Consider the following 56,332-nt stretch of genomic DNA (forward strand, 5'->3'; position numbering starts at 1 on the left):
TTGTGTACAATTCATCTGAAGTCCTCCTTGGCATGATGGTAGGTATTGTTTGACACCCCTGCATCATACCAAGAGGGCTTTTTTTGATCAAGTCCCCGGAAAAGCTCCTAACGGGAATGCTCCTTTTGGGACACCTTCTTGCTATTTTTCGATGAAGAGAGCATGGTTTGTGAAGAAAGAGAAAATCCCATTCCGCTCCCCTTGCAATTTTTCCGGTTTTGGTATATGCTTGTTCCATCAAGATGCTAAACTACTAGATCTTGTTTTCGAAGCCTTATTGTACAACTACATATCGTTTTGCCAAGCAATGGTGTCCATTCGGACTTAATAGGGAATCCGGTGCGAATCCGGAACTGCCCCCGCAACTGTATGTGCGGACGAAATGGGATGGCCACTGGCGGCAAGAGCTGTTCGGCGCGCCGCTGGGAAGGCCCCAAAGTAGGACGATGCACGAGTCAGGAGACCTGCCTTGCTTGGAACGTTTCATGTTCTTCGGGGTGTGAGAAGATGAAACGATAGGGGAAAAGAACAAGGGGTTCGTCTGCCTTTTTTCGTCTGTCGTTTCATCCGCTCGCCTGCCCGAGCGGATTTTTTTATGGAAGGAGAGAAGAAACGAATGACCACATTGACGAAAACGGTCATCCTCGATGATCAAGGGAAGTCGGTTTCGTTTTCACGTGAAGAGTTTGCGGCGCTGATTGAGCAAGCCGCGGCTGGATTCGGCCGTCTGTCGCTTGATGAATACGTCGAGCGTGTTTGGCAGCTTCTTAGCCGAAAGGAGTCCGTCACGGTAGAACAGCTGCACCAAACGGCTATTTTGGAAGGACTTTCTTACATTGATGAAGAGGAGCCGGACTGGACGTTTGTGTGCGCCCGGCTGTATTTGCGGCAATTGTACCGTGAAGCGGCGCGGCAGCGCGGGTACGATGAACGCGAGCGGTATGGCGATTTCTACTCGCTGCTTGTTGCGCTAACGGAACAAGGGGTGTACAGTCCGTTCTTGCTTGAACGTTATACGAAAGAAGAAGTCGACGCCATCGGTGCGTTTCTTGATCCGGAGAAGGACAAGCTGTTTACGTACATTGGGCTGCGCACGCTCGCGGACCGGTATTTGGCGCGCGATTATGAGCGGCGGTTGTATGAATTGCCGCAGGAGCGGTTTTTGGTCATTGCCATGACGCTCATGGCGAATGAACCGCAAAAGCAGCGGCTTGCGCTCGTGAAGGAAGCGTATTGGGCGTTAAGCAACTTATACATGACCGTGGCGACGCCGACGCTTGCCAACGCTGGGAAGTCGTACGGCCAGCTCTCAAGCTGCTTTGTCGATACGGTCGATGACAGCTTGCAAGGAATTTATGACAGCAACACCGACATCGCCAATTTGTCGAAATCGGGCGGCGGCATCGGCGTCTATTTAGGCAAAATCCGTTCGCGCGGCAGCGACATTAAAGGGTTCAAAGGGGTCTCTTCCGGCGTCATCCCGTGGATGAAGCAGTTGAACAATACAGCGGTGAGCGTCGATCAGCTGGGGCAGCGCAAAGGGGCCATTTCCGTCTATTTGGATGTATGGCATAAAGACATTTTTGCGTTTCTCGATGCGCGGCTCAACAACGGCGACGAACGGCTGCGGACGCATGATTTGTTCACCGGCGTTTGCATCCCGGATTTGTTCATGGAGCAAGTCGAACAGCGCGGCGACTGGTACTTGTTTGATCCGCATGAAGTGCGGAAGGTGATGGGGTTTAGCTTGGAAGACTTTTATGATGAGGAAAAAGGGCGCGGGAGTTTCCGCGAGAAATATTGGCAATGCGTCAACGAACCAAGGCTGTCGAAAGAAAAAGTGCCGGCGATCGAAGTGATGAAAAGCATCATGCGCAGCCAGCTCGAGTCGGGGACGCCGTTTATGTTTTACCGCGATGAAGTGAACCGGCAAAATCCGAACCGCCATCTTGGCATGATCTACTGCAGCAACCTTTGCACGGAAATCGCGCAAAACCAAAGCCCGACAGTGACGAAGCGGCAATATGTGAAAGACGGGACGATCATCATTGAGAAAATCCCAGGCGATTTTGTCGTCTGCAACTTATCGTCGATCAACTTGGCGCGGGCGGTGACCGACGGCGTTTTGGCGCGGCTGATCCCGATTCAAATGCGGATGCTCGATAATGTCATTGATTTAAACAATATCCCTGTGCTGCAAGCCGGCCTGACGAATCAAAAATACCGCGCTGTCGGGCTTGGAACCTTTGGCTGGCATCATTTGTTGGCGTTAAAAGGAATTCGCTGGGAGTCGGACGAAGCGGTCCGCTATGCCGACGAGCTGTATGAAACGATCGCGTATTTGGCGATTCAAGCGAGCATGGAGCTCGCCAAAGAGAAAGGGAGCTACCCGGCGTTTCCAGGATCGGATTGGCAGACAGGCGCTTATTTTGAGCGGCGCGGCTACGAAAGCCACGGTGAATTGGATTGGGATCGGCTGAAGCAAGACGTGGCCCGCTATGGGATGCGAAACGGCTATGTGATGGCGGTGGCGCCGAACGCCTCGACGTCGATCATCGCCGGCAGTACAGCGAGCATTGACCCGATTTTCTTAAAAGTGTACGCCGAGGAAAAGAAAGATTATAAGATTCCCGTTACGGTGCCGGATTTAAACGAACAGACGACATGGTATTACAAATCGGCCTACCATATCGACCAGCGCTGGAGCATCAAGCAAAACGCCGCCCGCCAGCGCCATATCGACCAAGCCATCTCCTTTAACTTCTACGTCGTGAACACGATTAAGGCAAAAGAGCTGCTCGATTTGCATTTGACGGCGTGGAAGTCGGGGCTGAAAACGACGTATTACGTGCGTTCGACATCGGGGACGATCGACGAGTGCGATTCTTGCGCGAGCTGACGGTCTTCCCCCGGACGTTGCCGATTCCGGGGAAAGATTCACGCCGAAGCTTAGCTGAAAGGGAGGAATGGATCATGACAATCAGCTTAGTCAAACGGCCGATTATGGATCCAGAGGCGCCGAACCGTTCGACGGGCATTATCAACGGCCGCTGCTCGAATGTGTTGAACTGGGACGATATCGCCTACCCATGGGCGTATGCGAAATATAAGCGAATGCTCGCCAACTTTTGGACACCGTTTGAAATCAATATGGCCCAAGATGTGAAGCAGTTTCCGCAGCTGACCGCCCGCGAACAGGAGGCGTTTTTGAAAATCATCGGGCTGTTGGCGCTGCTTGACAGCATTCAAACCGATTACGCCGGACGTGTCGCTGATTACATTACGGACCCGAGCATCAACGCACTCATGATCATGCTTGCCCAGCAGGAAGTCATTCACAACCATTCGTATTCGTACGTGCTCTCGAGCCTTGTGCCGAAAGCAAAGCAAGATGAAGTGTTCGACTTTTGGCGAAACGAACCGACGCTGCGCAAGCGGAACGATTTTGTGACGAACGGCTACAAGGCGTTTGCGGAAGAGCCGAATGTGGAGAACTTGCTGGGGTCGATCGTCTTTGACGTTATTTTAGAAGGATTGTTTTTCTACTCGGGGTTCGCCTTTTTCTACAACCTTGCGCGCCAGCAAAAAATGGTGGCGACGAGCACGATGATCAATTACATCAACCGTGACGAGCACATTCATGTTGATTTGTTTACAAAAATTTTCAAGGAAGTGTTGAACGAATACCCAGAGTATCGGACGCCGGAGCTTGCCGATTTCGTCCGGAACACGTTTATGAAAGCGGCAGAGCTGGAAATCGAATGGGCTCGGGAAATCATTGGGAATGACATCGATGGCATCGACTTGGCTGATTTGGAAGCGTACATTAAGTTTTACGCCAACGTCCGCGCCCACCAGCTCGGATTTGACCGCCCGTTTGACGGCTACCGGACGAACCCGCTCCGCTGGATTAAAGCATACGAGGAAGTCGATCTTGGCAAATCGGACTTTTTTGAACAGAAGCCGCGCCAATATACGAAAGTGCAAGTGGATAATGGGTTTGATGAGCTATAAGGGAAAGCCGCGTGTGGGCATCGACCAACGCGGCTTTTTAACGGAAAATGATTTGGATGCGATGTCGTTGGAAAATAACGTCAACGCCTCTACAACCTCTTTCGGGATCGTGTCGCATTCCATCCTTGTTCCCCTTCTTCCGTTTTGATTATACAATGGGGAATAGAAAAGGAAAAGAGATGTTGCGGCTTGTTGTCGGACGGTGGGCTAGGGTGCCTTTTGCATGCGAAAGGGGACGAGAGAAATGGAGAAAAATCAGGAAATCGAACGGCTGCGCGAGGAATTGAATCGTTGGCTTGTGGAAGAGGAGAACGACAATGACGAGGCATGGCTGAAGAGGGGGGAAGCGATTTTCCAACGTTTCAATCAGCTGGAGCCGAAAAATACGAAGTTCAAGATATGGTTTGCGCAAATGTTGCGCGATTATGGCCGCGATATCAAGTTAAGGAAAGAAAACTATCGAAAGGCCCGGAAATTGTTTGAACAAGCTCTCCGCGTTGAGCCGGACGATCCGGTTTGCTGCTACCATTTAGGGCATCTTGAGCTATATGACGGGCGCTGGCGCGAGGCGATTCGCCGATTCCAGATCGTTTTGCGCTCAACAAGCAAACGTCTTGAACCGTATCATTATATTCGTGCGCTCTGTTCGAGCGCCATCGCCTACAACCAGCTTGGCGACCCGGAAATGGCGCTTCGCCTGCTTGAGGAAGCGAAGGAACGGGACAGTGAGCGTTTGTACCGCACGGAAATTGATAACGTCCGTCTGCAAGTGAATGTGTGGAAAAAAACGGACGTGGAAGAAGAGGATTTTCCGTTTCGGCTCATCGAAAAAAATAAACATTCTTGTATTACGTACGGAGAAGCTTGCAGACTGGCTGAGGAAGATAACATATATGTCATTTTGGATATGAGGAGAGGCGACGCTGTCTTGCACGGCCCTTGTGATTCGGTTCGGTTGCCCTATCGGCTCGCTAAATTGCTTCAATGTTTGCTGAAGGCGGCGCCAAGTGTCAAAGAGCACGATGCCATCCGGACGGAAGTGTGGGGGGATGGAGGCGACGTACGGGACGATGTTGTGAAAAAAATGATCAATAAGTTGAGGGAACGACTGAAACCGTGTTTTTCCGAACCGATGGATCAAATTATTGTCAATGTAAGGGGAAGGGGGTATCGCTGGGAATGCGAGATTCCTTACCGTATTATTGTCCCCTCGGATGATTATGAATATATCATTTGAAAGACAGCTGTCGGGAATGGTCACCATGCAGGTGACCGTTTTTTTTATGATGTCATTGTAATCAGTCGAAACGAAGGAGGGGTTCGCAATGGCGACATTAACGGCACAATTGTTGATTGGAAAGGGGCATCCGTACCACGGAGGCATTAACCCGACCCATTATCTATTTTTATCGGAGAACAGCGTGCCGGCATGGATTTTAGTCCCGGAAAATCTTTTCTCGTCGAAACAGCTGAAACCGTTCAAGAAAAAAGTGTGGATTCCGACGCTTGAGCATATGCTCGAGGACGGGTTGCTGATGGCGGCGTATTATGTCCTCAATGACCCTGTCATCCAAGAAAAGGCAAGCCCATTCGTTGAAGCGAAAGAAGGCAGGAGTTTTCAATTGTATAAGGACATCGGCATGAACAGCCTCCGTGAACTGCATGCGCTCTGCCGGCAGATAGACACCGACTATAAAGTGGCGTTCACCATTTTTGACGATTCCTCGCTGAACAGTCATTTGGATGTGCTGAAACAATACAAGATGGATGTAGAAATTTGCCTTTCCTGCTATCATCGCTATTGGAATGTATGGACCAATCGGACAGAAGAAAGAGGAAATTGGCCGACCCGTTGACGGTGCTGATTCCCGGGCGGAATGGCCGCCTGCCATGCCCGGGAGACGTTTAACCGTTTTGGCGCAAGCGGCCTATCAATGAAAGGCCGTCAAACAAACATGTATCTCAAGGATAGAGGAGGAATAAACATGGAAATGATCAACGTATTTGTATATGGAACACTCCGGCAAGGCGGGCGCAATCATCAGCTGATTAACGAGCATGTGCAGTCCGCGCGCAAAGCAACGGTAAACGGAATGCTGTTTCACTTGCCATACGGCTATCCGGCGATGGTGGACGGAAGGGGGACGGTGCACGGTGAAGTGTTTGAACTCGGCGATCCGGAAACAGCGCTTGCCATACTTGACCAGCTTGAAGGGTATTGCGGTCCGGGGCAGGCTAATCATTATGAACGAATCATCGTGACCGCCATAGGTGCCGATGGCAAGAAGTACACGTGTTACACATATGTTTACCCAGCAGAACGAAAAGAGTGGCTTGAGCAACACGCTGAACAAGTTTTTGGGGGTGATTGGATGGCGTTTCTCCACTCCAAAGATGAAGTGATGTACTTTGCGTATGGTTCTTGCATGAGCGAGCGCGATTTTCGCCGCACTGTCCCGCATTTTGAGGTGATGGGCCGGGCGGTGCTTGACGATCACCGGTTGGCGTTCACCCGGTATTCCCGCGGCCGGCAAGGAGGGGTTGCAGATATCATTCCTTCTCCTGGCGACCGGGTCGAAGGCGTGCTATACAAAATTCCGGCGCGCTATGTCACGGATCTTGATTGGCGCGAGGGCGTTCCAGCCGGCGTGTACCGCCGTGAATACGTTGATGTGTCGTTCAACGGGCAGCTTGTTTCCGCCCTGACGTACGTTGTCGTCGAGAAACAGTTGGATGAAATCGCGCCGAACGAATCGTACGCTTCCATTATCCTTGATGAAGGAACATCTCTTTTAAGCACGCATTACACCGAGCGAGTGCGGCGTCATATTGAACAATTATGGAAAAGAGGGCGGTAAGCGTAAAAAAGGCGGCCCATTGGCGGCAGGGGATGGGAGGGTTGCTCCAAGACCTCGCCGCTTTTTGGCTAAGAGCGTTATTTTCCGTGAAAATGCATGCGCCCCGATGAGTCATTTTCATGCCCGTATGGAGGGCAAAACGTTGCCCATGGAACTTTTTCGTATACAGCTAGTTCTTTGTCCTGTCCATTTGAAGAAGGGAACGGCTTTGGCCCCTCATAACCGCATCTTTTTGTATTTTCTCGATCAGGTGGGGGACATACGGGAAAACATGTTGTCAGCGCAGATGGACCTCCGTCCGATCTATTGGCGGTCAGTTGAAATGGTGCAATGTCATAGTGACCGAAACATGTAGAGAACAAGAGGGAGATTTATCCCATAGACAGCAGGCGAGGACAGCTGATATGATGAGGAGGCGGAAGTATATGAAGCTGGATGCGCAAACGCGCATCTGGCTTGTTCTATTTTTTTACGATTTGAGGGGGATGTCATGCTCAAAGACATTGTTTTAGTGCTGGCATTGCAGCTAGTGTACGTGCCGATTTTAACGCTCCGGACGATTTTTATGGTCAAAAATATGAGCCTGTTGGCCGCGCTCATGGGCTTTTTGGAAGCACTCATTTATGTGTTTGGGTTATCGATCGTCTTTAGCGGGGAACAAAGCTACGTCGTCATGATCGTGTATGCGGCCGGGTTTGGCGCGGGGCTTTTTATTGGGGGATATATTGAACAAAAGTTGGCGATTGGTTATACGAGTGTAACCGTCAATTTGCAGCAAAAAAACCAAGAGCTAATTCACTTGCTGCGGGAAAGCGGCTATGGCGTCACCGTTTATACAGGAGAAGGAAGGGACAGCCAACGATATCGGCTTGATATTTTGACGAAACGGAACCGGGAAGAAGAATTATTGGAGCTAATCGAACAGCATGAGCCGAAGGCGTTTATCATTTCGTACGAGCCGCGGCGGTTTAAAGGCGGATTTTTGGTCGCCTCTATGAAAAAACGAGTAAAAAAGAAAAAAGCAGCTTGTCACGAATCATAACGATAGTCGGTGCAGTGAGCGGGCTGCGCTTAAAAGAGGCAGCAGCTGACACGGAGAAACGGTCCATCGCTTGCGTCGGCCAGTGCCGCTGGCGTGTCGACAGCTCACCTGTTTAGAAGGTGAGCTGTTTTGGCAAAAGTGGGAGACTTCTTTCGGAAAGATGTTAAATGATGTCGTCAAGCCGTTTTTTCCCAAGATGGCGGTCAACGAGTTCATCGAGTTGGCTAATTTTTTTGAAGGCAAGGTCATCGCTGATCGTTCGGTAGTGGTGGCGGCCACCGGGTTCTTCGTCAGCCTCATCGGCCCATTTGACGATGGATTGCAGCGGTTTTCGTTTCCACTCGCCATCCGGAAGGTATGAATCCGTGTGCAACAAAATCGCTAAAGCAATTTCCTTGGCATTTTGCGGATGTTCGCCAAGGCGAATGAGCAGTTTATGCGCCCGCTCGGCGCCTTTGATGGCATGAATGTCATTTTGTTTGTATTGTTCATAATCCCACTGGCCGTTTTTGTACCATGTGTAATGGCCGATATCGTGAAGGAGAGCAGCTTTCGTCGCCAAGTCAGCATTGACTCCGTGGTGGAGGGCGAGGCGGTAGGCATGGTAAGCCACGGCGATGGCGTGGGCGAGGCCGGACCGTTTCAAATATTTTTGCGCAATGGGATGGACAAAGACGTCAGTTAAGGTGACATATCTCATAGGCATCCCCTCCGTTTTTTGTATTTCTCATCATCATACCATGGCATGCTCGTGCAGGCAATGAGAAGAAAGGGACGAGAACGGTTGCATAGATCAAAAAATAAGCCGGCCGTGTTGCAAGCGAGGCCGCCGGCTTATTTGATTTGCGCCTGGCAGGCGAGCCGTCTGGCCGGCTGATTCGTTTTTTCGCGCTCGCGCCGCGTTTTCGGAGTGAGAAAATGAACGCCGGCTAGGACGGTGACGGCGCAGCGGCCGCACGTTCCTTTTTTGCATTTATGGTCAAGCGGAATGCCTTGTCGGAGAGCGGCGTCAAGGAGCGAAACGCCAGACGTGCGTTGCACGGTGAACGTTTTTCCGCTTTGTTCGATTTGCAAGACAGCTGATGGTGCAGCGGAGGGCACATCGTGCTTTGGTTGCATGGTAGAAACGGAGCGCGTCGATGGCCGGGGGCCAGGCTTCAGCGATCCGACGGTGAAGGTTCGTTCCATTTTTTCTCATCTCTCCTTTAAATTGCATCTAAAGTTTGAAAATGAATTTCATTTACATCCAAATAAATTGTTGTTATGATAATAGTAAAAGGGATTGTGAAAACGCCATCTTGATTCGAGACAAGGGGGAGACACCATGGGCACTCCGATGAATGGGTTGCGTGATATGAAAGCGATGCTAGTCAATGAGCGAAAAGTCGGCGGCGCCATCGAGGCAACGTTTCTCCGTCTCCGCTCCGGTGAAGAATACCGAAACGCCTGCATCGTCCATATCGATCAGCTCGGCGCCCAATATTACTCCGTTGGCTTTGTGACCGAGCAAGGCGAGCGGATGGTTGTCAACGTTCATGACATTAGTATCATTTCCGCACCTGAGCATAAAAAAATTCGCGAGCTGAACAATGCCGCATATAAGCGCGAAGCGGTTAACGAAAAACGGCGCTATTTAAAACGGCTGTTTGACATTTATGAAGGCAGCTATACCGTTCATTTTTGGCGAGAAGCGAAAATGATTATCGATGACATCGGCGTTGAGGCGCTCAGCCCGGAATTGTCGCTGCTCGTTTCCAACGTTCAAGGCCAAGTGGCCCGCACCGCTTAACGGGAAACTCAACAAACCGCCCGGCGACCTGCTTTGTCGTCGGGCGCGTTTTCGTGAAAGGGAGCATCGTTTTTACGGTGAGGGTCGATGGCTTTCTGCTGTTCTTGCCGTCCGACGGCAAGGGAGGCTGCGCACCATTCATGCTGACTCGTTTGGATCTTCGAGCGTACAGATGGCGCTCGGCCGTTTGATGCGCGGCACAACCGATTCATACACACGGAACAAATAGTTCATATTTTCCGTATCCAAAAAGGCGGTTTGCACATCGACGGCGACGGCAAGGTCGATATTTTGCCGTCCGGCATCAATGACGACGCCGCGCTTGCCTTTGATGACCGGCGTTTGGTAAATGCCGGCGGTCATCAGTTCGCGGATGTGCTCGATTTCAAGGACGTGCGTTCCTTCATGGACGCGGTGGATGAGCGCATACAATTCCGGCGACAAGACGAGGGCGTACGGACCGGTATGGCCGAGCTGAAGCAGCTTGTTGCGCGCTTCCACCACGTCGGTGAAGGCGTTGCCGGATTTCATCCAGTCGCTGCGAATGTGGGCGACTTTTCCTTTCACGTTCATAATGCCCGGCACATCAAATTCAGCCGAACCGTTGAAAATCAAATCGTCCTCGAGCAGCGCGCATTGCTGGGCGGCATTGGCGGCGGCGGAAAAGTCGATCGGGCTGCCGAGCTGTTTTGCCTGCTCAATGTCGCGCCAGTATAAAATAAAGTCTTTATACAAAAGCGGAATCGTTACATGCACACGGCGCGTCGGCTCGGAAAGGCTCAGCTCTCTGCCGTGGAAGCTCATATCCCCGTGTTCCGGGTTCGTATAAATGTCGTTGGCGACCGATTGGACGCCTTCGCCAAGCGGGCCGTACAAATCGATAAACCGGCGGCCGACGAGTTGGCGTCGCGCCGTTTCAATGACCATTTCGTCAAGTGCGCCCCATTGGCTCTCTGTGAGCGGGGCTTCTGGGTATAGCTTTGTTTTGTCCATATTTTCTCTCCTTTCTTATTGGTTCTTTAAGCTGCCGACTGTCAGCTGCCGCCGCGTCCCGACCGATGGGCGTGCAGGTGCCGATGCGGCGGGCGGAGCGGCGTATTGTGCTAGCTTCAAATACTCTTTTTGCTCTTCTTTTTCATCCGTCGGTGTTGCGGCGGCGAAGGAAACTGTCACATCCAACGTGCCATTTAGCGTTTCGAGGGCGCTTTTCATCTGTTGATAATCGGCGGCAGTCATGTCACGCAGCGCCGCAATCGCCGGTTCATGTTCCGTCCCTTTATAATGAAACAACGATAAATCGAGATGTTCCAAAAAGTTGTGCAAGCCGAATTTTTCCAGGCTGATGTCTTGCAGCAGCCGCAAGAAGTCGCCGTTTTCCCGTGATAGAAATGCCTCATCAGCGAGCGCTTCCTCAAGCTTTGGAAGCAAGGCGGCCAAACGGTCAAATCGGTGCTCCTCTTCTTCGTAAATATGATGCCAGTACAGCCGTTCATGATCGTCAGCCGCCTGTTCAATCGTCGGCTCTAAAATCGCTTGAAACTGACTGAGCGCTTCCTTCGACCGGCCAAGAATGGCGCTGACTTCTGCTAACGTGTCGTGCAATGGACTCCCTCCCATAAAATCATTGTTACCATTTTTTCCGTATCAATAGGATTGTAAACTTTATTTGCCCTTATTCATTCAGATCGCGCGTAGACGATGTAGTACAGCAGCGAATGGAATGGTGTTTCAAATATGGAGACAACTGAGCCAGACCGCGGGCTGTTCGGCAGCATTCCGCAAATGGGCGTGACGATCGGACTGCTTCTTGGAACGTTTGTGATGTCGCTTATGACGCTCATGCCGGATGAGACGTTTATGGTGTGGGGATGGCGCATTCCGTTCTTGTTAAGCGCTCTGCTCGTCGTTTTCGGGCTTTGGGTGCGCCATGGCATTGATGAGACTCCTTCGTTTAAGAAAGTGCAAGAAACCGGACGGGTGGCGAAAGTGCCGCTTATGGAGACGCTCCGCTCTCAGTGGAGAGAAGTGTTGATCGCCGTTGGCGGCAAAGTCGTGGAAACGGCCCCATTTTACATTTTTGGAACGTTTATCGTCTCGTACGCGACAACGAATTTAGGCTTTTCAAAAACAGCTGCCTTAAACGCTGTCACCATAGCGACTGCGGTGACGACGGTTCTGATTCCGCTGATGGGCAAGTGGTCAGACCGGTACGGCCGCAAGCCGCTTTACATTGCCGGGACTGTTGGGATGATGATCTATGCGTTTCCGTATTTTTGGCTCTTGCAGCAAAAATCAGTCGCCTTATTGATTATTGCGACCGTCATTGGCCTTGGTATCATTTGGGCGCCGATTACGGCTGTGCTTGGTACAATGTTTTCGGAAATTTTCCCGTCCAACGTTCGATATACCGGCATTTCGCTCGGCTACCAAATCGGCGCCGCACTAGCGGGAGGAACGGCGCCGCTCATCGCTACGGCATTGCTGGCGGCGTATGGGAACTCTTATGTGCCGGTGGCTTTATATATTGTGTTAGTCTCGCTTATTTCGCTAGTTGCGGTCTGGTCTGTGCGCGACCGCAAACATGAAGAACTTGATGAGCAAGACGGAATCGCGTAACGCGGTTCCGTTTTTTCAGCGTATTGAAGGAGGGGGATTATGCTTATTTTGTCAGAACAAGAAATTCAACGCATGTATACGATGAAGGATGCCATTTCCGATGTAAAAGAAATGTTGCGACAAAAACAAGCAGGGAAAGTGATCGCCCCTGATCGCACGGTGCTTCCATTTCCGAATCATGATGCTTCGATTTTGTATATGCCATCCGCTGAGGAGGGGGCAGCAGTGGTGAAGGTGGTCAGCATTTTCCCCCATAACCCTGCAGCAGGAAGATCGACCACCCAGGGGATCATGGTGCTTACGGATGCGAAAACGGGGGAACATCGGATGGTTTGTAATGCCACGTATTTGACGAGACTGCGCACGGGGGCGTTATCCGCCATTGCAGCTGATTATTTGGCGACACAGGCGGCGTCGCGGCTAGCGGTGATCGGAACAGGGGCGATGGCCAAAGAACAAGTGGTTGGCATATTGGCAGTGAGAGCGATTGAACGTATATTTCTGTACAACCGAACGAGGAAAAAAGCGGAAGACTTCGCGGCGGGACTGCATCGACTGGTTCGGGAATGGACAGGGAAGGTATATGTGGTGGATGAGGCGGACGAAGCCGTTCGCCAGGCCGACATCGTGGTTTGCAGCACGCGCTCGGAACAGCCGGTGTTTTCCGGTCAAATGTTGCGGCCAGGCATGCACATTAGCGCCATTGGCTCGTACTTGCCACATATGCGCGAGTTGGATGTGGAGACTATTGTCAAAGCGGATCGCATTGTCGTCGATACACTTGAGGGCGTCAAACATGAGGCAGGAGAACTCATTCAGGCGGCTGAAAGCGGAAGATGGTCGTTTTCCCGGATCAATGCAGAAATCGGGGAGCTTGTTACCGGAGAGAAAAGCGGCCGTCAACATGAACGGGAAATCACCGTGTTTAAGTCGGTTGGGGCGGCTTGGTACGATTTGGCTGTGGCGATCGGCGTGTATTACAAAGCTTTAGAGCTTGGAGCGGGGCAAGAGGTGGAACTCTGACAGACCGCTCCACTTTTCTGCACGCGAAGGGTGCTCCATTTCCTGTAGATTGCTTTTTCCGTCCGGCAAAAAAGTCACCTTTCCGCCCAGTCCGGAATAAAACAGAATAAGGAACATTGCCCACTTGATATGCGGCGCGATTCCGGCGATAATGGAAACAGTGTGGAATAGTGCCGCCAAGCGGCATGGAATGAGCGAAGAAGGTGAGACAGAACGATGAAACGTGCGGAACACATTTATCAAAGACTCGTAGCGATTTGCGGAAAAGAAAATGTTCTTCGCGATGAGCCGATGAAAAACCATACATTAGTGCGGATCGGCGGCAAGGCCGATTTTCTCGTCTGGCCGGAAACATACGAGCAAGTTGTCGCCGTCTTGCGATTGAAAGAGGAGTACGGGCTGCCGTTTACCCTTCTTGGCAACGGTTCGAACGTCATCATCCGTGACGGTGGGCTGCGCGGCATTGTCATGCAGCTGAAGCATCTCAACCGCATTTGGCGCGAAGGGAACAACGTGATGGCACAAAGCGGAGCCGACATTAAAGCGGTGTCGCGGTTCGCGCTCGAACAACACCTCACCGGATTGGAGTTTGCCTGCGGCATTCCGGGGTCGGTCGGCGGGGCGATTATGATGAATGCCGGGGCATACGGCGGGGAAGTGAAAGATGTGCTTGACCATGTCAAAGTGGCGACGCTCGCCGGCGAGTTGAAAACACTGAAAAATGAAGAGCTTGAACTCGGATATCGAACGAGTTTGATTAGCCGGACGCACGATATTGTGCTTGAAGTCGTCTTTTCCCTGCAGCCGGGCGACTATGCACAAATCAAGGCGAAAATGGATGATTTGACGTTTCAGCGCGAATCAAAGCAGCCGCTTGAGTATCCGTCGGTCGGGAGTGTGTTCAAGCGCCCGCCGGGTTATTTTGCCGGCAAGCTCATTCAAGACAGCGGCCTGCAAGGGAAAGGGTTCGGCGGTGCGGAAGTGTCGACAAAGCACGCCGGGTTTATTATTAACAAAAATAATGCGACGGCTGCCGATTACATCGCGACGATCGATATGGTGCGCAAAACCGTGAAGGAAAAGTTCGGAGTTGATTTAGAGCTGGAAGTGAAAATTATCGGTGAGGAATGACTCCCGATCCGAATCCGATTAACGGATTCGGATTTTTTTATCTCGTGAAAGGAAAAATGAAAAATATAGCAAACTGATAAAAAAGAGGCAATGAATGGAGGAGGACGATGAATCTTTATTTCATCATCAACCCAGCCGCCAAAAATGGCCGGTCCGCGTCTATTTGGGAGCAGCTGCAGCCTCTGCTCGATCAGGAAGGAATCGCCTATCAGGCATATTGGACGACCCGAAAAGGAGAGGGAAAAGAAATCGCCCGCCGGCTCGGCGAGGAAAGCGTTGAGCCGATCGCGATCGCGGCGGTCGGGGGCGACGGGACGGTGCATGAAATCGTGAACGGGGCGGGTTCGCTAACGCACGTTGCGATTAGCTGCATTCCCGCCGGAACGGGAAACGATTTTATCCGAGGTTTCCATCTTGCCCGAGCATCGAAACGGGCGCTCCGGCAGCTGATCGATGGCGCTCGTTCCGGTGGAGTTTTGTCTTTTGACCTCGGTCGGTTTGCCAGCAGCGCCGTGCCGGACGGCGCGTTTGCCAACAGCGTCGGCTGCGGTTTTGACGCCCATATCGCCCGCGCGGCCAACCGTTCGGCATGGAAAGGGCGGTTCAATCGCTTTAGGCTTGGCTCGCTTATTTACGCGTTTTATTTAGTGAAAGAGCTATTCCGCTATCAACCGGTCGACCTTGACATTTGCATTGATGGGAAAAACTATTCATTTCAACAAGCTTGGATGGCGACTGTGTCCAACCATCCATACTACGGCGGCGGGATGCGCATCGCCCCGTCAGCGCGGGCGGACGATGGCCTTCTTCACATCACGGTTGTCGGGAGAATGTCGCGTTGGAAAATTCTTGCGCTGTTTTTGTCCGTATTTTGGGGCGGACATGTGCGAATGAAAGAAATTTGCGTGTTCGCCGGGCGGAACGTGTGCATCCGCCCGGCAGCTCCTGTTCCGCTTCACGCCGATGGGGAGGATGCAGGAGAAGGGGAAGTGTCGGCTTGGATTGAGGCTAAAGGGATGCGAGTCATTGGCGCAGAACCCGATGAATGATTAGGCGTATGTGAAAAGAGAAAGCGGCCATGAGAAGGAAGAGGGAATGGAAAAGAGGGATCACGACTCTCTGCCTTTGTGGGGTGTCCGCATCTCAAAGATCCTCTCGAACCGGGAAGATTTCCATTTCCCAGCGTGAACGTAGATGGGAGGGCGTTCAAAAGCAAATCAGGCGCGATCAAGGAAGCCGCAGAGGCATTTCGGAAGCGGGAAAAAAGAACGGCCGCACCGCCTAGCCAAAAGAAGAAGCTGTTTCCGACGTGTTTCGGAAACAGCCATTGCAGTGAACTTATTTTCCATTCTTTTCTTCCTTGTTTTGTTTTCCGTGGGCCGGCGAATGATCGTGTTTTGTTTGCGGTTTGGCTGTTTGTTTCGGTGGTTGTGAAACAGAGACAGAGGCGCGAACCGCTGCTTGTTTATTTCCAGCCGTCACTGCTTGATGTTCCCGGCCATTCCCTTTGGCGTCGGCGGCTGTCGTTTGCCGAGTGCTGACCTTTGTTTCCGTTTTTCCGGAAGGCGTGAGGGATGATTTTGTTTCCGCTTTGATGGCGGTGTCCGCTTGTTCATCTAGTTGAACCGCTGTATCGTCTTCCGCCGGTGCAGCGGCTGGTTTTTCTATTTCGGCCGATTCAGGAGCGGATGGCGCGCTTTCGTTTTTCGCTTCTTCTGTTTCATCGGTTGGTGCCGTCGGTTCGTCATCTGTTTCCTCTACTTGGCTGCTTTGCTCTGTTTGGTTCGCCAACCGCTTCTCTATTTTGGCTTCGAGTTTTTGCTTCGCTTTTTCAATATTGCGGGCGAGCACTTCCTTCGCCCGCGGATTTTTCACCCGTTCGAGCGCCGCTTGCAAGGCCGTGATGTTTTGGGAAAACTTTTCTTCCAACTGTTGGCGCAATGTCTCAATATCGGTTTCCGCTGTTTCTCCGTTTTGTTCGTCCGTTTGTTTAGTTCCTTCATAAACGTCCCAAGCTGCCTCTTGTTGTTTAAGAGCGTTGGCGAGCACTTCTTTCGCCTGTTCAGTGTCTCCTTGGTCAAGCAGCGCCTTCGCCTCAGCCAGCCGTTCCTCAGCGAACTCAGCCAGCCGTTTCGCTTTTTCAGCATCGTCAAATGTGAGGGCAAGTTCAATTTTCTCCATCATCGTTTTGAAAAAGTAGAAAAAGTCACCGGGCAACACTGCCGGGGCGTCATTGTTGACGCTGGCGCCTGTTTCGGCCGCCGTGCTGCCGTTTGTTTGTCCTTCGGCCCCCGTGCTGGCGAACGCCGCCGGGCTGTAAGGAGCGAGCGCAACAGCTGCAGCGAGTGCGCCCGTCGACAACACGCGGGGGAGTGAGAATCGCTTGTTCATCATGATTGTTCCTCCTTTTGCTTTGACTTTCGTTATAACGATTTCGCCGTCGGCATGCTTTTTTTCGACTGTGGGAGCGAAAAATAAGGAGAAAGAAACAGAAAAATAGGAAAGAAAGGGAAACGGTGAGGTTTTCTTCACGGTTTGGCAGTCAACCGCCTGTTTGTTATAATGGAAACAAGTTTGACAAAGACGACATCCGAGGAGGCCTCCTGCCAATCGATTTGGTAGGAGTTTGTTTTTGCAGTGAGCGCCTGGCAGAGGAAAAGGGAGCGGCCAATGCCATGGCGGATGAAAACGAAAGGAGCAAATCAATCATGACGGGGCAGGTCGACGAAATTGTGGACGTTTGTTTGTTGGCGGGAAAGTTGATGCTCGAAAGCGGCGGAGAAACGTATCGAGTGGAAGATACAATGATGCGCATCGCCGCCTCGTTTGGCATGTCGCGCTCTCATGGTTATGTCACGCCGACGGCCATCATTTTTTCAATTGAAGGAACGGACTCAACAAGATTGATCCGCATTTCCGAACGCTCGACTAATTTGGCGAAAGTGGCGGCGGTCAATGATATTTCGCGGCGCATCAGCCGCGGCGAGTTGACGCTTGCGGAAGCGCGTACGGAGCTCGAGGACATCAGACGCGCGCGGCCGAGTTACCCCCTTTGGCAGCAAACCGCCGCCGCCGCGTTAGCGAGCGCTTGTTTTGCATCATTAATTGGAGGGGTAGTTCACTTTTTTCCATCACTTTTTTCCGGAGGAGCGGCGTTTTGGTGTTTTGAAATGGTGCACCGGTTCGTAAAAATCCGGTTTTTCGCGGAATTTTTTGCGTCTTTTGTTGCCGGGGGACTTGTATTGTTAATGGGGCAGGCTGGGTTTGGCGGGGACGTCGGAAAAATGATCATCGGTTCTGTGCTGCCGCTCGTACCGGGGCTCGCCATTACGAACGCGGTGCGTGATTTAATGGCCGGCCATCTCATCGCCGGTTTGTCGCGCGGCGCCGAGGCGTTTTTGACGGCGTTTGCGATTGGCACCGGCATCGCTTTTATTTTATCGATTCGGTGAGGCAGGGAGTACAGAGACATGATCGCAATGCAGCTTCTGTTTAGCTTTGTAGCATCGGCGCTGTTTGGCATCATCTTTAATATTCCGCCGCGCCTGTTGCCGCACAGCGGGTTTGTCGGAATGAGCGGTTGGGTTGTGTATACGTTTGTTTCGCGGTCAGGGACGGACGGTGTCACCGCGACATTTATGGCGGCTTTTTTCATCGCTCTTTTAAGCAATGCGTTCGCCCGGCGCTATCGGGCGCCCGCCACCATTTTCATCGTGCCCGGCATCCTTCCACTTGTGCCGGGCTTGACCGCGTTCGAAGCGATGCGCTATGTCGCGATGAATGATTATGACGCTGCGATTCCGTTGGCGGCAAAAGCGTTTATGATCTCTGGGGCGATTGCGATGGGACTCATTTTTTCCGAGGTTGTCAACCAACTGGCGAAGCGCCGACATTGACCGCGGATTGGTTGTTTTTTCTATTCATCTGCCTATCGTTGCATTTATTTGTTTGAATATTATAATGAATATAATTACATTTTTGAAACAGCGGGGGAGAGCGGAATGAAAGAAACGATTGGGCAGATAAAAGCAGAATTATGGGACATTTTTGATCATCTTCATCGCCATCCAGAAATCAGCTGGGAAGAATGGCGGACGACCGATTTTCTTCGCCAGGAGCTCGAGCGTGAAGGATACCGGGTGCGGACGTTTGCCGATTGTCCGGGCGTAGTGGCGGAGATCGGCAACGGGCCGTTGGCAGTCGGGGTGCGCAGTGATATGGATGCTCTTTGGCAAGAAGTGGACGGCGTTTGGCAGCCGAACCACTCATGTGGGCACGACGCCCATATGACGATCGTGCTCGGGGTGGCGAAGCTGCTTCGCCGCATTGGCTATGAGCCGCCGGGGACGCTGCGGTTTTTGTTCCAACCGGCTGAGGAAAAAGGCACGGGTGCGCTGAAGATGATCGAAAAAGGAGCGGCCGATGGCCTGACGTTTTTGTATGGGGTTCATTTGCGCCCGATTCAAGAAGTCGAGAGCGGGTATGCAGCGCCGGCGATCATTCATGGGGCGGCACAATGCATTGAAGGGCGGATTCGCGGTATGGCGGCGCATGCGGCGCGGCCGCATTTAGGTGTCAACGTCATTGAAGTCGGCAGCGCGATTGTGCAAGAGCTCGGCAAAATCCATACCGATCCGCAAGTGCCGGCATCGATCAAGATGACGAAGTTTCATGCCGGTGAAAAAGATGCAAACACTATTCCCGATTATGCTGAGTTTGCCCTCGATTTACGGGCGCAGACGAACGGGGCGATGGAGCGGCTTGTTGAAGGGTTGCGCCATGTTGTAAACGGGGTTGCAGCGATTTATGGGGCCGATATTGAGCTGACCGAGCGAACTCGCATCGTCGCCGCCAGTCCGGACTATGAGGCGCAGCAGCTGATGGAAGAAGCGATCATCGCCGTTTTGGGGGCTGACAAATGCGTGCCGCCGGTCGTGACGCCGGGAGGGGAAGATTTTCACTTTTATTCTTTTAAAAAACCGGAGCTGAAGACGACGATGCTCGGGTTAGGCTGCGATTTGCGTCCGGGGCTCCATCACCCGCGCATGACGTTTCGGCGCGATGATTTGCTTTCCGGCGTGGAGATTTTGGCGCGGGTTGTGATGAACACGTTTGCGAAAGTTTCGCCGCAAGGAGAGAAAGAGCATGCCTCTGTCGCTGCAAATCATTGAGACAATCGAACAGTTGAACGAAATGGCTGAGTTGGAGGCAGACGTTTGGGGAACAGCACCGATCCCTCTTCATCAAACGTTGACCGTGGCAAAAAACGGCGGCGTTGTGATCGGCGCGTATGTGGACGGGAAGCTGGTCGGTTTCGTCTACAGTTTTCCTGGATTTCGAAATGGAGAAATGTATCTTTGTTCCCATATGATAGGGATTGATGCTTCGTTTCGCGACCGGGGGATCGGCTATCGCTTGAAAATGAAGCAGGCGGAAGAAGCGCGGCGGCGCGGCTATCGAGTCATCCGCTGGACGTACGATCCGCTGCAAAGCCGCAACGGCTACTTGAATTTAGCCAAGCTCGGAGCTGTTGGTGTCGAATATATCGAAAACTGTTACGGCGAGATGGATGATGCGTTAAACGGCCGGCTGCCATCGGACCGTCTTATCGTCGAATGGCGGCTTGATGAGCGTCCTGCTTCGGAGTGGAATGGGAGCCAGGCTGAGTTCCAAGGAGTGTCGGTGCTTGAGGCGGAGGAAACGGTTGGCGGCCTGTTGCGCCCGGTGCCGAGAGACATCGATGAAACAGCGGCGCCGTTGTTGTTGGCTGCTGTTCCGCTTGACTTTCCGCAGCTAAAAGAGCGGGATCCCGCGCTGGCGCTTGAGTGGCGGCTGGCGACACGCGCGCTGTTTCAGCGGCTGCTCGCGGAAGGATGGGTGGCCGCGGGGGCTTGGCGCCGCCCGGGAGAAGCGGTATTGCATTACATATGGAGGCGGCGGGGGGAACGATTGCAGCAGGAAGGGGGAAAGGAAAGATGATGGAGATCGAGCGTATTATATTGCGCCATTTGCAAATGGAGCTGAAGGCGCCGTTTACGACGAGCTTCGGCACGTTCCAAACGAAAGAGTTTATTTTAGTGGAAGTCGTCGATCGCGACGGCGTTTCCGGCTGGGGCGAATCGGTTGCGTTTGCCGCTCCGTGGTATAGCGAGGAAACGGTGAAAACGAACTGGCATATGCTGGAGGATTTCCTTGTGCCGCTTGCGCTGGCTGAGCCGATTCATCATCCGGAGGAGCTGGCAAAGCGCTTTTCTGCCATCCGCCAAAACAACATGGCGAAAGCGGCGCTCGAAGGGGCGGTGTGGGATTTGTATGCGAAGCGGCTCGGCGTTCCGCTTTGCCAAGCCCTCGGAGGGGCGAAAAAGGACATTGAAGTCGGCGTCAGCATCGGCATTCAGCCGACGGTCGATGATTTGCTGCGGGTCATTGAGCGGTATGTGGCGCAGGGCTATCGACGGATCAAAGTGAAGATCAAGCCGGGTTGGGATGTGGACGTCATTCGCAGCGTGCGGCGCGCGTTTCCTGACGTGCCGCTTATGGCGGATGCCAATTCGGCGTATACGCTCGCCGATGCCAAGCGGCTCAAAGCACTTGATGACTTTGGTCTGATGATGATCGAGCAGCCGCTCGGTGCCGACGATCTCATCGATCATGCCCGGCTGCAGCCGCTTCTTCAGACGCCAATTTGCCTTGACGAAAGCATTCGCTCGTACGATGATGCGCGCAAGGCGCTTGACCTTGGCAGCTGCCGCATCATCAATATCAAAATCGGGCGTGTCGGCGGCTTGCGGGAGGCGAGGCGAATCCACGATCTTTGCGGTGAACGCGGCGTGCCGGTCTGGTGCGGCGGCATGCTGGAAGCAGGCGTCGGGCGCGCCCACAACATCGCCATTACGACGTTGGAAAATTTCACACTCCCCGGTGACACCGCGGCATCGTCGCATTATTGGGAGCGGGATATTATCACGCCGGAAGTCGAGGTGGAAGGCGGCTTGATCCGTGTGCCGGACGCTCCGGGCATCGGCTATGACGTCGACCGCCGCCAAGTGGAGCGGTATATGCAGTTTGCGAAGGTGTTTCATCGTACGGCGACGGCATAAAGGATGATAAAGGGAGAAAGAAAAAATGATGATAAGACCGATTGAAGTTCGCGATGCGGAACATTTCTTGGAGTTGTGCAAAAAAATTGATGAATCTGGTTTTATGTTATTTGAGCCTGGCGAACGGCAAACAACGGTTGAACAACAAAGTAAATCGATTGAAAGAATGTTATTTGAACCGAATAAAATGATCTTTGTTGCTGAAACGGAAAACAAGCTTGTCGGGTTCCTTGCTGTCATAGGAGGCGATGTAAAACGAAATCGACATTCTGCCAATGTTGTTTTGGGAGTTCTTGAAGACTATCAAGGACAGGGCATTGCCACTAAACTATTCAACAAAGCGTTTGAGTGGGCAAAGGAAGTTGGAATTTTGAGATTAGGACTTACGGTCATGAAAGGGAACGATAAGGCGTTCAACTTATATCGGAAGATGGGATTCGTATTAGAAGGCGAGAGGGTTCAATCGTTAAGAGTGAACGGGGAATTTGTAAATGAATATTACCTATACAAACTGTTATAATGCTAATTGGGGCTGATCCAAAACGCATTCGCGTTTTGGATCGGCCCTTTCTTCGTTGCGTTACACGCGTCCAATCCCAGTATTCGCTTTGACGACGATTTCGGTGTATTTTTTCTCGTCCGCTTTTTTCGACGAGACGAGCGTACCGACGATAGCGCCGATAAAGCCGAGCGGGATCGAGATAATGCCCGGGTTGGCGAGTTTAAAGAGCGGTTCGCCGACAAAAATGGCGGCACCCGGCTCTGGAGACCAGACGTTCGGGCTGAAGAAGACGAGCACCAAGGCGCTGATCAAGCCGACGAGCATCCCCGTAATCGCCCCTGTCGTATTAAAGCGGCGCCAGAAGATTGTAAAAACGATCGTCGGCAAGTTGGCGCTTGCGGCAACGGCAAATGCGAGTGACACAAGGAAGGCGACGTTCATTTTTTGCGCAAACAGCGCTAATAAAATTGACAATACTGAGACGCCAACCGATGCCCAGCGGGCGGCGAGCATTTGTTCTTTTTCGGTCGCCTGGCCGCGCCGGATGATGTGGCTGTAAAAGTCATGGGCAAACGCCGAAGCGGCTGACAAAACAAGCCCGGCAACGACGGCCAAAATCGTCGCAAACGCGACAGCAGAGACGAACGCAAATAGGAAATCTCCACCGAGGGCCTCTGCCAACAGCGGCGCGGCCATATTGCCGGCAGGATCGGCGGCGGTGATGTTATCATAACCAACAAATGCGGCGGCGCCAAATCCTAAGAAGATTGTTAAAACATAGAAAATTCCGATGATCCATGTCGCGTACACGACCGATTTGCGTGCGGTCGGCGCGTCTTTGACGGTGAAGAAACGGATTAAAATGTGCGGCAACCCGGCCGTCCCCAACACAAGCGCCAAATTTAGCGAAATGGTGTCAAGCGGATTTTTAAACTTGTTGCCTGGATTGAGATACGCTTCGCCAAGCGGTGTGGCCGTTTTCATTTCATGGAACATTTTAGCGACGCTGAAATCGAATTTGGCAAAGACGATAATGGAAATGATAAACGTACCGACCATCAACAAGACCGCTTTGACGATTTGTACCCAACTGGTGGCTGTCATGCCGCCGAACACGACATACACGGTCATTAAAATGCCGACGATCAAGACGGAATAAATGTAGTCAAGCCCAAGCAGAAGTTTAATGAGACCGCCGGCGCCGACAAGCTGGGCGATCATGTAGAAAATGGAGATGGCGATCGTGTTCAAGGCGGCGACGCCGCGCACTTTTTTATCATCAAACCGGGCGGCGATCATATCGGCCATCGTATACTTGCCAAGGTTGCGGAGCGGCTCGGCGACGATGTACAAAACGACGAGGTAGGCGACAAGGAACCCGATGCTGTAAAAGAAGCCGTCAAATCCAGCTAAGGCAATCATGCCGGCAATGCCGAGAAACGAGGCGGCCGACATATAGTCGCCGGCGATGGCAAGACCGTTTTGCCAGCCGGTTAAGCTGCTGTCCGCGGTGTAAAATTCGCTTGTTGTTTTCGTCCGTTTCGAGGCGTAGTACGTAATGACAAGCGTCAGGGCGACAATGATGAGGAAGAGGAAAAAGGCCAATCCGTTCATTACGCGTTTCCTCCTCCCGTTTCTTCCTGCTTCACTTGCTCGACGATTTCATCAAATCGTGCTGCGCGTTTCGAATAAAGAATGCATAAGGCCCATGTCATGATAAATTGCGCAAATGCAAACAGCCACGCCCAAGTGACCGGCCCGACAGCCGGAGCATTGAGCGCCTTTGAATACGACGTTAATACCGGGAGAGCGAAGTAAAAGACAAAGAAAAAGATGGTCGCCGGGATGATGAAGCGTTTCTTCGCCTGAATAAGTTCGCGGAACGAAGCGGATTGGGCGACCGCTTCATAATCGATACCTGCCTGTTCGGCAAGGGATTGTTTTTTCACTGCCATATGAATCCCTCCTTATCTTTGCTAAAGCGTTTTCAAATGAGTTGGCAGAACGTGCGAGACAGTAGCAGCGCGGGCCCTCCTTTCTTGTCACAAATTTGTCACACATTCATTATATATTTATCTGAAAAATTTGTAAATTGATTTTTTTATTATTATTAGGAACAATTTTTTCTTTATTATATAAACCAAAAAATTTTTCTGTTTTTCTTATTTTCGCACTTTACAAAAAAACAAGGATCATGTAGAATGCTAACTGTGTCTGCCGAGTAAATTCGACATTTTTCTACAAAAAACAACAAGGGGAGACATTCGATGAATTTGTTTCGTAAAAAACCGATTCAAGCACTTTTAAACGAATCGGGGGCGAAAGGAGCCTCACTGCGAAAAGAATTAGGCGCATTCGACTTAACGATGCTCGGCATCGGCGCCATCATCGGGACAGGCATTTTTGTTCTGACCGGGGTGGCGGCGGCGGAGCACGCCGGTCCGGCGCTCGTTCTATCGTTTATTTTATCTGCATTGGCGTGCGCATTCGCCGCGCTTTGCTACGCGGAGTTCGCCTCAACCGTGCCGGTGTCGGGGAGCGCGTACACATATAGCTATGCAACGTTCGGCGAACTGTTTGCCTGGATTTTAGGTTGGGACTTGATTTTAGAGTATGGGGTTGCCTCATCAGCGGTGGCCGCCGGCTGGTCCGGCTATTTTCAAGGGCTGCTTGCCGGCTTTGGTATTGAGCTGCCAAAGGCGCTCACGAGTGCGTACAACCCGGAGAAAGGAACGTTTATCGATTTACCGGCCATTCTCATCATTTTGTTCATTACCTTTTTGTTGAACATGGGGGCGAAAAAATCAGCCCGTTTCAATGCGATCGTTGTCTTTATTAAAGTGGCAGTCATCTTGCTTTTCTTGGCAGTTGGCGTTTGGTATGTCAAGCCGGAAAACTGGACGCCGTTTATGCCTTTCGGGTTTGCGGGCGTAGCGGCCGGCGCCGCGACCGTGTTTTTCGCTTACATTGGATTTGATGCGGTGTCGACCGCGGCGGAAGAAGTGCGAAACCCGCAGCGCAATATGCCAATCGGCATCATTGTGTCGCTGCTTGTTTGTACATTATTGTATGTCGCGGTCTCGCTCGTATTGACGGGCATTGTTCCGTACGAGCAGCTGAACGTAAAAAATCCGGTAGCGTTCGCGTTAACCTATATCAATCAAGACTGGGTCGCCGGCTTTATTTCACTTGGAGCGATTGCCGGTATTACGACAGTGTTACTTGTCATGCTTTATGGGCAAACGCGTCTCTTTTATGCCATCAGTCGCGACGGTTTACTGCCGAAAGTGTTCGCCCGCATTAGCCCGACCCGCCAGGTGCCATACGTAAACACGTGGCTAACCGGCACGGTTGTTGCGGTATTCGCGGGCATCATCCCGCTGAACAAACTGGCGGAACTGACAAACATTGGCACACTTTTTGCTTTTATTACCGTATCAGTGGGCGTTTTAGTACTGCGCAAAACACAGCCCAACTTAAAGCGGGCGTTTCGCGTCCCGTTCGTTCCGGTCGTTCCGATTTTAGCGGTTTTGTTCTGCGGCTACTTAGTCCTTCAGCTCCCAGCGACGACATGGATCGGTTTTATTTCGTGGCTGCTTATCGGCTTGGTGATTTACTTTGTTTACGGCCGGAAGCATAGCGCACTCAATCAAACGGCCGAAAGTGAAGAGAAAGTCGGCTGATTGGCCAATGGAAAAAGAAGAGGCTTTCCTGAACGAGGGGTCGGGAAAGCCTCTTTTTGTTCGGTCGACGTTCCTTGCCTGGAATGATTTTTTTCTTGAATGACGGCCATATTTCCCTTACCATGTACGAATAGTGTAAAGAAAAAGCGTCAGTCCGTCTTGTATAAGCGGGGTGAAATCGATGTTTGGTACATTATTAAAAAAGAGAGAGAGGACGCTTGAACAGACGGTTGCGGAAATCCAACAAGGGAATGAAGCGCTGCGCAACGAATTGATTCAACAATATAAGCCGTTTATCGCCAAAACGGCCTCGAGCGTGTGCAAGCGGTTCATTCGCGAAGAGGATGATGAGGCGAGCATCGGGCTGATCGCCTTTAATGAAGCGATTGAAAAGTATGCGCCGCATAAAGGAGGTTCCTTCCTCTCGTTCGCTGAGTTGCTCATTAAACGGCGCCTGATTGACTATATTCGGAAAGAGGCGAGAATACGGGATGCATTATGGCATGTCGAGAACGGGGAGGATCACGAATATACGGCGCAAACATACTTGGACGCCAGACTCTCTGTCGATGAATTTTACAAACAAATCGAACAGGAGCAGCGCCGAGAAGAAATCATCCATTACCAGCAAGTGCTGAAACAATTCGGCATTCATTTTCACGATTTAGTTGAACAGTCGCCAAAACATAAAGACGCCCGCCTAAACGCCATTCGTGTCGCCCAGCTGCTTGTGGAGAAAGAGGAACTGCTCGGCCTGTTGTTCCAAAAAAAGCAGTTGCCCATTAAACAGCTGGAAACGATGGCGTCCGTCAGCCGCAAAACGATTGAGAGAAATAGAAAATACATTATTGCGGTCGCGGTCATTTTGGCGGGCGACTATCTTTACTTAAAGGACTATATAAAAGGGGTGCTTCCATCGTGAAAAAGGGGATTGTGCTGGAATTGGACGAAGAGTTCGTCACCGTGTTGACGCCGGAAGGGGAGTTCCTTCGAGTAAAAAAGGAAGGGGAGTGTGAAATCGGCGAAGAGATTGAGGCGGGCGTAGTAAAAAAACCCTTTCCATTTCATCGCCGTTCGTTTCGATATGCGGTGGTGAGCGCTTTGGTAGCCGCCGTGCTGCTTATTACCACCTGGGTTCAATGGCCTTCCGACGCGGTGTATGCTTATATGTCGATCGACATTAATCCGAGCATTGAAGCGGGAGTCGATGATGAGCTCCATGTGTTGACGTTAAAGGCGTATAATGAGGAAGGAAAAAACGTGCTTGCGGCGCTTCCTTCATGGAAAAATGAAACGTTTTCTGCTGTGGCGAAACAGATTATTGCATTGAGCGAACAAAAGGGATATTTAAATGAGGGCGGGGAAGTGCTCATTACGACGGTAGAGAAAGAGCACGACGCCTCCTCGGCGCGGAAGTTGTCCGCTGAGCTCGCTGAAATTCGGCGGTCGGTAGCGGATGATCGGATCGTGATTACGACGGCGAACAGCACGATGGAAGTGCGCAGCCGGGCAGCCGAACGGGGAATGACAACCGGCAAACTATTGCAAATCGAGAAAAAAGCAAAGCCGGCTTCATCGACATCTGTCAAACCGAACAAAGGGAAAGGCCAAGGCGGAAGGGAAGAAAAGAAAACATCGTCACCGAAAGGGCAAAAACGGGAGCAGCCGCAATCGAAACAAAAGCATGACGAGCAGAAATCAAAGCAACAGAAAAAAGAAAAACAGCCGCCGCACGAGCGGAAAAACTCCGGTTCAAATAAAGAAAATTCTCCTTCGGATAAGGAAATTTCTCCGAAAGGGAAAAACCATGGAAACGCCCGACCATCGCGGCCGGGCGGTCATTATGTGGAGAAAAAAGAGGCGGGCGGACGGCCGGATGGCAGTGGCCAAAAAGAGCGGCACGAGCCCACCCGCCCCGACCGTCAGCCGGAAGCAATGGATTCCAAAACGAAAAAAGCCGAGTGATTGCGCTCGGCTTTATTCTGTTCTTCGGCCTGCCAACTCGCTTTGCGCCTGGGCGACGAGCCGTTTCGTAATTTCCCCGCCGACGGAGCCGTTGGCGCGTGAAACAGTGCCAGCTCCGAGCTGTACACCAAACTCTTGGGCGATTTCATATTTAATTTGTTCTAACGCTTGTTCAATGCCTGGAACGAGCAGTTTGTTGCTTCCACGTGCCATCTGATTTGCCTCCTTTTAATGTTTTAGTCTGGCACCATTAGTATGTGCGAGCAAGCAGGGGTGGATAGGTGGGAATTAAAGGGAGGAATTATTGTCAAAAAAAGATTGCAAACGTTTTCGGTCTATGGTTTAATGGAGTCAACGACAGGATTCGAAACGTTTTGGAGGAATGGCAGTGACAACGATTAAAGATATTGCCAAAGCGGCAGGGGTTTCGATTACTACGGTTTCACGTGCGTTAAACGGCTATTCCGACGTCAATGAAAACACAAGGCAAAAGATCATTGATATTGCCAAGCAACTAAACTACAGCCCGAATACGCTCGCGCGTGGACTTGTCATGAATAAATCGAAAACGATCGGATTGCTCGTTTCCGGATTGACAAAGGAAAGTGCCAAGGACAATTTTACGTTTGAGGTGCTAGCCGGCGTCAACGAATATGTAAGTGAAGTCGACTATGATATGGTGTTGTTCAGTACGACGTCGACGAAACAGCGGGAAAAAACGTACACCCAACTGTGCCGGGAGCGCCGTGTTGATGGAGCAATTTTGCAAGGGATCCGCACCGATGACCCGTACTTGCATGAAGTCGTGGAGAGCAACATTCCGTGTGTTCTGATCGATATTCCGATCGAGTCGAAGACGGTTGGCTATGTAACGACAGACAATGTGCTTGGGGCGAAAAACGCGGTGCGCCATTTAATTGAACTCGGGCATAAACGAATTGCCATGATTAACGGTTATGAGTACGCCTTTGTGAGCGAGCAGCGGCTGAAAGGATTTAAGGAGGCGCTTCTTGAGGGGGGGCTGCCAGTACGGGAATATTGGATTGCAAATGGGGCGTTTCGTGAAGAAATTGCCGAGCAGGAAGCGTTGCGGTTGCTTCAGCACTACCCAGAAATCACAGCGTTTTTTTGTGCCAGCGATTTAATGGCGCTCGGCGTTATTAAGGCCGTAAAACGGCTTGGAAAGCGGGTGCCGGAGGATGTCGCGGTCATCGGTTATGACGACATTATTTTAGCCTCATACTCCTCGCCTTCGCTATCAACAGTCGCACAGGATAAGTTCGCTATGGGGTATGAAGCTGCTAAGTTGCTGATTGCCATGTTGGAAGGAAAGGCGGATTCGCACGTGAAAGTTTTGCAAACAGAGCTGAAGATCCGGGCATCGACGGCCAAGGGGGAGAAGTAGCCGCTGCGTTATTTGCGAAGGTCACAAGGGATATATTTTTTTTAAGGAAAAACGGAAACGTTTCGGGATAGAAAAGAAAGTATATTCGGTAATCAAAACGTTTTCTTAATCGTTTTCTTTTTGTTTTAATCCCAAAACGTTTTGGTATTGTGTATAAAATTGGAAAACATCAAGAGGAGGAAGTAACATGGATTACCGTGTGATCAAGGAAAACGACTTATTTTTGCTGACAGACGGTGAGGGGAATATCCCGGAGCACCATCCATACGGGCTTGGTTTATACACGAAAGATACCCGTTTTTTAAGCAAATGGGATTTGCGCATCAACAGAGAAAAACCAGTGTTGCTGTCGTCTGACGCCGCAGAAAATTATGCCGCCACGATTTTGTTGACGAACCCGCATATGGAGAAAAACGGGGAAGTTATATTATGGCGTGAATCGGTTGAAATTGAGCGAAAGCGCTTCATATACGGCGATGTTCTCTATGAAACGATGAAATTAAAAAACTATAATCCAAAGCGGGTGCAGTTTGAAATCAATGTACATATGGATGCGGATTTTGCTGACATGTTTATTGTTCGCGGATTTCAGACAGGGGAAGTTGGAAAACGGACCGGACAGATAATCGGCGATCGCTCGTTAACGTTTGGCTATGTGGGGAGCGACGGGATCAGGCGGGCAACACGAATCACCTGGGATCGGCCGGAAAAGGCAGTGTTTGAGCACGGAGAAATCTCTTTTCATTTTGTTCTCGAACATGAGGAGGAGCAAAGTATTACTTTTACGATCGCACCGCATATAGGAGAAGCGGAAGAGAAACAACCTGTTCCGCCGGAGGAGGCGTTTCGCCGCCTGAGAAAATCGTATCAACGCTGGGAAGAGAACATAACGAAAATTACAACCGATGACCGCCATCTTGAACGCCTTGTCCATCGCGGGATCATCGACTTGCGGGTGCTGCTGACCGACTTAGGATATGGACAGTTTCCAGTAGCCGGGTTGCCGTGGTTTGGGGTGCCGTTTGGCCGTGACAGTCTTATCGCTGCGCTGCAACTTCTTCCGTTCAATCACGAAGTGGCGAAAGGAACATTGCTGACGATGGCCCGATTTCAGGGAAAAAGGGAAGATCCGTGGCGGGATGAGCAGCCGGGAAAAATAATGCATGAAATCCGCTTTGGCGAGTTAGCCAATACGAATCAAATTCCATTTACCCCTTACTATGGAACGATCGACGCCACACCGCTGTTTTTAGTGTTGGTGACAGAGTACGTAAAATGGACTGGAGATTTTGCTCTTTTCAGCCAGCTGCGCGGGCACATTGATGCGGCGCTTGCCTGGATTGATGAGTACGGCGACCGCGATGGCGACTTGTTTGTTGAGTATCATCAGCAATCGAGCAAAGGAATTGCGAACCAAGGATGGAAAGATTCTGGGGATTCGGTTGTCCATCGAGATGGCGAATACGCGCGTTCTCCGATCGCCCTCGTCGAGGTGCAAGGGTATGTATACCAAGCGAAAACAGCACTGGCCGACATTTTCGAGCATCTCGGCGAGCGGGAGCGAGCCGATGAATTGCGTCGTCAAGCGGAGGTGTTGAAGGAGCGGTTTGACGAGCACTTTTGGATGGAAGATGTACAGTTTTACGCCATCGCTTTAGACGAAAAGAAAGAACGAGTCGGCACGGTGACGTCAAACCCTGGGCATGTACTGCTGTCGGGAATGCTGAATGAAGAGCGGGTCGAGGCGGTTGTTCAAATGCTTTTATCTGCAAAGATGTTTTCCGGCTATGGGATCCGCACGATGGGGGAAGGAGAAGCAGGGTATAATCCGATGAGCTATCATAACGGGAGCGTATGGCCGCACGACAACAGCTTGATTTTGCTTGGCCTCGGCAAGCTAGGAAAGCATCATGAGGTGAAAACAGTGATTCAAGGGTTGACGGAGGCGGCGAACTACTTTGAATATGACCGACTTCCGGAACTGTTTTGTGGATATGGGCGCTCGGTCGGCAAGCCGGTTCGCTACCCTGTCGCCTGCTCGCCGCAGGCATGGGCGGCCGGAACGCCGCTAGTGTTTATTCAAACCTTGTTAGGATTGTTCCCGAATGCGCTTGAAAAGAAAATTTATTTATCTCCGATACTGCTTGATACGATGAACGTGTTGCGGGTGGAAAACATCTCTATCGGTGGTGGGCGGTTGTCATTGACCGTTATGCGCGAGAAGGAAAAGCTCAACGTCCAAATCGATGAAAATACGACAGGCTGGGATGTTGTCATTTGTTAAAAACGGGGGAAGGCTCCCCTTTCCCTGTGAATATAAACCATTTTTCGGGAGGTTGTTTACATGGGCAAAACAAAGTGGATGGCGACGCTAGGCATTACGACATTGCTGTTTGGCAGCCTTTTGACCGGTTGCGGCGGTGGTGAGGAAGCGAAACAGGCAAACGGGGACAGCAAACAAGGGGAGAAAGTGGAGGTCACATTAGCCGGCTGGGGCGGCAATCCGAGCGAGCAAAAGCTACTGCAGCAAACGCTCGACGATTTTGAGAAAACACACCCTAATATTAAAGTCAAATATGAGGTTATTGCCGATCAATATATGGATGTCATTAAAACCCGTTTAGCAGGGGGACAGGGGCCGGATGTTTTTTATCTCGATGCGTTTGAAGCTCCGGCTCTGATCGAAACTGGGGCGCTCGAGCCGCTTGACAAATATGTGACCGATGAGTTTGATATTGACGACTTTGAAAAACCGATGCTCGACGCATTTAAAGGGAAAGATGGAAAAATTTATGGATTCCCGAAAGATTATTCGACGTTGGCGCTGTTTTACAATAAAAAAATGTTTGAAGAAGCAGGCCTTGAGGTGCCGAAAACGTGGGATGAACTGCGAGAGGTAGCGAAAAAGCTAACGAAAGGGAAAGACGTATATGGGTTTGGCGTTGCCCCGGAATTAGCCCGCTTATACTACATTGCCGAGTCGAAAGGCGGCAAAGTCGTGACGGACAATAAGGCAAGTTTCGCTGATCCAAAAGTCGTCGGAGCGCTTCAGCCGATTGTTGATATGCATGTAAAAGATAAGTCGGCAGCTCAGCCGAATGAAGTCGGGGCGACATGGGGTGGCGAGATGTTCGGCCAAGGCAAGGCCGCTATGGTGATTGAAGGAAACTGGGCGATTCCGTTTTTGCAAGATACGTTCCCTGATGTAGAGTTTGGAACAGCAGAGATCCCGATGATCAATGGCAAAAAAGCAACGATGGCGTATACGGTAGCCTATGTTATGAACAAAGATTCCCAAAAGAAAGAAGCAGCTTGGAAACTCATCTCGTATTTGACCGGGAAGGAAGGCATGAAAACATGGACAAGCAAGGGCTACGCCTTGCCGACGCGCAAATCGGTCGCTGCTGAACTCGGTTTTGACAAAGATCCGCTGCGAGCACCGTTAGTTGCCGGGGCGCCGTATGCAACTGTATGGCAAAATGGCACGAACTTGCCCATTATTGTCAACAACTTCAATAACCAGTTCATCAGTGCTTTCTTAGGGGAGCGACCGCTTGCTGACGCATTGAAAGAGGCAGAAAAAACAGCGAACAGTGAAATTGAAAATAGATAAATGAAAACAGGCCTCCGGCAGGAAAAAAGCTTCTGCCGGAGTGCTGTTCCTTTCTTTCTGGCAGCAGCTCCACGGCTGCGTTAGAAAGAGGGGAACAGCGATTCGATGGCAAGGGGATGAAAAAGGATGAAGCAGACATTAACGAAAAAAATGTGGCGGGAAACAGGATCGGCTTACTTGTTCTTATCTCCAGCTTTATTTGTTCTTCTTTTATTTATTATCGGTCCGATCGTGTTCGCGGTTTTTTTGGCATTTCATAAAGTGCAATTGTTGGGGGCGACATCGTTCGAGTTCGTCGGGTTTGATAACTTTACCCGTATAGCTAACGATACCCGGGCGAAAATCGCGCTGTGGAACACGCTGAAATATGTAGTGATTGTCGTTCCGTGCCAAACGATTTTGGCTCTTGTGTTAGCCGCTACCTTAAATGCCGGGTTGAAAGGAGAAAGATTTTTCCGTATCGTTTACTTTTTGCCGACCTTGACTTCTTCGGCGGTATTGACGCTTATTTTCATGTGGATGTACAACCAAAATGGCTTAATTAACCATGTACTTGAAGCAGTTGGACTGCCGACATATAACTGGCTCGGCGATCCAGATGTCGCGTTGAATGCGATCATGATCATGAACATTTGGTCAACGGCTCCGTACTTTATGGTCATTTATTTGGCGGCATTGCAAGATATTCCTGATTCCTTGTACGAAGCGGCGGAATTAGACGGGGCTAACGCCTGGCAGAAGTTTTGGCACGTCACTGTCCCGTATTTGCGCCCGGTCACATCGTTTGTAGTGATCATGGGACTGATCGGCACGTTCCAATTGTTTGACCAATCGTATATTTTCTCAGCTGGTTCTGGCGGACCGAACAACTCTACGTTAACCGTTGTGCTTCTTATTTACCAATATGCGTTCAAAATGCTAGGAACGATGGGGTACGCTGCTGCATTGGCATTTGCGTTGGCCATCATTATTTTAATCGCTACATTGCTTCAGCGGAAGTTATCGAAAGAGGAGTCCCTTTATTAAGGAGTGGAGGACGAGATGAAAAGAAAAATACGGATTGGAAAAGCGCTACTGTATGTTGTGCTTATCATCTATGCGATCATTACGCTCATTCCGTTTTTATGGGCGTTGTCTTCCTCGTTCAAGACACTCGAGGAAATTGTCAGCGGAACAATGTCTATTGTTCCAAAACAGTTCACATTGGATAATTACAAACAAATTTTTGTTGAGCAGGAACTATTCCCACGCTGGTTGTTAAATAGTGTAATTATTGCCGCGGCAGTGACTGTGCTCAATTTATTATTTAATTCTATGGCCGGCTATGCGCTGGCGCGGTTGCAATTTCCCGGGAGAAAACCGCTGTTTCTGATCATTTTAGCCGTCTTAATGATTCCGGCACAAGTGACGATGATTCCAAACTATTTGATTTTAAAGCAGCTTGGTTGGTTAAACTCGTATCAAGGAATGATCGTGCCGACGATGATTAACGCCACGTTTATTTTCATGATGCGGCAGTTTTTTATCAATTTTCCGAAGGAATTGGAAGAGGCTGCAGAACTCGATGGACTTGGCCGGCTCGGGATCTTTTTCCGGATTGTGCTACCGCTCGCCCGCCCGGCGTTGGCGGCTCAGGCCATTTTCGTCTTTATGAGTTCATGGAATGACTTTATGCGTCCGCTCATTATTTTGTCTGATCCGCAGTTGTTTACACTACCGCTTGGCCTTAACAGCTTCAAAGGGCAGTACATCAGCTATTGGAATTATATTATGGCAGCGTCCATGGTGTTTACGCTGCCGGTGTTGATCATTTACGCCTTTTTCAACCGCTACTTCATCAAAGGCATTTCGTTTACAGGTGGGAAATAATGGTTGTCCTGTACAATGGTTTGCCGATCATGGCAAGAAGGGGCTGTTCGCCAAACGGGAGGTTTTGTCCTCCTTTGGCGGCAGCCTTTTTTCGTACGGCATATCCGTGAAAAAAACGCACATCATATAGGTGGAAATATGGACTTCACAGGAAAGTCAGCGGGCTGGCGCTGCTTGGCAGCGCTCTTGCTGCTTGGCTGATCCGTCCGGAAAGAGAGGAAGGAGGAAGAGGATGAAAGCTGTCACATACCAAGGTATAAAAGATGTCGCCGTCAAACAAGTGCCCGACCCAAAAATTTTGAAAGAGGATGACATCATCGTAAACATTACAAGCACCGCCATTTGCGGCTCGGATCTTCATTTAGTGCACGGCATGGTGCCGAACATGCCGGAAGATTTTATTATCGGCCACGAGCCGATGGGCATTGTCGAGGAAGTCGGGCCGGCGGTGACGAAAGTGAAAAAAGGCGATCGCGTCATCGTGCCGTTTACGATCGCCTGCGGGCAATGTTGGTATTGCCAGCACGGGCTTGAAAGCCAGTGCGATGCGTCCAACCCGAACGGCGAATCGGGGGCATACTTTGGCTATTCTGAAACGTTTGGCGGCTACCCGGGCGGGCAAGCTGAATACTTGCGCGTGCCGTTTGCCAACTTCACTCCGTTTGTCGTCCCGGACGATTGCGAGCTCGAAGATGAAAAGCTCTTGTTTTTGTCAGATATTGTCCCGACCGCGTTTTGGGGCGTCGATGAGGCAGGGGTGAAAGACGGTGATACAGTCGTCGTGCTCGGCTGCGGTCCGGTTGGATTGTTGACGCAAAAGTTCGCCTGGCTGAAAGGAGCGAAGCGCGTCATTGCCGTCGATTATATTGACTATCGGCTCGAACATGCGAAAAAGACGAATAAAGTTGAGACGATCAACTTTACCGAATATGAAAACACCGGCGAATACATTAAGGAGTTAACCGGTGGCGGGGCCGATGTCGTCATCGATTGTGTCGGCCTAGACGGAAAAATGACGCCGCTTGAATTGATCGGCTCGGCGCTGAAGCTGCAAGGGGGAGCGATGGGAGCGATTGTCATCGCTTCACAGGCGGTGCGCAAAGGCGGAACGATCCAGCTTGTCGGGGTGTACGGTTCACGGTACAATCAGTTTCCGCTTGGTGATTTGTTTTCGCGCAACATTACGCTGAAAATGGGGCAGGCGCCGGTCATTCATTACATTCCGACGCTGTACGAATGGATCGTCGAAGGAAAGTTCGATCCAACCGATATTATTACGCACCGTCTTCCGCTTGATAAGGCGCAATATGCGTACGAGATTTTCGATGAAAAGAAAGACGGCTGCATTAAAGTCGTATTGAAACCGTAGCGGCGCATAAAGTCGGCGCAGCGGAGAGACGATAAGAAAAAATGCGGAAGGAGGATGGATGTGGCGAACGTCGCATTTCCGGTCGCCCGCCTGCAGGATGGGACGCTTCGTCAGTTGCAGCAGCTTGAACAGCGGCTGCGCGAAGAGACCGGAGAAGAAATTGTGCTTGTCGCGTACCAGCGGGAAACAATGGATGAGGAGGCGAAGTGATGATGAAACGGAAGGTAAAGTTCGACGCCGCAAAGAACAACAATAAAACACCGACAGAAAGCTTGCCGGATACCGAATTTGCGGCCCAATACGCCGGCGAGGAAGATATGATTCGCGGCGCAAACCGCAACTCGAAAAAAGGCCGCCAAGGAGGCGGAGATGGATAAACAGGATCGGGAACGGCCCGCTCGAATGAATGAAGAAATGGCGTTTGAATGGGGCGATTTCGCCGCCCACGAGCCGCTTTGGATCATCGAGGAACAAAAACGGGCGAAAGAAAACGAAAAGAAGCGCAAAAAGCAGGGATAACGCTCCCTGCTTTTTCATATGAAGCGCAAAAAGCGCGATACGATCATTGCGCGGTCCTATCCCTTGCGCTTGACGGTTAGGCGGATGCCGAAGCGGACAAGGCGGACAGCGGTGCGGAAAACAGTGTCGCACCGGCGCCGGACGGGTCAAAATACGCGACGATGGCAGTTGGCGCCCATGAGAGTTGCTTTTTCGCGGCGTAGCGGCCGACATCGACCGGCACGATTTCCACGACCGTATGTTTAAACAGCTCCTTTTCTCCGAGCCCAAGGGCGGCAAAATCCGCCCCGAGCGCCTCGGGCCGTTCGAGCAGCGCGCGGTAGACGGCCGCGCGCGTCGCTTTCTCCGTCTTTTCGTCCCACCACGGCTTGCGCGGCTTATATTTTTGGTTGCGCAAGTAGTCGTATTTCATGAGCGATTCGGCGATCGGCAAAGCGTCTGGCGCAGATGTGCGCAAAAACTCATGGAGACGGCGGAACAAGTCTTCTAACTGGTGGCCGATGCGTGCCCAACCGCGCTCATCCCAATACGTGCCAAACTGTTGGAAAAAGTCAAACGGCGATGGGAAGACGTCAGTGACTAAATATTCAATCGTTTCATCCATCCGATGGGCGTTCCAATATTTTTCAAGCACGTCCTCGACTTGTTTAATGCGGATGACGTCATCAAACGACAAGACGTTGTTGCTTAACACTTCATACGGTGCATGGTCCATATAGACGTAGCCGTATTCATGGGCGCGCAGGCGCAGGCCGGTGCCGCGCAGCAGCTTCAAAAATCCAAGCTGCAGTTCCTCTGGACGGAGGGCGAACACGTCGTTGAACGTCTTTCGAAACGAGTCGTAGTCTTCTTCCGGCAGGCCGGCGATCAAATCCAAGTGCTGGGCAATTTTCCCGCCTTCTTTAATCATCGTCACCGTCCGCGACAACTTGGCGAAGTTTTGCTTGCGCATGATCAGGCGGTTCACCTCATCGTTCGTTGATTGAACGCCGATTTCAAAGCGGAACAGCCCAGGCGGCGCTTCGTTGTTTAAAAACTCGATCACCTCAGGGCGCATGATGTCTGCGGTAATTTCAAACTGAAATACCGTTCCGGGCACATGCTCGTCAATTAAAAAGCGAAACATGTCCATCGCGTAGCTGCGGCTGATGTTGAACGTCCGGTCGACGAACTTGATCGTCCGCGCCCCGTGCTGCATCAAATAGCGCAAGTCGTCTTTGATTTTTTCGCGGTCAAAATAGCGGACGCCGACTTCGATTGAGGATAAGCAAAACTGGCAGCTGAACGGGCAGCCGCGGCTTGTTTCGACGTACACGACCCGGTTTGGAAGATGGGGAATGTCTTCTGGAAAGCGAAATGGTGACGGCATGTCAGCCAAGCGGATTTTATTCCGCTGTGGGTTGATGACGATGCGGTCCCCGTCACGAAACGCCAATCCGGCGATGCTGCTTACGTCCCTGTTGCCGTTTAGAGCGAACAGCAGTTGCTTAAACGTTTCTTCCCCTTCGCCGATCACGATAAAATCAAATTCCGGCACTCGTTCCATCCACTCGCGTACGTCGTATGATACTTCCGGTCCGCCGGCGACGATGAGGATGTGCGGTGCCGCTTTCTTTAGCATCTTTACGACTTTGACCGTCTCTTCAATGTTCCAAATGTAGCAGCTGAAGCCGATGACATCCGGCCGGCGTTGGTACAAATCGGCGACGACATTCAGCGCCGGGTCTTTGATCGTATATTCAACGAGCTTGACGTCAAACTCCGGCATTGCGTATGCTTTTAAATAGCGAATGGCGAGGTTCATATGGATGTATTTGGCGTTTAATGTCGTACAAACAATGTTCATTGTAACAAAACTCCTTTTATCATTGTACTAACCTTTCATTATAACGCAGTTTAGCCAAATGAAAAAGATGAAAAAACTTGTCGGACGTTGTGAAAAAGATTTTTGAAAAATCTTCGTAAAGAAAGGGAGGAGTAAATTTTTCCACATCGAATATATATTTAGTTGACATGGTTTGAATAGACAAGGAGAGATTCATATGGCCCAAAGCCTTTCTCCCCGTGAAGAACAAAATGCGACGCCAGATGTACGGCTGCTCGAAGAAGAAAATCGGCGCCTAAAGGAGCGGTTGAACAGCTATTCGATCATTTTCGAGCGGTCGCTTGATGCGATTGTCATCCTAAACAAAAATGGTGAATTTGTCGACGTCAATGAAGCGGCATGCAAGCTGTTTGAAATGGATAAGTTTCACTTGATCGGTCGTTCGTTTTCCTCGTTTTTGGAGCTCGTGCCGCCGGATATTTTATTATTTCAGCAGTCGATGCTGCAAAAGTTCGGTTCGTTCAGCGATGAACTGCTCATCAAACTGCCGGACGGCAAAGTGAAGCATATCGAATTTTCCATGAAAAAGGATGTGTTTAATGAGTTTGACCTCGTTATGATGCGCGACGTCTCAGCTCATAAAGCGCTTGAGCGCGAGCGGATCATCCACGAGTTTTTGTTTAAAGATGTGTTTAACCGCGCGGTCGACGGCATCGTCATTTTTGACGAATTCGGGCGGTTTATTGACGTGAATCCGGCGTTTTCGATGAGCTTGAATTTGGAAAAAGGAAAGCTGCTCAGTTTATCATTTCAGCAGTTTGTCGCCCGCGAATGCGCCGATGAGTTTGCCCGCTTGCTGTCGGAAGTGAAGGAAAAAGGGACGGCCAAAGGAGAATTGTCGCTTGTCCGTCTGGACGGAACAGTGAAAATGTTTGAACTGACGGCGACGTCGAACGTTTACAGCGGCTTTTACATGGCCATTATGCGCGATGTGACCGAACGGAAAAACATGGAGATTAAATTGCAAAAAAGCGAAGAACGATTCCGGGCCATTTTTGAGCAAGCACACGAAGCGATTCTCATTTGGGACGACTTTGGCTACATATTGAACGCCAACCCAGCGGCGAGCCGGACGTTTGAGCTGCCGTTGAACTTGCTTGTGCGCCGCAATTTGCTTGATTTTGTGCAATATGGGGACGAAAAGGTGAAACGCATTTTCAGCGAGTTCCGCCGCAAAGGGGAAATTCGCGATGAATTGACGTTCCATATGCCGAACGGTGAGGATAAGCAGCTCGAGTTTACGATGAAAAAAGGGGCGATCGACGGCTATCATTTGACGATTTTCCGCAATGTGAGCGAGCGAAGGAAAATCGAACGTGAGCTGCGCGAAAGCGAGCAAAAGTTTCGCAGCATTTTCGACCATGCGATGGACGGCATTTTGCTGTGGGATGAGAAGCATCGCATCATCGACGCGAATCCGATCGCCTGCGACTTTTTCGCTGCCGCAAAAGAAACGCTGCTCGGTCAAACGGTGATGGAGCTTGTTCCAGAGCGGGCGCGCCGCCAGCTGAATAAGCTCCGTGCACAATGTGAACGCGTCGGCGAGGCGAACGGTGAAGTTGAGTTTTCTGATGAGGGAAAGGGGAAAATCGTTGAGTTTTCGTTGAAAAAAGAAGTCATTCCTGGCGTAGGGATGATGAGGTTTCGCGACGTTACGGAGCGCAAAGAAATGGAGTTGCAGCTGCGCAAATCGGATACGCTCAATGTTGTCGGCGAGCTGGCTGCGGGCATCGCCCATGAAATTCGCAACCCGATGACGGCATTAAAAGGCTTTATCCAGCTGCTGCAAGGAAGCATTGACGGCGACTATTCGATGTATTTTAATGTCATTATGTCGGAGTTGAAGCGGATTGAGTCGATCATCACCGAGTTTCTTGTCCTGGCCAAACCGCAGGCCGTGCAATACAAGCAAAATGATATTTGCAAAATTATGCAAGATACGATCGATTTGATCAGCGCCCAGGCGATGATGCATAACGTGCAAATCATTGCCGATTTCGACCGCGGGCTGCCGCCGGTGTATTGTGAGCCGAATCAGCTGAAGCAAGTGTTCATTAACATTTTGAAAAACGCCATTGAAGTGATGCCCAAAGGCGGAGACATTACGGTGCGCATCGCCCGTGACGGCTGCCATGTGCGCATCTCGATCACCGACCAGGGGTGCGGCATTCCGAAGGATAAAATTAAAAAGCTTGGCGAGCCGTTTTATACGACGAAAGAGCGCGGCACCGGGCTCGGTCTAATGGTCAGCTACAAAATTATTGAAGAACACCAAGGGAAAATTGATGTGGAAAGCGAAGTCGGGGTCGGCACGACGTTTCATATTACGCTGCCGATCGAACGAACGGAAAGAGAGGACAACGATGACGATTGATTATGCAGTATACCGTTCAGAGCTGCTCGGCGATATTTACATCGCTTCTGACGGCGATGCGATTGTGAAAGTCGAACTGTTTTCGAAAGAATGGCGCGCGTTTGCGAGCGGGCATCCGGTTGTAGAAAAACGGTCGCCGCTTTTGGAACGCGCGCTTGCGCAGTTGGATGAATATTTTCATGGCCGCCGCCAAGCGTTCGCTTTGCCGCTTCGGTGGCAAGGCACGGCTTTTCAACAAGACGTGTGGAAGGCGCTGTGCCGCATTCCGTACGGCGAAACGGCGACCTACGCCGATATTGCCGCGCAAATCGGCCGTCCGAAAGCGGTGCGCGCCGTCGGACAGGCGAACCGGGCGAATGAACTGGCCATTGTCGTTCCGTGCCATCGCGTGATCGGCAAAAACGGCGCCTTGACCGGCTATGCCGGAAGCCGCACCGATGTGAAGGAGAAACTGTTGGCGCTCGAGCGGCGCCACAAATAGACGGAATGGTGGAAAAAAACGCCGCCCCCGGGGCTCGAGTCCACAGGGGCGGGATCGGGCGTTATTTTTTTTGCCAATGTGACAGGGCGAGGGCGCCGACTAAAATGGCGCCTTTTATAATGTCCTGGGCGTAGTACGGGACGTTTGCCATCGTCAAGCCGTTTAACAACACACCTATCAAAATCGAGCCGAACAACGTGCCGATGACGTTCGGCTTGCCGGCGCCAAAGACGGAAAAACCGATGTAGGCGGCGGCGACGCCGTCCATCAAAAATGAGGCCCCAGCTGATACTTGCCCGGTGCCAATGCGCGAAGCGAGGACGATGCCGCCTAGGGCGGCGAAAAAGCCGCTGATGATGTACGCATACGTCCGGTAACGGTTCACCGGAATCCCCGACAGCCTTGCCGCTTCCCGGTTTTCCCCCGTCAAATAAAAGAGGCGTCCCGGTTTGGTGTATGTCAAAAACAAGTGGGCAGCAATGACGACGAACAGCATCAGCAAAACGGAAAACGGTACGCCGAACAGCTCTCCTTGGCCGATAAATAAAAAGGAAGGAATGAATTTGCCCGGCGCCGTGCCGCCGTCTGGCAGCGGCATATCGTTGTAAATCGAAAATCCTTTCGTATAGGTGAGTTGTACGCCGTTGATGGCATACATCGTCGCTAAGGTGGCGAGCAAATCAGGCAATTTGAATTTGACGATCAAGAGCGAATTGAGCAGTCCGACGGCGACGCCGAGCAACAGCGGCACGAGCAAGGTGACGAAAATTTCTTGACGGTGCAAGACAAGCGCCGCCGCACTGGCGATCGTCGCAAGGCTTACCGTTGAGCCGACCGATAAATCGAAGCCGTCAACGATCAGCGAAAACGTAATGCCGATCGCCACGAGCGTCACGATCGAAATCGAGCGCAAAATGTCGCTGAAGTTTTCATACGTGAAAAACCGGTCTTGTGTGATGCCAAAATAGGCGATCACGGCCAGAATGGCGAGCAATGTCCCATGTTTATACAAAAACTCAAGAATAGACGGCGCCGTTTTTTTCGACGGCGTCGCGGAAACGGCCGGCTGATTCATCGATTTCACCTCCACTGCAATAATAAACAAGCTGCTCGTACGTGAGTTCAGCGGCCGGCAGGCGGGCGAGCAGCCGACCGTCGACCATAATATAGATGGTGTCGCAAACCTCGAGCAGCTCATGACATTCGCTTGAAAAGTACAGCACGGTTTTCCCTTCATCAGCGAGGGTGCGGATGATGGAAAAGACGTCTTGTTTCGCGTGAACATCGATTCCTTTCGTCGGTTCATCGAACAAAAAGACGCGTGCGTTCGTGTTCAGCCATTTGCCGATCACGACTTTTTGCTGGTTGCCGCCGCTTAAGTGGCGGACAGCCGTGGCGCTTGACGGCGGATGGATGGCGAGCGAGCGAACGAGGGTATCGGCGGCCTCCGCTTCTTGTGCCCGCTTGATCCATTGCCAGCGCGCCAGGCGGGAAAGAAGGCGCACGGTGATGTTCGTCCGCACCGATTCGGGCAAAAACAGCCCTTGCTTGCGCCGTTCTTCGGGAATAAGGGAAAGTCCGGCTTCGATGGCTTCATAAGGTGACGAGAACACATAGCGCCGGCCATCGATTTCCCATTCGCCCGCCGTCTTTCGATGGGCGATGAGGCTTTCAGCAAGCTCCGTCTTGCCGGCGCCGACCAAGCCGGCGATGCCGACAATTTCCCCGCGATGGGCGTATAGGTCGATGGTCGTGCCGGTTTTGTCAATCGTGATTCCGCGGGCGGCAAAGGCGATGTCGCTTCCGTACGTGCGCGCCTGGTTGGCAGAGGTTCTTCGCTTCGTCCCGGTCATATGAAGGACGATGTCTTCAAGCGACAGGCTGCCGGCCGCGCCGTGATAGACGACGCGGCCGTCGCGCAAAATCGTCAGCCGGTCAGCGATTTCTTGCACTTCTTTCAGCTTATGAGAAATATAAATAAAGCCGACGCCTTGCTGTTTCAGCTCATGAATGATGGCAAACAGCCGCTTCGTTTCTGCCTCGCTCAGCGCGGCGGTCGGTTCGTCCAAAATGATGTAGCGCGCGTTTGACGACAACACTTTTGCCAGCACGATGAGCTGTTTTTCATGGAGCGAACAGTCGCGCACGAGCTTCGTCGGCGGGATGGAAAGGCCGACGCGGCGAAGCAGAGCGGCGGCCCGCTCTTTTTCTTGGCGCAGCGAGCGGATCGGCCGGTTTTTCACATCAGCGAGCTCGTCAGCCGCCAGGTTTTCGTAAACGGGCAGGCCGGGAAACAGCGCTGTGTCCACTTCTTGCACGACAAGGCCAATGCCGGCCTGCTTGGCCTCACGCGGCGATGAAAACGCGCATGGAGTGCCGTCGATCGTGATCGTGCCGGCGTCGGGCGGAACGGCGCCGGCCAACATGTTCATCAGCGTGCTTTTGCCGGCGCCGTTCATGCCTAAAAGGGCGTGGACTTCGCCCGGACGGACGTCGAAGTCCACGCCGTCAAGCACGCGCACGGCGCCAAACGATTTTTCCATGCCCCGCATTGACAACCCGTTCATTTTTTGTTCACCTGAGCTTCCAGCGTTTTCATCCACGGCGAGATGGCGACGTTCGATTGCCCCCAGCCCGGGATGTATTGCGAGAGATCGCTCATCGATACTTGTTTGTCCGGCAGGTCAGACCGTTTCACTAAATGCGGCTCGAGCGAGTAAATGTTCGGCGTTTTTTCACCAGCAATTTTTTGATAGGCGAAGCGAACTTGAACGCGGCCGACTTCCGCCGGATCCGTCGCCGTCGTCGCCACCCACGGACTGTTCGGTTTTTGGATCATTTGCAAGTCTTCGTCGCTTAAATCGATGCCGTACACTTTAATTTCCGTGCGCCCGGCTTGTTCGATGGCGCGCGTCGCCCCTTTGGCGAACTCGTCCCATGTGGCGAAGACGGCATCGATGTCGCCTTTATTCGGATATTTTTTCAAAATGGCCTCCATTTGCGTTTGCGTGTCCAGCGCGGTGTTGGCGCTCGCTGTGCCGAACTTGGCGACTTCTTTTATGTTCGGGTAGCGCTTTTTAAATGCGTCGTAAATGACATGACGTCGCTCCATCGGTGTGAAGCCGCCGACCCAAATCGTGACGATTTCACCTTCGCCGTTTAAGTCTTCCGCAAGTGTCTTTAACGTTTTCCAAGCGAGGCTATAGTCGTCTTGGTCGATGACGGTGACGCCGGGAATGTTCAAATCGTTGTCAAACGCCACAACCGGAATGCCTTTGGCGACGGCTTTTTTCACCGGCCCTTCGAGCGCATCGGCGCGGCCGTGGTCAAGCAAAATGGCATCGACGTTTTGCGTAATGGCCGTTTCAACATATGATGCCATCTTCGTCAAATCGTTGTCGGCGTTATACACTTGCACTTCGCCGCCGAACTTTTGCACTTGTTCTTTCACGCCGGCGATGTATTGCGAGGAGAATGTGCCGATCGACATTTGCATGATGGCGGCGATTTTCACCGGTTTTTTCAGTTGTTCCGGAATGGCCGCCTGCCCGCTGCTTGCGGCGGTGGAGCTGTTTGCCGATGAGGCGGCGCCTTGCTGGCCCGTTTGTTTCGTTTCGTTGGCCGGCTTGGCGCTCATGGCATCTTGCTCATTTGTGCAGCCGGCTAAGATGGAGAACACGGCAAAGAAAAGAAGAAAAAGGAACGATAAGGCCTTAAATTGTTTCATGGTGCTCCTCCTTTGTGAATAACGATGGCAGCGCCGTTTCGTAATGGCCGCGGACGATGCCTTTTTCAGTAATGATGGCGGTAATGAGCTCGTTTGGCGTAACATCAAACGCCGGATTGTACACGTTGACGCCTTCCGGGGCGATGCGCACGCCGGCGAGATGCGTCACTTCATCCGGGTGGCGCTCTTCAATCGGGATATCCGCCCCTGTTTTTGTCTTGATGTCGATCGTTGACAGCGGGGCAGCAACGTAAAACGGAATGCCGAACGATTGGGCGAGCAAAGCGAGGCCAAACGTGCCGATTTTGTTCGCTGTATCGCCGTTTCGCGCGATCCGGTCGGCGCCGACGATGATGGCGTTAATGTGTTTCGCCTTGATCGTTTGCGCCGCCATGTTGTCGGTAATGAGCGTCACATCGACGCCCGCCTGCATGAGCTCCCATGTGGTCAGGCGCGCTCCCTGCAACACCGGCCGCGTTTCTAGGGCGTAGACGGACAGCTCGATTCCTTTTTCTTTTGCCAAATAAAACGGGGCGAGCGCCGTTCCGTAGCGGGCGGTGGCGATCGAACCGGCGTTGCAAATCGTCATCACCCGGTCGCCCGGACGGAAAAGGGACAAGGCGTATTCGCCGATGCGGTGGCACACATCCTCATCTTCGATTTGGATGCGGATCGCTTCGTGAATGAGCATTGTTTTCGCTTCGTTGACGGAAGCGGCGCTTTTCGCGGCGGCGACGAGCCGGTCGAGCGCCCAAAACAAGTTGACGGCCGTCGGGCGGGCGCTCGCTAAGTAGTCGCGGTCTTGTTGCAAGCGGCGCTGAAATTCGTCCACTGATTCGGTTTCATAGCGCGAGGCGGCGAGCGCCAAGCCGTAGGCAGCCGTGATGCCGATCGCCGGCGCCCCGCGCACTTTCAACGTCGCGATCGCCTCATGGACGTCTTCGAGCGTATGCAAGTCCATGTATTCGGTGATCGATGGCAGTTTTTGTTGGTTTAAAATCGTGACATGCGTCTCATGCCATTCGACAGAGCGCGGGATGACAAATGAGTTCATCGTCGTCTTCCTTTCTCGGTTGGTCGATTGGCCCGGGCTGGCGTTGGACGGCCGGCCCGGGCAGAGGGTGTCATCGTTCCGTTTCGACGAACAGGCGGCGGAAGCCGTCCGTTCCCGCCAGTTCGGCACGCTCAACGATCAGGCGGCGGCCGAGACGGAGTGCGTGCCGTTTCGCGGCGAGCCGTTCGACTTTTTGGTCAATGCCGTCGAGATCCGCCACATGGGCGAGGCCGATCGTCCGGCGGATGACCTCGCAGCCGGCAAAACCGACGGCGTCAACGAACGCCTGCCGCAGCACCTCATCAAGCAGTCCGGGCGTCGCGGCGTACGTTTCGACGCTTTCGGTGCGCCAAAGCTCCGAGAATACAGACGTAAAAACGTCCCACGTCTGGTCGATATGATCAAAGAGCGGACGGCGCTCCGATTCAGGGCGGGACAACGCATTTAACAGCAAGTTGGCGAAAAATTGGCCAAGGTCAAACCCGATCGGGCCGTAAAAGGCGAATTCCGGGTCGATCACTTTCGTTTCGTCGTCGCTGGCGAAAATGCTGCCAGTGTGTAAGTCTCCGTGCAGCAGTACATCCGCTTCAGTTAAAAACTTGCGCTTCAGCTTCGCTGCTTCGAGGCGGAGGCGGTCATCTTCCCAAAGCGCTTCAACGTCTGGGCGCAATTCGTCTTCAAAGTTGTTCGTGTCATGGTCGAAAAACGGATCGGTAAAGACGAGATCTTCCGTAATTTTGCATAGCTCTGGATTGACAAAGCTTTGCGCCAACTTCTTTTTCTCTTGTTGATTCATGCCGAAATCAGACGTGTAAAACGCTGTTTTGGCGATGAATTCGCCAATATGCCGGGACAAAAGCGGATACGTTTTCCCTTCGATCAGCCCTTTGCGGGCGATTTGCAAGTGGGACAAATCTTCCATCACCGTGATGGCGAGCGATTCGTCAGAGTAGTAGACGTTTGGCACATATTGCGGCACATAGCTGGCAAACGTGCGCAGCGCGTTGCTTTCAATGACCGCGCGTTTTAATGTGAGCGGCCAGCTTTCACCGACGACTTTCGCGTACGGCAGCGCTTGTTTGATGATGATGCCTTGCTTTGTCTCTTGGTCGACGATATGAAACACTAAGTTTAAGTTGCCATCGCCGATCTCGCGGCACAGAAGCGGCGCCCCGTCGCGGAACAAGCCGAGGCGGACGGCAAGGGCGGTCGCTTTTTGTTCGGTGAGCGGTTCGTAAACAGCTGATTGGACAATCGTCATTTTCACGTTCCCCCTTTAGGTTTTGGCAAATGAAAAAGCCTCTTTCGCATACGGAAAGAGGCTTGAAGATGCATCGTCTTCGCGCCTCTTATCTTTCAGAAAGACATCGGTCTTTCTGTTGGACTTAGCACCGTGCCCTGCGGAAGCGGGTCGCTTCCGGCGCCGCCCTTGGCGTGCGCCCTATCTCACGATAGCATTACGGTCGGTTGCTGGGCTTCATTGGGCCAATTCCCTCAGCCAACTCTTGATAAGAGTACCGATCTGGCTATTGAGTTTTTGCAATTTTCACGATGTTAACAATCGTTTGGTTGCTTGATTCGAATGATACAGGTTGGGCAGGCGGATTGTCAATACGTTTTAAAAATTTTTTTTGCCGCCTCGTCGTAATCGCGCGGCCGGCGGTCGGCAAACACCGGGATGCGCGCACGGACCTCTTTAACGAGCGCCGGGTCGATGTCCGCTAGAAGAACGCCCGGCTTTTCATCGGCCTCGGCGATGATTTCGCCCCACGGGTCGATGACGAGCGAATGGCCGGCAAAGACGTTGTTCGGGTCGCTTCCGGCCCGATTGCAGGCGACGACATAGCATTGATTTTCAATCGCCCGCGCCATCAGGAGCGTCCGCCAATGGTGAAGGCGGGGAAGCGGCCATTCGGCGACGACAAACAGCACTTCCGCTCCGGCCAACGCATGGGCGCGAATCCACTCCGGAAAGCGGATGTCATAGCAAATGACCCCAGCGCACGGCAGCCCGCTAAGTGAAAATAAGCCTGGCTCGTTTCCCGGCTGCAAATACAAATGCTCATCCATCAGTTGGAACAGATGAAGTTTGCTATATTCACTGACGATTTGGCCGCTTCGGTCGGCGACAATCATCGTGTTCGTCACACCGGCAGCGGTTTTTTTGGCGACTGAGCCGGCGACGAAATGGACGCCATATGTTTGCGCCAGGCGGGAGGCGAACGCTTTCGCCCGCACGGCATCGTCATCGGCAATTTCGTCCAAGCGCGTCAAGTCATAGCCGGTCGTCCATAGTTCCGGAAGCACGACGATGTTGGCTCCTTCGTTGGCGACGGATTGCACGGCTGTTTCGGCTTGCTGTTCGTTCGTTTGCGGATCGCCAAACGCGATATCGAGTTGGAGGCAAGCGATGCGGATGGTCATTGTTTTTCACCCCAATGAAAAAAATTTGCTTTACATTTTGCTTTTTACGATATATGATTTTGCACTAGAATTTCAAGAATTTTTGAGAAGGAAGAATTTTTGAGAAGGTGTGGGGGATGACGATCGAATTTCCATTTTCCGAACTGCTTGAACAGCTGCCGAAGCAGTTTTTTGCTTCGCTTGTCGCCAAAGTGGGAGAGAAAATCAAGGCCGGGCATGATGTCATTAATTTAGGGCAAGGCAATCCGGACCAGCCGACGCCGAAGCATATCGTTGAGGCGATGCAACGGGCGGCGGCCAATCCGAAGTACCATAAATATTCGCCGTTTCAAGGCTACTCCTTTTTGAAAGAAGCTGTTGCCGCCTTTTATGCGCGCGAATACGGAGTTGAGGTTGACCCGACCCGCGAAGTCGCCATTTTGTTTGGCGGCAAGGCCGGGCTTGTCGAGCTGCCGCTTTGCCTCGTCAACCCGGGCGATGCGGTGCTCGTCCCGGATCCAGGCTATCCGGATTACTGGTCGGGAATCGCGCTCGCCCGCGCGCGGATGGAAATGATGCCGCTTGTCGCCGAGCAGCAATTTTTGCCCGATTACAGCGCCATTCCGGCGGCGGTCGCCGACCAGGCGAAACTGATGTTTTTAAACTATCCGAACAACCCGACCGGTGCGACGGCGACGAACGAGTTTTTCGTCGAGACGGTGGCGTTCGCCGCCAAGCACGGCATTGCCGTCGTGCACGACTTTGCCTATGGGGCGATCGGTTTTGACGGCAAAAAGCCGGTCAGCTTCCTCGAAGTTGACGGGGCGAAAGACGTCGGGGTTGAAATTTACACGTTTTCGAAAACGTACAATATGGCCGGCTGGCGCGTCGCGTTTGCCGTCGGCAACGAGCGGATCATTCGGGCGCTTGAGCTGCTGCAAGACCATTTGTACGTCAGCCTGTTCGGCGCCGTCCAGGAAGCGGCGGCCGCAGCGCTTCTCGGCCCGCAAGATTGCGTCAACGAGCTTGTCGCCCTGTATGAAGCGCGCCGCAATACGTTCATTTCTGCCTTGCGCGGCATCGGCTGGGAAGCACCGGCGCCGTCCGGGTCGTTTTTCGCCTGGCTCCCCGTACCGAAAGGATGGTCGTCGGCTGAGTTTGCCGATGTGCTCCTTGAGCGGGCGCATGTTGCCGTCGCTCCGGGCATCGGTTTTGGCGAGCACGGCGAAGGGTATGTGCGCGTCGGCCTGTTGACCGATGAGGCGAGGCTCTGTGAAGCAGCCGAACGGATCGGACGCCTCGGACTGTTTTGAAAAAAATGATTGACAACGGCGGCAAAGGCTGTCATAATTCAAAGTAAATTTGCCATACTCGCCAAAATTGTTTGACAAGTGTATAGTTACGCAAGCATTCTTATCAAGAGCAGGCGGAGGGACGAGCCCAATGAAGCCCGGCAACCGGCTTGGTACATTCAAGCACGGTGCTAATTCTTGCAGCGGAAACGCTGAGAGATAAGAAGAGCGCCATAAACGAATGACGCCTCTTCTTATGAAGAGGCTTTTTTCTTTGGAAAGAGGGATGAATGATGAGTGCAGTGATTGCAACGTATTTGCTTCATGACGAGAAAGACATTCGTAAAAAGGCGGAAGGAATCGCGCTCGGCTTGACGGTCGGCACATGGACCGACTTGCCGGCGTTGGAGCAGGAGCAGCTTCGCAAACATAAAGGGGAAGTCGTCGCTATGGAAGAGCTTGGCGAAAGCGAGCGGACGAACGCGTATTTCGGCAAGCGGCTGAAGCGGGCGATCGTCAAAATCGCCTATCCGACGGTCAACTTCAGCGCTGATTTGCCGGCGCTCTTGGTGACGACGTTCGGCAAGCTGTCGCTTGATGGGGAAGTGCGGCTGCTTGACCTTGAGTTTCCGGACGAGTGGAAGCGGCAATTCCCGGGGCCGCGCTTTGGCATCAGCGGCATTCGCGAAAAAGTTGGGGTGCATGACCGCCCGCTGTTGATGAGCATTTTTAAAGGCATCATTGGCCGCGATTTGGCGTATTTGACGTCCGAATTGAAAAAACAGGCGCTTGGCGGCGTCGACTTAGTGAAAGATGACGAAATTTTGTTTGACAGCGAGCAGCTGCCGTTGGAAAAGCGGATTACGGAAGGAAAGGCCGCGCTTCGGGAAGTGTATGAACAAACGGGCAAACGGACGCTGTATGCCGTCAACTTGACCGGCAAAACGTTTGAGCTGAAAGAGAAAGCGAAACGGGCCGCCGAGCTTGGCGCCGACGTGCTGTTGTTTAACGTGTTCGCCTACGGGCTTGATGTGTTGCAAGGGCTGCGCGCGGATGAGAACATCACCGTGCCGATCATGGCTCATCCGGCGTTTAGCGGCGCCATCACGCCGTCTGAGTTTTACGGGGTCGCCCCGTCGCTGTTGCTCGGCAAGCTGTTGCGGTTCGCAGGAGCTGATTTCGTCCTGTTCCCGTCGCCGTACGGCAGCGTCGCTCTTGAGCGCGAGCAGGCGCTTGGCATCGCCCGGGCGCTCACCGATGAACAAGAGCCGTTTGCGCGGGCGTTTCCGGTGCCATCGGCCGGCATTCATCCGGGGCTCGTGCCGCTTCTTGTCCGCGATTTCGGCCTTGACAGCATCGTCAACGCCGGCGGGGGCATTCATGGCCATCCGGACGGGGCGATCGGCGGCGGGCAGGCGTTTCGCGCTGCCATCGACGCGGCTCTTGCCGGCCGTCTGCTCCGCGAAGCGGCGACAGAAAACGAAGCGCTGCAAAAAGCAATCGACCGCTGGGGCGCTGTTGAGGTGGAAGCATGACAAGACAGCTTGTTCTCTTTTGTGATTTTGACGGCACGATTACGGAAAACGACAACATTATCGCTATTATGAAACAGTTTGCCCCGCCGGAGTGGGAGGCGCTCAAAGACGACATTCTCGCCGAGCGCATCTCGGTTCAAGAAGGGGTCGGAAACATGTTTTCCCTCCTTCCGTCTTCGCTAAAGGGCGAGATCGTCGATTTCCTGCGGCGCACCGCCCGTTTGCGCGAAGGGTTTCGCGAATTCGCCGCTTGGACGAAAGAGCAGGGCATTCCGCTCTATGTGGTGAGCGGCGGGATCGACTTTTTTGTCTACCCGCTGCTTGACGGGATCATCGAACGAGAGCGCATTTTTTGCAACGGCTCCGATTTCAGCGGCGAGACGATCCGCATCACATGGCCGCATGCGTGCGACGGCGAGTGCCAAAACGGCTGCGGCTGCTGCAAGCCGTCGCTTCTTCGGAAGCTGGCCCACCCGAACGGGTATCATGTCGTCATCGGCGATTCGATTACCGATTTAGCGGCGGCAAAACAAGCGGATTACGTGCTGGCGCGCGATTTTCTGCTCAAAAAATGCCAAGCGCTCGATTTGCCCCATGCGCCGTTTGCGACGTTTTTTGATGTGATGGATCATTTGCAGCAGGTGGAGGTGACGGCATGAGCATCGTCGTGCAAAAATGGAACGAGCTCGCCGAGGTGAAGGCCGAGCTTGCCGCCCGTGACTGGTTTTTCGCGACAAGCGGCAATTTATCGATCAAAGTGACAAACGATCCGCTCACCTTTCTTGTCACGGCCAGCGGCAAAGACAAACGGAAGCAGACAGACGAAGATTTTCTGCTCGTTGACGCCGCTGGCCGACCAGCGGAGCAAACACATGTAAAGCCGTCAGCGGAGACGCTGTTGCATACAAAAATTTATGGGCAGACGAACGCTGGCTGCGTGTTGCACGTCCATACGGTCGACAACAACATCATTTCCGACGTGTACGCCCAAAACGGGGAAGCGGTTTTTTCCGGCCAGGAAATCATTAAAGCGTTCGGTATTTGGGAAGAAAATGCCGAGGTGCGCATTCCGATCATTGACAATGACGCCGACATCCCGACGTTGGCCGCCGAATTTGCGAAACATGTCGACGGCGATACGGGCGCGGTATTGATCCATAACCATGGCATTACCGTCTGGGGCCGCGATGCATTTGAAGCGAAAAAACATTTGGAAGCGTGGGAGTTTTTGTTCAGCTGGCAGGTGAAGCGGCTGCTTCTGCAACGGGCCGCCGTGCCGCTAGCTGACTAATTGATACACTGTTAAAGGGGGATTTTGACGATGGCAGTCATCAAAGTGAAAAAAACGGGTCAAGTAATCGAAGGTGAAGACAATGTCCGCGCCTTTTTAAACAGCCAAGGCGTCTTGTACGAGCATTGGGACATTACGAAACTGCCGGAACATTTGCGCGACAAGTATGTGTTAAGCGATGAAGAGAAAGCGGAAATTTTGACGACATTTAAAGACGAGATCGAAGACTTGGCAGCGCGCCGCGGCTACAAAACGTGGGACATCGTCGCTTTGTCTGAGGCGACGCCAAACTTGGAAGAGCTGCTGAAAAAATTTGAACAAGTGCACGTCCATACGGAAGATGAAGTGCGCGCCATTACGGCCGGCCACGGCATTTTCATCATCAAAGGCGACAAAGAAACCGGTTATTTTGATGTCGAGCTGGAAGCGGGCGATGTCATTTCCGTGCCGGAAGGGAATCCGCACTACTTCACATTGATGGATGACCGGCAAGTTGTGGCTGTCCGTCTGTTTATCGATCCGTCCGGCTGGGTTGCCCATCCGTACGAAGAAAAAGAGGAAGTCAGCCACTAATGAACATACCCCGTTGCCTGTGTGGCAGCGGGGTTTTTGGTGAACTACCCGCCACCTACGCTTCGCTTGGAGGTGGGGGCTTCAAGCGACTTGTGCGTGTTCGCCGAACGGTAAGCCACACACAAGAACCCTTTACGCTTTCCTTCGCTCCGAAGGCGTCCGTTCTAACAATAGATTACCACATCAGTTGGCGATCGCCAACCGACATTCATCTCCCACCTACCATCGGGCTTTGCCCTGCACATTCCTTGAGGTGGGAGACTTCTGTCGGACATTACGTTAAAACGATTCCGTTAGAAAAATCATAAACAAAATACCAATAATAAACGCATATGTCGATGTCCGTTCATTTCCGTCGCCATGGCTTTCGGGAATAAGCTCTTTGTAAATAATAAACAGCATGGCTCCGGCGGCAAACGCCAATCCGTACGGGACTAAACCACGGAAGAGGGAAGTTAAATAAAAACCGAGCAGCGATGTGACGATTTCGACCGCCCCCGTTAATGTGGCAATCAGAAAGGCTTTGAAGCGGCTGATGTGCTGATTGACTAAAAACAAGGCGACTAAAAATCCTTCCGGCGCATTTTGCAAGCCGATGGCCAACGCGATCAAATTGCCAGTCGTCTCGGCATCGGATGCATAGCTGACTCCCACCGATAATCCTTCAGGAAGGTTGTGCAACGTAATGGCAGCGATGATGAGCATCGCTTTTTCGTCAAATGGCAAACCGCTTTTTGTATGCCCTAAATCGATATGGGGAACAGTCATCTCGAGCAACGTTAAAATGAGCACGCCAGCCGAAAGGCCGATCGTAAGTGCCCCAAAGCCGCCGATCCGCAGCGCCTCCGGAATAAGGCTCATCATAGACGCCGCCATCATAATGCCGGCGGAAAATGCCAACAGCACGTCACGCCAACGGTGGGTGAGTGATTTGGCTAAAAACAAAATCGGCACAGCGCCAAGCCCTGTCGATAAGGCAGAAAGCACACTGCCGGCTAACACTTGGTTCATTCGATCCCCCCTCATCTTCCTTTACTTTTTCATATGCGCGAATAATAGAAATGTGACAATCGCCCAAGCGCCGCCATATAATAAATTATCATAACGAAATGAACAGACGGTGGCGAGCAAAATGCATAGGCAGCCGGCAAAAACGGTTGCCTGTCTGTTCGCCGTTTCGGTATAATGCAAGTAAGAAACGGTCAATTGTAAAGGGTTGGATGCTATGGAACAGAAAGAGCAGGCGCTTGAGCAATCATTGAAACTGTTTATCGTACTGTCACGGGCATATCGGTCCGTCAGCGACCAAGTAAACAAATCGATCCACTCGTTCGGAGTGAATCCGACGGAGTTTGCGGTGTTAGAACTGCTATACCATAAAGGCGACCAGCCGCTTCAGCAAATCGGCGAAAAAATTTTGCTCGCCAGCGGCAGCATCACTTACGTTGTCGACAAACTGGAAAACAAAGGGTTGATCGTCCGCCGGGCCTGTGAACGGGACCGGCGCGTCACGTATGCATCGATTACGGAAGAAGGCCGGCGGTTCATTGAGCGCGTCTTTCCGGAACATGCAGAAAAAATTCATGAAACGGTATCAGCGCTTACGGCGGAGGAAAAAGAGCAAGCGATCGCCTTGCTGAAAAAATTAGGATACGGAGCGAAAAACGCCCAGCCAAACAGAGACTGACCATTCGTCGGTCTCTTTAATTTTTGCCGAAAATGGACACGTTATTTAAAGAAAACAACATTAGAAAAAGGAGAGATCGTCATGATGATTCCGGTTGGGGTGTCGAATCGCCATATTCATTTATCGAAAGAACATATGGCGGCGCTGTTCGGGGAAGGCGCCGAGCTGACAGTGCTCAAGCCGCTGTCCCAGCCCGGCCAGTTTGCCGCTAAGGAAACGGTAACGGTGGAAGGACCGAAAGGGAAAATCGAAAATGTCCGCGTCCTTGGCCCGGTCCGTTCGCTCACCCAGCTTGAAATCTCGAAAACGGACAGCTTCAAGCTTGGTGTTGCGCCGCCTGTCCGCTTATCTGGCGATATTGAAGGAACGCCGGGCATTACGATTCACGGGCCGAACGGGACGGTGACGGTGGACAAGGGGGTCATCATTGCCAAGCGCCACATTCATATGACGCCGAAAGATGCGGAAACGTTTGGCGTCCGCGACAGGCAAGTCGTGAAAGTGAAAACGCAAGGGGAGCGCGCCCTCATTTTTGACGAAGTGATCGTCCGCGTCAGCGAAGACTTTGCGTTAGATATGCACATTGACACCGATGAAGCGAACGCGGCCGGTTTAAAAACGGGCGATTATGTGGAGTTGCTCCCGTCGTGAAATCATCCGCAGCAATGGGAGACAAGGCGCCCTCTCGTTCGTCCCGAGCGGGCGCCTCCCGTTAACGCGGGCGCTTCTTCTCTGATTGATCTAGGGTGCCGACCAGATGAAACGGCGCATCACGCCGAATGGCATCAATGACGCCGCCGCTGATTTCTTGATGGGTGAGCCAGCGCGAACCGTATTCTTCTACGACAAAACCGAGCTGAACTTGCCGATAAAGGCAAGCGACAGGCAAACAGAGTTCCGATTTCGCCTCGGCTGGATCGGCGCGGCTGCCGAGCACGTGAAACAACCGCCAAGGGCCGGGATGTCCGCTATTTTTTTTGATGACAGTGGACAGCGCCTGGTTTCCGTCTGTATGCACCCACGCAATGATTAGAGCAAACGTTCCGTTTTTTTGGACGGCCCGGGAAATTAGGGAACAAAGCGCTTCTTGATCGCGATAGTCAACAAGAAGCGGATTGATGGATGCCATTTGTCCAGCGCGGTCGATGAGCTGCTTCATCCGTCCGTAGCGGCGGGCGATGACGGACACATCATATCCTTCCCGCACAAGCCAAAGCGACACATCAGCCAACATGCCTGTCCCGCCGATGACAAGGGCGTGCATGGCGCGTCTCCTTTCAAATTAATCCAGTGGTCCTTTCAAATAATGATCAAACCAACCGACGATTTGGCGAAGCCGTTCGAGGCGAAGTGCCGGGTTGCCGGTGCGCGACAAATCGTGATTGGCATCGGGGAAGCGGACAAGTTTCGTTTCCCGCCCGAGTTGTTTCAATGCGATAAACAACTGTTCCGCCTGCTCGATCGGGCAGCGATAGTCATGCTCGCTATGCAAAATTAAGAGCGGCGTGCGCACATGTTGGACGTATTTGAGC

At 52.1% G+C, this 56,332-nt stretch carries 55 protein-coding genes, 1 pseudogene and 3 riboswitches (1 of these 59 cut by a window edge); of the genes and pseudogenes, 38 read left to right on the forward strand and 18 right to left on the reverse strand.

What is annotated here, in order from left to right:
* The first annotated feature begins 290 nt into the window (after positions 1-290).
* Positions 291-486: riboswitch (cobalamin riboswitch) on the forward strand.
* A 130-nt stretch (positions 487-616) separates the two neighbouring features.
* The 6 genes from ACTVDO_RS05830 (at position 617) to ACTVDO_RS05855 (ending at position 7,914) form a co-directional block, all read left to right on the forward strand.
* On the forward strand, positions 617-2,899 hold the full coding sequence (locus tag ACTVDO_RS05830; protein ID WP_442901192.1) for a ribonucleoside-diphosphate reductase subunit alpha: 2,283 nt from the start codon (positions 617-619) through the stop codon (positions 2,897-2,899).
* Between the two features lie 74 nt (positions 2,900-2,973).
* Complete coding sequence (locus tag ACTVDO_RS05835) at positions 2,974-4,014, forward strand: ribonucleotide-diphosphate reductase subunit beta (RefSeq protein ID WP_442901193.1); 1,041 nt, start codon at positions 2,974-2,976, stop codon at positions 4,012-4,014.
* A 244-nt stretch (positions 4,015-4,258) separates the two neighbouring features.
* Positions 4,259-5,251: a tetratricopeptide repeat protein gene (locus tag ACTVDO_RS05840; protein WP_442901194.1), complete on the forward strand. Its 993-nt coding sequence runs from the start codon at positions 4,259-4,261 to the stop codon at positions 5,249-5,251.
* Between the two features lie 88 nt (positions 5,252-5,339).
* A complete protein-coding gene (locus ACTVDO_RS05845; protein ID WP_442901195.1) occupies positions 5,340-5,870 on the forward strand; it encodes a hypothetical protein in 531 nt (176 codons plus the stop codon).
* A 129-nt stretch (positions 5,871-5,999) separates the two neighbouring features.
* Complete coding sequence (locus ACTVDO_RS05850) at positions 6,000-6,872, forward strand: gamma-glutamylcyclotransferase (RefSeq protein WP_442901196.1); 873 nt, start codon at positions 6,000-6,002, stop codon at positions 6,870-6,872.
* Positions 6,873-7,362: 490 nt separating this feature from the next.
* A complete protein-coding gene (locus tag ACTVDO_RS05855; protein WP_020959045.1) occupies positions 7,363-7,914 on the forward strand; it encodes a DUF2179 domain-containing protein in 552 nt (183 codons plus the stop codon).
* 163 nt (positions 7,915-8,077) lie between these two features.
* Here the strand turns inward: ACTVDO_RS05855 and ACTVDO_RS05860 are convergent, their stop codons facing one another.
* Positions 8,078-8,614, reverse strand: coding sequence for an HD domain-containing protein (locus tag ACTVDO_RS05860; RefSeq protein ID WP_442901197.1), 537 nt, complete (start codon positions 8,612-8,614; stop codon positions 8,078-8,080).
* 134 nt (positions 8,615-8,748) lie between these two features.
* Entirely contained in the window at positions 8,749-9,102 is a 354-nt protein-coding gene (locus ACTVDO_RS05865) for a 2Fe-2S iron-sulfur cluster-binding protein (protein WP_442901198.1), read from the reverse strand.
* A gap of 136 nt (positions 9,103-9,238) precedes the next feature.
* On the opposite strand from ACTVDO_RS05865, the gene ACTVDO_RS05870 reads away from it, so the two are divergent.
* Complete coding sequence (locus tag ACTVDO_RS05870; RefSeq protein ID WP_442901199.1) at positions 9,239-9,703, forward strand: hypothetical protein; 465 nt, start codon at positions 9,239-9,241, stop codon at positions 9,701-9,703.
* Between the two features lie 138 nt (positions 9,704-9,841).
* Here the strand turns inward: ACTVDO_RS05870 and ACTVDO_RS05875 are convergent, their stop codons facing one another.
* Together ACTVDO_RS05875 and ACTVDO_RS05880 are read right to left on the reverse strand one after the other, a co-directional pair.
* Positions 9,842-10,696 carry a family 1 encapsulin nanocompartment shell protein gene (locus ACTVDO_RS05875; protein WP_442901200.1) on the reverse strand — a complete coding sequence of 285 codons (855 nt, stop codon included), beginning with the start codon at positions 10,694-10,696 and terminating at the stop codon, positions 9,842-9,844.
* 15 nt (positions 10,697-10,711) lie between these two features.
* Positions 10,712-11,305 carry an IMEF encapsulin system ferritin-like cargo protein gene (locus ACTVDO_RS05880; RefSeq protein WP_442901201.1) on the reverse strand — a complete coding sequence of 198 codons (594 nt, stop codon included), beginning with the start codon at positions 11,303-11,305 and terminating at the stop codon, positions 10,712-10,714.
* Positions 11,306-11,455: 150 nt separating this feature from the next.
* On the opposite strand from ACTVDO_RS05880, the pseudogene ACTVDO_RS05885 reads away from it, so the two are divergent.
* From ACTVDO_RS05885 to ACTVDO_RS05900, 4 genes and pseudogenes are all read left to right on the forward strand, one after another.
* Positions 11,456-12,319 (forward strand): annotated as a pseudogene (locus ACTVDO_RS05885) (MFS transporter); the annotation flags it as partial.
* Between the two features lie 39 nt (positions 12,320-12,358).
* Complete coding sequence (locus ACTVDO_RS05890; protein ID WP_020959052.1) at positions 12,359-13,342, forward strand: ornithine cyclodeaminase family protein; 984 nt, start codon at positions 12,359-12,361, stop codon at positions 13,340-13,342.
* Between the two features lie 216 nt (positions 13,343-13,558).
* Positions 13,559-14,473 carry a UDP-N-acetylmuramate dehydrogenase gene (gene murB, locus ACTVDO_RS05895; RefSeq protein ID WP_442901202.1) on the forward strand — a complete coding sequence of 305 codons (915 nt, stop codon included), beginning with the start codon at positions 13,559-13,561 and terminating at the stop codon, positions 14,471-14,473.
* Between the two features lie 107 nt (positions 14,474-14,580).
* A complete protein-coding gene (locus ACTVDO_RS05900; protein WP_020959054.1) occupies positions 14,581-15,522 on the forward strand; it encodes a diacylglycerol/lipid kinase family protein in 942 nt (313 codons plus the stop codon).
* 289 nt (positions 15,523-15,811) lie between these two features.
* Here ACTVDO_RS05900 and ACTVDO_RS05905 read toward each other — a convergent pair whose 3' ends face one another.
* Positions 15,812-16,867: a DUF5667 domain-containing protein gene (locus ACTVDO_RS05905; protein WP_020959055.1), complete on the reverse strand. Its 1,056-nt coding sequence runs from the start codon at positions 16,865-16,867 to the stop codon at positions 15,812-15,814.
* A 314-nt stretch (positions 16,868-17,181) separates the two neighbouring features.
* Here ACTVDO_RS05905 and ACTVDO_RS05910 point away from each other — a divergent pair, with 314 nt between their 5' ends.
* The 6 genes from ACTVDO_RS05910 to ACTVDO_RS05935 all read left to right on the forward strand — a co-directional run bounded on the left by ACTVDO_RS05910 (position 17,182) and on the right by ACTVDO_RS05935 (position 22,093).
* Complete coding sequence (locus ACTVDO_RS05910) at positions 17,182-17,925, forward strand: threonine/serine exporter family protein (protein WP_023817527.1); 744 nt, start codon at positions 17,182-17,184, stop codon at positions 17,923-17,925.
* Between the two features lie 18 nt (positions 17,926-17,943).
* Positions 17,944-18,369 (forward strand): threonine/serine exporter family protein, encoded by a 426-nt coding sequence (locus ACTVDO_RS05915; RefSeq protein WP_020959057.1) that lies wholly within the window; start codon positions 17,944-17,946, stop codon positions 18,367-18,369.
* A gap of 105 nt (positions 18,370-18,474) precedes the next feature.
* On the forward strand, positions 18,475-19,644 hold the full coding sequence (locus ACTVDO_RS05920) for a M20 peptidase aminoacylase family protein (protein ID WP_020959058.1): 1,170 nt from the start codon (positions 18,475-18,477) through the stop codon (positions 19,642-19,644).
* A complete protein-coding gene (locus tag ACTVDO_RS05925) occupies positions 19,619-20,452 on the forward strand; it encodes a GNAT family N-acetyltransferase (RefSeq protein WP_020959059.1) in 834 nt (277 codons plus the stop codon). The genes ACTVDO_RS05920 and ACTVDO_RS05925 overlap by 26 nt, the downstream gene beginning before the upstream one ends.
* On the forward strand, positions 20,452-21,573 hold the full coding sequence (gene menC / locus ACTVDO_RS05930; RefSeq protein ID WP_041267858.1) for an o-succinylbenzoate synthase: 1,122 nt from the start codon (positions 20,452-20,454) through the stop codon (positions 21,571-21,573). Before ACTVDO_RS05925 ends, menC begins: the two co-directional genes overlap by 1 nt.
* Positions 21,574-21,598: 25 nt before the next feature.
* Positions 21,599-22,093 carry a GNAT family N-acetyltransferase gene (locus ACTVDO_RS05935; RefSeq protein ID WP_020959061.1) on the forward strand — a complete coding sequence of 165 codons (495 nt, stop codon included), beginning with the start codon at positions 21,599-21,601 and terminating at the stop codon, positions 22,091-22,093.
* Between the two features lie 60 nt (positions 22,094-22,153).
* Here ACTVDO_RS05935 and ACTVDO_RS05940 read toward each other — a convergent pair whose 3' ends face one another.
* Both ACTVDO_RS05940 and ACTVDO_RS05945 read right to left on the reverse strand, forming a co-directional pair.
* Complete coding sequence (locus tag ACTVDO_RS05940) at positions 22,154-23,689, reverse strand: solute symporter family protein (RefSeq protein WP_020959062.1); 1,536 nt, start codon at positions 23,687-23,689, stop codon at positions 22,154-22,156.
* Positions 23,689-24,030 carry a DUF485 domain-containing protein gene (locus tag ACTVDO_RS05945; protein ID WP_020959063.1) on the reverse strand — a complete coding sequence of 114 codons (342 nt, stop codon included), beginning with the start codon at positions 24,028-24,030 and terminating at the stop codon, positions 23,689-23,691. The genes ACTVDO_RS05940 and ACTVDO_RS05945 overlap by 1 nt, the downstream gene beginning before the upstream one ends.
* Before the next feature lie 312 nt (positions 24,031-24,342).
* Between ACTVDO_RS05945 and ACTVDO_RS05950 the strand changes: the two genes are divergently transcribed.
* The 3 genes from ACTVDO_RS05950 (at position 24,343) to ACTVDO_RS05960 (ending at position 27,723) form a co-directional block, all read left to right on the forward strand.
* Positions 24,343-25,758 carry an amino acid permease gene (locus ACTVDO_RS05950; RefSeq protein WP_020959064.1) on the forward strand — a complete coding sequence of 472 codons (1,416 nt, stop codon included), beginning with the start codon at positions 24,343-24,345 and terminating at the stop codon, positions 25,756-25,758.
* 172 nt (positions 25,759-25,930) lie between these two features.
* Positions 25,931-26,680 (forward strand): RNA polymerase sigma factor SigI, encoded by a 750-nt coding sequence (gene sigI / locus ACTVDO_RS05955; protein WP_420480327.1) that lies wholly within the window; start codon positions 25,931-25,933, stop codon positions 26,678-26,680.
* Positions 26,677-27,723, forward strand: a complete 1,047-nt coding sequence (locus ACTVDO_RS05960) for an anti-sigma factor domain-containing protein (protein WP_020959066.1) — start codon at positions 26,677-26,679, stop codon at positions 27,721-27,723. Before sigI ends, ACTVDO_RS05960 begins: the two co-directional genes overlap by 4 nt.
* A gap of 12 nt (positions 27,724-27,735) precedes the next feature.
* Here ACTVDO_RS05960 and ACTVDO_RS05965 read toward each other — a convergent pair whose 3' ends face one another.
* Positions 27,736-27,936 (reverse strand): alpha/beta-type small acid-soluble spore protein, encoded by a 201-nt coding sequence (locus tag ACTVDO_RS05965; RefSeq protein WP_020959067.1) that lies wholly within the window; start codon positions 27,934-27,936, stop codon positions 27,736-27,738.
* A 175-nt stretch (positions 27,937-28,111) separates the two neighbouring features.
* Between ACTVDO_RS05965 and ACTVDO_RS05970 the strand changes: the two genes are divergently transcribed.
* The 9 genes from ACTVDO_RS05970 to ACTVDO_RS06010 all read left to right on the forward strand — a co-directional run bounded on the left by ACTVDO_RS05970 (position 28,112) and on the right by ACTVDO_RS06010 (position 36,498).
* Complete coding sequence (locus ACTVDO_RS05970; RefSeq protein ID WP_023817529.1) at positions 28,112-29,128, forward strand: LacI family DNA-binding transcriptional regulator; 1,017 nt, start codon at positions 28,112-28,114, stop codon at positions 29,126-29,128.
* A 187-nt stretch (positions 29,129-29,315) separates the two neighbouring features.
* Positions 29,316-31,412: an amylo-alpha-1,6-glucosidase gene (locus ACTVDO_RS05975; RefSeq protein ID WP_020959069.1), complete on the forward strand. Its 2,097-nt coding sequence runs from the start codon at positions 29,316-29,318 to the stop codon at positions 31,410-31,412.
* A gap of 60 nt (positions 31,413-31,472) precedes the next feature.
* Complete coding sequence (locus ACTVDO_RS05980; protein WP_020959070.1) at positions 31,473-32,741, forward strand: ABC transporter substrate-binding protein; 1,269 nt, start codon at positions 31,473-31,475, stop codon at positions 32,739-32,741.
* 126 nt (positions 32,742-32,867) lie between these two features.
* Positions 32,868-33,767 (forward strand): carbohydrate ABC transporter permease, encoded by a 900-nt coding sequence (locus tag ACTVDO_RS05985; protein WP_442901203.1) that lies wholly within the window; start codon positions 32,868-32,870, stop codon positions 33,765-33,767.
* Positions 33,768-33,782: 15 nt separating this feature from the next.
* Complete coding sequence (locus tag ACTVDO_RS05990; protein WP_020959072.1) at positions 33,783-34,610, forward strand: carbohydrate ABC transporter permease; 828 nt, start codon at positions 33,783-33,785, stop codon at positions 34,608-34,610.
* Between the two features lie 232 nt (positions 34,611-34,842).
* Positions 34,843-35,979 (forward strand): zinc-dependent alcohol dehydrogenase, encoded by a 1,137-nt coding sequence (locus ACTVDO_RS05995; protein WP_020959073.1) that lies wholly within the window; start codon positions 34,843-34,845, stop codon positions 35,977-35,979.
* Positions 35,980-36,039: 60 nt separating this feature from the next.
* Positions 36,040-36,189, forward strand: a complete 150-nt coding sequence (locus ACTVDO_RS06000) for a hypothetical protein (protein ID WP_442901204.1) — start codon at positions 36,040-36,042, stop codon at positions 36,187-36,189.
* Positions 36,189-36,356: a hypothetical protein gene (locus ACTVDO_RS06005; protein ID WP_011230441.1), complete on the forward strand. Its 168-nt coding sequence runs from the start codon at positions 36,189-36,191 to the stop codon at positions 36,354-36,356. Before ACTVDO_RS06000 ends, ACTVDO_RS06005 begins: the two co-directional genes overlap by 1 nt.
* Complete coding sequence (locus ACTVDO_RS06010; RefSeq protein WP_020959075.1) at positions 36,349-36,498, forward strand: hypothetical protein; 150 nt, start codon at positions 36,349-36,351, stop codon at positions 36,496-36,498. Before ACTVDO_RS06005 ends, ACTVDO_RS06010 begins: the two co-directional genes overlap by 8 nt.
* Positions 36,499-36,574: 76 nt before the next feature.
* Here ACTVDO_RS06010 and ACTVDO_RS06015 read toward each other — a convergent pair whose 3' ends face one another.
* Positions 36,575-38,344, reverse strand: a complete 1,770-nt coding sequence (locus ACTVDO_RS06015; RefSeq protein WP_442901205.1) for a B12-binding domain-containing radical SAM protein — start codon at positions 38,342-38,344, stop codon at positions 36,575-36,577.
* 196 nt (positions 38,345-38,540) lie between these two features.
* Between ACTVDO_RS06015 and ACTVDO_RS06020 the strand changes: the two genes are divergently transcribed.
* Positions 38,541-40,757 carry a PAS domain S-box protein gene (locus tag ACTVDO_RS06020; protein ID WP_442901206.1) on the forward strand — a complete coding sequence of 739 codons (2,217 nt, stop codon included), beginning with the start codon at positions 38,541-38,543 and terminating at the stop codon, positions 40,755-40,757.
* Positions 40,747-41,238 carry a methylated-DNA--[protein]-cysteine S-methyltransferase gene (locus ACTVDO_RS06025; protein WP_020959079.1) on the forward strand — a complete coding sequence of 164 codons (492 nt, stop codon included), beginning with the start codon at positions 40,747-40,749 and terminating at the stop codon, positions 41,236-41,238. The genes ACTVDO_RS06020 and ACTVDO_RS06025 overlap by 11 nt, the downstream gene beginning before the upstream one ends.
* Positions 41,239-41,299: 61 nt before the next feature.
* On the opposite strand, the gene ACTVDO_RS06030 is transcribed toward ACTVDO_RS06025, so the two are convergent.
* From ACTVDO_RS06030 to ACTVDO_RS06055, 6 genes are all read right to left on the reverse strand, one after another.
* Positions 41,300-42,313: an ABC transporter permease gene (locus ACTVDO_RS06030; protein WP_020959080.1), complete on the reverse strand. Its 1,014-nt coding sequence runs from the start codon at positions 42,311-42,313 to the stop codon at positions 41,300-41,302.
* Entirely contained in the window at positions 42,255-43,805 is a 1,551-nt protein-coding gene (locus ACTVDO_RS06035) for a sugar ABC transporter ATP-binding protein (RefSeq protein WP_020959081.1), read from the reverse strand. The genes ACTVDO_RS06030 and ACTVDO_RS06035 overlap by 59 nt, the downstream gene beginning before the upstream one ends.
* A complete protein-coding gene (locus tag ACTVDO_RS06040) occupies positions 43,802-44,965 on the reverse strand; it encodes a sugar ABC transporter substrate-binding protein (protein WP_063166508.1) in 1,164 nt (387 codons plus the stop codon). Before ACTVDO_RS06040 ends, ACTVDO_RS06035 begins: the two co-directional genes overlap by 4 nt.
* Positions 44,952-46,019, reverse strand: coding sequence for an S-methyl-5-thioribose-1-phosphate isomerase (gene mtnA / locus ACTVDO_RS06045; protein ID WP_020959083.1), 1,068 nt, complete (start codon positions 46,017-46,019; stop codon positions 44,952-44,954). The genes ACTVDO_RS06040 and mtnA overlap by 14 nt, the downstream gene beginning before the upstream one ends.
* A gap of 70 nt (positions 46,020-46,089) precedes the next feature.
* Positions 46,090-47,280 (reverse strand): S-methyl-5-thioribose kinase, encoded by a 1,191-nt coding sequence (gene mtnK / locus ACTVDO_RS06050; protein ID WP_063166507.1) that lies wholly within the window; start codon positions 47,278-47,280, stop codon positions 46,090-46,092.
* Between the two features lie 85 nt (positions 47,281-47,365).
* Positions 47,366-47,534, reverse strand: a riboswitch (SAM riboswitch).
* Positions 47,535-47,627: 93 nt separating this feature from the next.
* Entirely contained in the window at positions 47,628-48,443 is an 816-nt protein-coding gene (locus ACTVDO_RS06055) for a carbon-nitrogen family hydrolase (protein ID WP_442901207.1), read from the reverse strand.
* A 116-nt stretch (positions 48,444-48,559) separates the two neighbouring features.
* Between ACTVDO_RS06055 and ACTVDO_RS06060 the strand changes: the two genes are divergently transcribed.
* The 5 genes from ACTVDO_RS06060 (at position 48,560) to ACTVDO_RS06080 (ending at position 53,113) form a co-directional block, all read left to right on the forward strand.
* Positions 48,560-49,735, forward strand: a complete 1,176-nt coding sequence (locus ACTVDO_RS06060) for a pyridoxal phosphate-dependent aminotransferase (RefSeq protein WP_442901208.1) — start codon at positions 48,560-48,562, stop codon at positions 49,733-49,735.
* Positions 49,736-49,832: 97 nt separating this feature from the next.
* Positions 49,833-49,940: riboswitch (SAM riboswitch) on the forward strand.
* A 67-nt stretch (positions 49,941-50,007) separates the two neighbouring features.
* Positions 50,008-51,249: a 2,3-diketo-5-methylthiopentyl-1-phosphate enolase gene (gene mtnW / locus ACTVDO_RS06065; protein WP_020959087.1), complete on the forward strand. Its 1,242-nt coding sequence runs from the start codon at positions 50,008-50,010 to the stop codon at positions 51,247-51,249.
* Positions 51,246-51,908 carry a 2-hydroxy-3-keto-5-methylthiopentenyl-1-phosphate phosphatase gene (mtnX, locus tag ACTVDO_RS06070; protein WP_020959088.1) on the forward strand — a complete coding sequence of 221 codons (663 nt, stop codon included), beginning with the start codon at positions 51,246-51,248 and terminating at the stop codon, positions 51,906-51,908. The genes mtnW and mtnX overlap by 4 nt, the downstream gene beginning before the upstream one ends.
* Positions 51,905-52,540 carry a methylthioribulose 1-phosphate dehydratase gene (locus tag ACTVDO_RS06075; RefSeq protein ID WP_020959089.1) on the forward strand — a complete coding sequence of 212 codons (636 nt, stop codon included), beginning with the start codon at positions 51,905-51,907 and terminating at the stop codon, positions 52,538-52,540. The genes mtnX and ACTVDO_RS06075 overlap by 4 nt, the downstream gene beginning before the upstream one ends.
* Before the next feature lie 30 nt (positions 52,541-52,570).
* Positions 52,571-53,113 carry a 1,2-dihydroxy-3-keto-5-methylthiopentene dioxygenase gene (locus tag ACTVDO_RS06080; RefSeq protein ID WP_020959090.1) on the forward strand — a complete coding sequence of 181 codons (543 nt, stop codon included), beginning with the start codon at positions 52,571-52,573 and terminating at the stop codon, positions 53,111-53,113.
* A 279-nt stretch (positions 53,114-53,392) separates the two neighbouring features.
* Here ACTVDO_RS06080 and ACTVDO_RS06085 read toward each other — a convergent pair whose 3' ends face one another.
* Entirely contained in the window at positions 53,393-54,124 is a 732-nt protein-coding gene (locus ACTVDO_RS06085; RefSeq protein ID WP_020959091.1) for a ZIP family metal transporter, read from the reverse strand.
* Positions 54,125-54,338: 214 nt separating this feature from the next.
* Here ACTVDO_RS06085 and ACTVDO_RS06090 point away from each other — a divergent pair, with 214 nt between their 5' ends.
* Both ACTVDO_RS06090 and ACTVDO_RS06095 read left to right on the forward strand, forming a co-directional pair.
* Positions 54,339-54,800 carry a MarR family winged helix-turn-helix transcriptional regulator gene (locus tag ACTVDO_RS06090; RefSeq protein WP_020959092.1) on the forward strand — a complete coding sequence of 154 codons (462 nt, stop codon included), beginning with the start codon at positions 54,339-54,341 and terminating at the stop codon, positions 54,798-54,800.
* Between the two features lie 81 nt (positions 54,801-54,881).
* Positions 54,882-55,451, forward strand: a complete 570-nt coding sequence (locus ACTVDO_RS06095) for a phosphate propanoyltransferase (RefSeq protein ID WP_020959093.1) — start codon at positions 54,882-54,884, stop codon at positions 55,449-55,451.
* A gap of 61 nt (positions 55,452-55,512) precedes the next feature.
* Here the strand turns inward: ACTVDO_RS06095 and ACTVDO_RS06100 are convergent, their stop codons facing one another.
* Together ACTVDO_RS06100 and ACTVDO_RS06105 are read right to left on the reverse strand one after the other, a co-directional pair.
* Positions 55,513-56,064, reverse strand: coding sequence for a short-chain dehydrogenase (locus tag ACTVDO_RS06100; protein WP_020959094.1), 552 nt, complete (start codon positions 56,062-56,064; stop codon positions 55,513-55,515).
* Between the two features lie 18 nt (positions 56,065-56,082).
* A protein-coding gene (locus ACTVDO_RS06105; protein ID WP_020959095.1) for a S9 family peptidase crosses the window boundary here: on the reverse strand, positions 56,083-56,332 show its 3' portion. The gene runs 1,769 nt beyond the window's last position; only the last 250 of its 2,019 coding nucleotides appear in the window; the start codon falls outside the window, past its right edge; the stop codon is at positions 56,083-56,085.

It is taken from the genome of Geobacillus sp. BK01 (assembly GCF_052220245.1).
In the GTDB taxonomy this organism is placed as follows: domain Bacteria; phylum Bacillota; class Bacilli; order Bacillales; family Anoxybacillaceae; genus Geobacillus.

Coding starts and splice junctions, on each gene's coding strand:
- ACTVDO_RS05870 (WP_442901199.1), top strand. CDS start 9,239: ATGGGCACTCCGATGAATGGGTTGCGTGATATGAAAGCGATGCTAGTC.
- mtnX (WP_020959088.1), top strand. CDS start 51,246: ATGACAAGACAGCTTGTTCTCTTTTGTGATTTTGACGGCACGATTACG.
- menC (WP_041267858.1), top strand. CDS start 20,452: ATGGAGATCGAGCGTATTATATTGCGCCATTTGCAAATGGAGCTGAAG.
- ACTVDO_RS06015 (WP_442901205.1), bottom strand. CDS start 38,344: ATGAACATTGTTTGTACGACATTAAACGCCAAATACATCCATATGAAC.
- ACTVDO_RS05990 (WP_020959072.1), top strand. CDS start 33,783: ATGAAAAGAAAAATACGGATTGGAAAAGCGCTACTGTATGTTGTGCTT.
- ACTVDO_RS05940 (WP_020959062.1), bottom strand. CDS start 23,689: ATGAACGGATTGGCCTTTTTCCTCTTCCTCATCATTGTCGCCCTGACG.
- ACTVDO_RS05910 (WP_023817527.1), top strand. CDS start 17,182: ATGACGGGGCAGGTCGACGAAATTGTGGACGTTTGTTTGTTGGCGGGA.
- mtnA (WP_020959083.1), bottom strand. CDS start 46,019: ATGAACTCATTTGTCATCCCGCGCTCTGTCGAATGGCATGAGACGCAT.
- ACTVDO_RS05835 (WP_442901193.1), top strand. CDS start 2,974: ATGACAATCAGCTTAGTCAAACGGCCGATTATGGATCCAGAGGCGCCG.
- ACTVDO_RS05920 (WP_020959058.1), top strand. CDS start 18,475: ATGAAAGAAACGATTGGGCAGATAAAAGCAGAATTATGGGACATTTTT.
- ACTVDO_RS05975 (WP_020959069.1), top strand. CDS start 29,316: ATGGATTACCGTGTGATCAAGGAAAACGACTTATTTTTGCTGACAGAC.
- ACTVDO_RS05905 (WP_020959055.1), bottom strand. CDS start 16,867: ATGATGAACAAGCGATTCTCACTCCCCCGCGTGTTGTCGACGGGCGCA.
- ACTVDO_RS05890 (WP_020959052.1), top strand. CDS start 12,359: ATGCTTATTTTGTCAGAACAAGAAATTCAACGCATGTATACGATGAAG.
- ACTVDO_RS06055 (WP_442901207.1), bottom strand. CDS start 48,443: ATGACCATCCGCATCGCTTGCCTCCAACTCGATATCGCGTTTGGCGAT.
- ACTVDO_RS06010 (WP_020959075.1), top strand. CDS start 36,349: ATGGATAAACAGGATCGGGAACGGCCCGCTCGAATGAATGAAGAAATG.
- ACTVDO_RS05865 (WP_442901198.1), bottom strand. CDS start 9,102: ATGGAACGAACCTTCACCGTCGGATCGCTGAAGCCTGGCCCCCGGCCA.
- ACTVDO_RS06025 (WP_020959079.1), top strand. CDS start 40,747: ATGACGATTGATTATGCAGTATACCGTTCAGAGCTGCTCGGCGATATT.
- ACTVDO_RS06030 (WP_020959080.1), bottom strand. CDS start 42,313: ATGAATCAGCCGGCCGTTTCCGCGACGCCGTCGAAAAAAACGGCGCCG.
- ACTVDO_RS05875 (WP_442901200.1), bottom strand. CDS start 10,696: ATGGACAAAACAAAGCTATACCCAGAAGCCCCGCTCACAGAGAGCCAA.
- ACTVDO_RS06075 (WP_020959089.1), top strand. CDS start 51,905: ATGAGCATCGTCGTGCAAAAATGGAACGAGCTCGCCGAGGTGAAGGCC.
- ACTVDO_RS06040 (WP_063166508.1), bottom strand. CDS start 44,965: ATGAAACAATTTAAGGCCTTATCGTTCCTTTTTCTTCTTTTCTTTGCC.
- mtnW (WP_020959087.1), top strand. CDS start 50,008: ATGAGTGCAGTGATTGCAACGTATTTGCTTCATGACGAGAAAGACATT.
- mtnK (WP_063166507.1), bottom strand. CDS start 47,280: ATGACGATTGTCCAATCAGCTGTTTACGAACCGCTCACCGAACAAAAA.
- ACTVDO_RS06035 (WP_020959081.1), bottom strand. CDS start 43,805: ATGAACGGGTTGTCAATGCGGGGCATGGAAAAATCGTTTGGCGCCGTG.
- ACTVDO_RS05840 (WP_442901194.1), top strand. CDS start 4,259: ATGGAGAAAAATCAGGAAATCGAACGGCTGCGCGAGGAATTGAATCGT.
- ACTVDO_RS05995 (WP_020959073.1), top strand. CDS start 34,843: ATGAAAGCTGTCACATACCAAGGTATAAAAGATGTCGCCGTCAAACAA.
- ACTVDO_RS05965 (WP_020959067.1), bottom strand. CDS start 27,936: ATGGCACGTGGAAGCAACAAACTGCTCGTTCCAGGCATTGAACAAGCG.
- murB (WP_442901202.1), top strand. CDS start 13,559: ATGAAACGTGCGGAACACATTTATCAAAGACTCGTAGCGATTTGCGGA.
- ACTVDO_RS05900 (WP_020959054.1), top strand. CDS start 14,581: ATGAATCTTTATTTCATCATCAACCCAGCCGCCAAAAATGGCCGGTCC.
- ACTVDO_RS06080 (WP_020959090.1), top strand. CDS start 52,571: ATGGCAGTCATCAAAGTGAAAAAAACGGGTCAAGTAATCGAAGGTGAA.
- ACTVDO_RS05830 (WP_442901192.1), top strand. CDS start 617: ATGACCACATTGACGAAAACGGTCATCCTCGATGATCAAGGGAAGTCG.
- ACTVDO_RS06090 (WP_020959092.1), top strand. CDS start 54,339: ATGGAACAGAAAGAGCAGGCGCTTGAGCAATCATTGAAACTGTTTATC.
- ACTVDO_RS05860 (WP_442901197.1), bottom strand. CDS start 8,614: ATGAGATATGTCACCTTAACTGACGTCTTTGTCCATCCCATTGCGCAA.
- ACTVDO_RS05850 (WP_442901196.1), top strand. CDS start 6,000: ATGGAAATGATCAACGTATTTGTATATGGAACACTCCGGCAAGGCGGG.
- ACTVDO_RS06085 (WP_020959091.1), bottom strand. CDS start 54,124: ATGAACCAAGTGTTAGCCGGCAGTGTGCTTTCTGCCTTATCGACAGGG.
- ACTVDO_RS05950 (WP_020959064.1), top strand. CDS start 24,343: ATGAATTTGTTTCGTAAAAAACCGATTCAAGCACTTTTAAACGAATCG.
- ACTVDO_RS05845 (WP_442901195.1), top strand. CDS start 5,340: ATGGCGACATTAACGGCACAATTGTTGATTGGAAAGGGGCATCCGTAC.
- ACTVDO_RS05985 (WP_442901203.1), top strand. CDS start 32,868: ATGAAGCAGACATTAACGAAAAAAATGTGGCGGGAAACAGGATCGGCT.
- ACTVDO_RS05980 (WP_020959070.1), top strand. CDS start 31,473: ATGGGCAAAACAAAGTGGATGGCGACGCTAGGCATTACGACATTGCTG.
- ACTVDO_RS05855 (WP_020959045.1), top strand. CDS start 7,363: ATGCTCAAAGACATTGTTTTAGTGCTGGCATTGCAGCTAGTGTACGTG.
- ACTVDO_RS05935 (WP_020959061.1), top strand. CDS start 21,599: ATGATGATAAGACCGATTGAAGTTCGCGATGCGGAACATTTCTTGGAG.
- ACTVDO_RS06095 (WP_020959093.1), top strand. CDS start 54,882: ATGATGATTCCGGTTGGGGTGTCGAATCGCCATATTCATTTATCGAAA.
- ACTVDO_RS05915 (WP_020959057.1), top strand. CDS start 17,944: ATGATCGCAATGCAGCTTCTGTTTAGCTTTGTAGCATCGGCGCTGTTT.
- ACTVDO_RS06005 (WP_011230441.1), top strand. CDS start 36,189: ATGATGAAACGGAAGGTAAAGTTCGACGCCGCAAAGAACAACAATAAA.
- ACTVDO_RS06020 (WP_442901206.1), top strand. CDS start 38,541: ATGGCCCAAAGCCTTTCTCCCCGTGAAGAACAAAATGCGACGCCAGAT.
- ACTVDO_RS06100 (WP_020959094.1), bottom strand. CDS start 56,064: ATGCACGCCCTTGTCATCGGCGGGACAGGCATGTTGGCTGATGTGTCG.
- ACTVDO_RS05925 (WP_020959059.1), top strand. CDS start 19,619: ATGCCTCTGTCGCTGCAAATCATTGAGACAATCGAACAGTTGAACGAA.
- ACTVDO_RS06060 (WP_442901208.1), top strand. CDS start 48,560: ATGACGATCGAATTTCCATTTTCCGAACTGCTTGAACAGCTGCCGAAG.
- ACTVDO_RS05945 (WP_020959063.1), bottom strand. CDS start 24,030: ATGGCAGTGAAAAAACAATCCCTTGCCGAACAGGCAGGTATCGATTAT.